Raw genomic sequence first — 54,905 nt, forward strand, 5'->3', positions numbered from 1 at the left:
TTATATTCCTCAGTAGCTCAATGGTGGAGCACTCGGCTGTTAACCGATAGGTTGTAGGTTCGAATCCTACCTGGGGAGCCATTGTATGAAAGCGGGTATGGCCCATACAGTCATACCCGCATTTTTGAAAAGGCCCGTTGGTCAAGCGGTTAAGACATCGCCCTTTCACGGCGATAACGGGAGTTCGATTCTCCCACGGGTCACCATTATTGCGGCCAGGTAGTTCAGTTGGTTAGAATGCCAGCCTGTCACGCTGGAGGTCGAGAGTTCGAATCTCTTCCTGGTCGCCATTTTTTTTATGTTTTTTTGCTGACGTGGCTCAATTGGCAGAGCAGCTGATTTGTAATCAGCAGGTTGGCGGTTCAAGTCCGCCCGTCAGCTCCATTCTTTTGTTTGGGGAAATGCCCGAGTGGCTAAAGGGGGCGGACTGTAAATCCGTTGACTGAGTCTACGATGGTTCGAATCCATCTTTCCCCACCATTTGATCCATTAGCTCAGTTGGCAGAGCATCTGACTTTTAATCAGGGTGTCCGGGGTTCAAATCCCCGATGGATCACCAGGTGCAAATATGCGTAAATCCTTAGTTATAAAGGGTTTGCGCTTATTTTTTTGTCAAAGATAAAACTCTTGATTTTGGAATTATCGGGAGTAAACAAGATAAAAAGTTGGCCTAAGGATTGGTTATGCAAAAATTTGATATTTTTTGTGCTCATCGCAGTGGATGGTCCGTTCCGATATTCCTATGAGATAAATAAAAACGCCATATTAAAATACGGCGTTTTTATTTATCAGCGGATTTAGAAAGCGATTTTTTCTTCGATATAGGCTTTGACCTGGCCGATGGGCAAACGGATCTGTTCCATTGTGTCGCGGTCGCGGATGGTGACGGCATTGTCTTCGAGGGTGTCAAAATCGATGGTGACGCACAACGGCGTGCCGATTTCGTCTTCGCGGCGGTAGCGTTTGCCGATACTGCCGGTTTCGTCGTAATCCACATTGAAATATTTGGCCAGATCGGCATAAACTTCGCGGGCCTTGTCGGAGAGCTTTTTCGACAGCGGCAGCACGGCGGCTTTATAGGCCGAAAGGAAGGGGTGAATTTTCATGACGTTTCGGGTATCGCCGCCATCGAGTTTTTCGTGTTCAAGGGCGTCGCACAGGAAAGCGAGGAACATGCGGTCGGCGCCGAGGGACGGCTCGATGACGTAGGGAATGTATTTTTCATTGGTTGCCGGATCCTGATAGCGCAGATCTTTGCCGGAGACATTTTCATGCTGGGTTAGGTCAAAGTCGGTGCGGTCGGCGATCCCCCAGAGTTCGCCCCAGCCGAAGGGAAATTGATATTCCACGTCGGTGGTGGCGTTGGAATAGTGGGAGAGTTCTTCCGGCGAGTGATCGCGGAAGCGCAGGTTTTCTTCTTTCATGCCAAGGGAGAACAGCCAGCTGCGGCAGTAATCTTTCCAATAGGTGAACCATTCGAGGTCGGTGCCGGGCTTGCAGAAAAATTCAAGTTCCATCTGTTCAAATTCGCGGGTGCGGAAGATGAAGTTGCCGGGCGTGATTTCGTTGCGGAAGGATTTTCCGATTTGCCCGATGCCGAAGGGCACGCGCTTGCGGGTGGTGCGCTGAGCGTTTTTAAAGTTGACGAAGATCCCCTGGGCGGTTTCCGGCCGCAGATACAGTTGGGAAGTGGAATCCTCGGTGACGCCCTGAAAGGTCTTGAACATCAGGTTGAACTGACGAATTTCGGTAAAATCGGATTCGCCGCAGTCCGGACAGGCAATGTGATGATCTTGGATGAAGGCTTCCATTTTTTCGTTGGACCAGCCGTCAACCACCACTTCTTCGCCTTTATCGTGGAAATAATCCTCGATGAGTTTGTCGGCGCGGAAACGGGACTTGCAGTGTTTGCAGTCCATCAGCGGATCGTTGAAGCCGCCGACATGGCCCGAGGCCACCCAGGTTTGGGGGTTCATCAGAATGGCCGCGTCCAGACCGATGTTGTATGGTGATTCCTGAATAAACTTTTTCCACCAGGCGCGTTTAACGTTATTTTTTATTTCGACCCCGATCGGGCCGTAATCCCAACTGTTGGCAAGCCCGTCGTAAATTTCCGATCCCGGAAAGACGATACCGCGCATTTTGGCAAGGCTGACGATTTCGTTCATTGTGAAACTCGACATGAAATAAGAGTCCTCCTAAAAATTATGATGTGCTCCCATTCTAACATAGATACGCCCCTTTTGCACAATCAAATTACACGGATTCGAGTGAATCGCCACTTGGCTTTTGAAATCAGCTCAGCCGAAAATTTTTAATCGACGTCAATTTGAAAATAATTTTTCTTGTGATTAACTTTAGGAGCGATCCGTGGTAAAATAAATCTTGATCTATGTAAATTGGAAAATTCATTCAGTACGATTGGTATAAGCAAAAAAATGCAGTGAAGGAGTTTTAAATGTTTGAAATCATTGTGGGGCTGATCGGCGGCCTGGGCCTGTTTATTTACGGGATGCAGATTATGAGCAATAGTCTGAAAGTAGTCGCTGGGAGCAAAATGAAGCGCCTCTTGGAAATTCTGACAGGGAATCGCTTCAAGGCTATTCTCTGCGGGATTGTCGTGACGATCATGGTACAAAGCTCCAGCACGACCACGGTTATGGTGGTTGGCTTTGTGAATGCGGCGCTGATGAACCTCACCCAGGCAGCGGGCATCATTTTAGGAGCCAACATCGGGACGACCCTCATGGCACAGCTCATTGCCTTTAATATGGATTTCATCGGACCGGTGCTCATCGGCATCGGTGTCATCACTTCACTGATCGGCAAACGCAAGCACACCCGGGATATTGGGACCATTCTCTTGGGCATTGGGATTATCTTTTTCGGCATTTCCACGATGAGCGAGGTGATGGCGCCGCTCAAAGACAATGTGATTTTCAAAAATTGGCTGGTAACCTATGGCAAAAACCCCATTCTCGGGCTATTGATCGGCACCGTGATCACCGGGGTGATGCAAAGCTCCGGTGCGACTTTGGGGATGCTCCAGGCGCTGGCGATTTCCGGCATTTTTGCCGATGTTTCCGGGACGGCAGCCATTCAGATCTGCATTCCGATGATGCTCGGCACCAATATCGGGACCTGTGTTACGGCGATGCTGTCGTCCGTCGGGACTTCCCGGGCAGCGCGTAATGCAGCGCTGATTCATTTGTTTGTTAATATTTTCGGCTCGATCTGGGTGCTTTGCCTCTTTGGTGTTCTGGACGCTTTTAATATCAATCCGGTCTATCAGGCTTTGGTGAACATCTCCGGCACCATGAAGACCAGCAGCGGCCAGGTCATTCCCAATGTCGCCAGACAGATCGCCATGTCCCACACCTTCTTCAATGTGTTCAACATGATTGTGATGCTGCCGGTGATCGACAAATTTGTCGCGTTTTTAGAAAAGCATTCGCCGGACGAAACCGAAGGGGACCGCGGCCTGCAGCTGGACGACCGTCTGCTTAACAACCCGGCGGTGGCCATCGGCCAGCTGACCAATGAACTTGTTCACCTGGCAGAAATGGCCGGCAAAAACTTGAAGCTCTCCTTTGAGGCTCTGAGTAATAATGACGAAAAGGCGATCGAGAAGGTCTATGAGCGGGAAGAACGCATCGATGAGCATGAACACGGGATCATCGACTTTATCGTCCGCTTGACCAATTTGAATGTCTCCCAGGAAGAAAACGACAAGCTGGCGGTGTATTTGCAGTGTGCCCACGATCTTGAGCGCATTGGCGACCATGCAGAAAATATCGTCGAAATGGCTCAGACTCAAATTGACGAAGATATTGATATGACAGCTGACGCCATCGACGAGCTTAAGAAGCTGAGCGATTTGATTCTTGGCATCGTGGCCAACGTTCAGGAAGTGATTCGTTCAGAAGACAACAAACTTTGCGAACAAATTTATCGTGACGAAGAAATTTCTGACGATATGACAGAAGCCTATAAAAACGCGCACATCAAGCGTCTGGCAGATGGCCAGTGCAATGCGGATAGCTCGGCGATTTATTTTGATTTATTGGTCGATCTCGAAAGAGTGGGGGACCACTCGGCCAATATTGCAGAGCATATTCAGAGTCTGCATGCGGCCAATCAGGTCAACGAAATCGAAGGCGTTATTTATTAAGAAGAACATCCTTAAAAGCCCGACCCCAGAATTGGGGTCGGGCTTTTGGTTTATGAAAAAAATTATGTGTTATATACCAAGTGAATATGTATCGGTCGGCAATCAAGGCACATCCTCTGCGAATGAATTAAGGGGATTGGTCGTATTTTATGATAAAATAACAAAAATGCAATCGATGATGGAGAAAAGACCAAAGGAGGCTGCAATGGCGGAAGACTGCAAAGACAAGGCAGAAAAGTTCTCAATTGGAACAGTGGCGACGTTATGCCATATTTCGGTAAAGACACTGCGATATTATGATAAAATTGATTTGCTAAAGCCTCAGTATCGTAAGGAAACCAGCAATTACCGCTATTATAGCAAAGAACAATTGACGACGGTTTATATGATCAGACGTTTGCGCTCATTGGGATTTCCGCTAAAAGATATTCAGGCTATTTTAAACGCGCGCACGTTGGACGGCATGTTGGAACGTGTCGGCAGCCAATTAAAGGCGATCGAGGCGGAGATTGCCGATCTGCAGATGCGGCATCGGGAAATTGCCCTGTTTGAGCAGCGGATCCAAACGGGATGTGATTATCTGCGAGAGCATCGCGAACATCAGGAGGCGCAGCCGTCGTTCCAATTGATGACGCTGCCGGAAATTTATTTGTTCAGCAAGCAAAAGATGATCGCCTCCTATCGCAACGAAGAGGTTAATCTTGAAAATTGGATTCAAATTGTCGAAGATGCCAAAAGAGCGGCCGTTTCACCGGTCGGTTCGGTTTTTGTCACCTTTCATTCGGAAATCTTCGGCCAGTTTCTTCAAAATGATTGCGATGTGGAATACAGCATTCGCGTATCGCCGGAGGATCGTGATGCGCCGGGTGTGCGCGTCTTTGGCGGCATCGAGGCGGCAACCACCTTGCATTTCGGAGATTACCACGATATTATCCACACCTATATCGGTTTAAAGCGCTGGATCGAAGCGCAGGGGTATCACGTGAGCGGTTATGCGACGGAGGAATTTATCGTTTCTCCCATCGACGTAGGGCGCAGCGAAGACCATGTGACGCGAATCATGATTCCGGTCAGCCGGTAATCAACAAGATTAAAGTCTCTCATAAGGGGAGACTTTTTTAGTTGCAAAAGGTTTCAGTAAAATTCGGCATTCATGCGGAAAAATGGGAAAATACAATTTTTTTTGCGGAACTAATAGAGGATCAGTTGAAAAAGGATGAAATTTTATAGACTGCATTTGAAAAATATATTGACATACGTCAATGTTTGAAAATTGGGCAGGAAAATTTCATTAAAAAATCCGGAGAGTATCCGAAAGATTGGAAGAACTCTTTTGACAAGAAAATATCAAGAGGCCTTGACTTGCCACTTTCAGGAAGGTTTAAAATTAAAACATCATCAAAATCAGCGACAAGCAAAAAACCGACAATTTCGATAAAAGACACGATTGCGATGGTGGCGCCGAAAACAGTGAATGGTTAAATTGAGTTGAAAGGAGAGGATGGCATGGGAGCAGGATTTATATTTTCGACGGCTTTTGGTACGGCTGTGGTGTGTGGATTATGGACAGGGGTCTGCGCCGGTGCAGCGTCCCCGATGTTAGTCACCTGGGTCGGGTTTGTGGGCTGCACGTCCTACTTTACCGCCGGATGCGGGCGCAATGGTTTTATTCGGTCGCTGTGCAGCAATTATATGGGGATTCTCATCGGATGTACAATCATCGCTTTAGGCAATGTCGTTTCGAGCGGCGTGCTCTTCAGCGCATTGTGTACCGGATTTTTCTCCGGCGTGATTTGTTATTTGTCTCACTGTGATTTGACCAAAGTGGCGGCCTGCACCTTTATGGGCGGGTTTTCGGCCTTTGCCACCGGCGGCAATTGGCAGATGCTGATGCTTTGCTTGCTGCTCGGCAATTTTGTGGGGCTTGGCAGCGATTACCTGGGACGCTTTTTTTACAGCAAAGTTTATCGTGGCAAGACCGACAAGGAAGATTGGGTGATTTTCAAATTGCCGGAAGAAAACTGACAAAATCGTGTAACCGCAGCCGACAAGGGCACTGCTTGGCTGCAAAGGAAAAAGAAGGAGAGAGATATGAGTAAAGTAATTGAGAGAGCGTATGCCGCGGAAAAGGAAAAAGCTTTTGATTATCGCCGCGCGATGGAAGAAGCAGCTCGCTGCCTCTTGTGCGAGGATGCTCCCTGTAGCAAGGGCTGCCCGGCCGGCACGGATCCGGGGAAATTTATTCGTTCGCTGCGATTTAAGAATGTGAAGGGCGCGGCGGAAACGATTCGCGAAAACAATCCGCTGGGCGGTTCCTGCGCGATGGTTTGTCCTTACGACCGGATGTGTGAAGAAGCATGCAGCCGCTGCGGTATCGACAAGCCGATTCAAATCGGCGCCATTCAACGTTATCTGGTGGAGATGGAAGCCAGAGATGCCATGCGTTTTGTAAAAGCGGGCAAACCGACGGGCAAACGCGTGGCTTGCGTCGGAGCCGGGCCGGCATCGCTGGCCTGCGCCAGAGAGCTCGCGCGCCGCGGCGTGGCCGTCACGATTTTTGAAGCCAGGGAAAAAGCCGGCGGCGTACTCAGCTACGGCATCACGCCGACGCGCCTGCCCCAGGAAATGATTGATCACGATATTCAGTTGATTAAAGATCTGGGCGTGATCTTTGAATTTAACACGCCGGTGGATTTTGCCAAATTGGACGAGCTTCGCCAGACGTATGACGCGGTCTTTGTCGGGGTCGGTCTTTGGGCCGCGAAAAAGCCGAGCTTGCCGGGGGACGATCTTGAAGGCGTGGAAACCGCTCTCGATTTTCTGGCCAGGGCGCGCACGTGTCCGGATGCCATGGATCTGCCGGATCACGTGGTGGTCATCGGCGGGGGGAACGTCGCCATGGACTGCGCCACCACCGCCAAGCAGCTGGGCGCGGAAAAGGCGGCCATCGTCTATCGGCGCAGTGTTGCTGAAGCGCCGGCCGATATGGATGAAATTCGCTTCGTGCAGAATATGGGCGTGCCGATTCACACCGAGTTCGCGCCGGAGGCCATTCTGGGCGAGGGCGGCAAAGTGGCCGGCCTGGCCTGCAGGAGCCGCGACGGTTATTCCGAAATGAAGATCAAGGCAGATCGCATTGTTTTTGCCATCGGTCAGAAACAGACCGATGATTATGCCCATCTCGCCGCCGCCGGCAACCTTTATATCGGAGGCGACGATGCTCACGATCAGGGGGCGACGGTGGTGGAAGCCGTTGCCGAAGGCAAAACGGCCGCAGAAGCGATGCTCAGCCGGATGGGCTTGGTGTAAGAAAGGACGATTCTCATGACGTTAAAAAAAGATTTATCCATTGATTTCCTCGGCGTGAAGTGTGAAAATCCCTTCTTTCTTTCCTCTTCGCCCGTCGGATCCAACTACGACATGTGCCGCAAGGCTTTGGAAGCCGGCTGGGGCGGCATCTATTACAAAACCATTTCCGTTTATATTCCCAACGAGTGCTCGCCGCGATTCGATATCGCCAGCAAGGAAGGCACCCCGTGGACCGGTTTTAAAAACATGGAACAGACCTCGGATAAACCCAACGAAGTCAACTTCGGCTATATTAAAAAGTTGAAGGAAGACTTTCCGAGCAAGGTGATCGTCTCCAGCATCATGGGCAGCACCGATGAAGAATGGGCATTTTTGGCCAGAGAATCCGAAAAGGCCGGTGCGGACCTCATTGAATGCAACTTTTCCTGCCCGCAGATGACTTCTTCCACCATGGGTTCCGACGTCGGGCAGAATCCGGATTTGGTCAAACATTATTGTGAGGTGGTGTCGGCGGCGACGTGCCTGCCGGTGATTGCGAAGATGACGCCGAACATCGGCAATATGGAGATCCCGGCCCGGGCGGCCATCGAAGGCGGCGCCAAAGGAATCGCGGCCATCAATACAGTGAAGGCCATCACCAATCTCGATATTGATAAAATGGTGGGGATGCCCATTGTCAACGGGAAGTCGGCGGTCTCCGGTTATTCCGGCGCTGCGGTGAAGCCCATCGCCCTGCGCTTTATCAGCGACCTGAAACATGATCCGGTGCTCAAGGACGTGCCGCTGACCGGTGTCGGCGGGATTGAAACCTGGCGCGACTGTCTTGAGTTTCTGATGCTCGGCGCGGAGAATCTCCAAGTGACCACCGCCGTCATGCAGTACGGTTATCGCATCGTCGAGGATATGATCAGCGGGCTCTCCCACTTCATGGAAGACCACGGCATCGATCGGCTGCGGGATCTTGTCGGTGTGGCGCTCAAAAACATCATCAGCGCAGAAGAGCTGGATCGCTCCTACAAGGTGCTGGTGCAAATCAATGAAGACAAATGTGTGGGCTGCGGCCGGTGCTACGTCTCCTGCTACGACGGCGGGCATCAGGCGATTCAATTCGATTCACAGGCGCGTCGAGCTACCATCGACGAAGACAAATGTGTGGGCTGTCACCTTTGCCTGAACGTCTGCCCGGTGATGGATTGCATCACACCCGGGAAGATTGTGTTCAAAGACGGGGAGGCGCCTCACGATTTATCGCTTAAAACCCAATACTTATAAGCATCGGGTTTCAATAAAAAAACAGGAGGGACAGAATGGAAAAATATGATTTGATCATTCAAAACGGGACGCTCGTCACGGCGACGGAGATGTTTCACGGCGATCTTGCCGTGAAGGACGGCAAAATTGCCGCCATCGGCCAAACCCTTGCCGCAGAAGCGGCGCGCGTGGTGGATGCGAAGGGCAAATTGGTGCTGCCTGGGGCAATTGATGTGCATACCCATTTGGCGATGCCCTTCGGGGGGACGGTGTCGTCGGACTCCTATGAATCCGGGACCCGGGGCGCGGCATGCGGCGGCGTGACCACCGTCTTCGATTATCCGGTGCAGCGTGCCGGCGGTTCTATCATGGATCTGATCAACGAAAAAAAGGCCGTGCTCGAAAAGGAAGCCTGCGTGGATTATGCCTCCCATTGCTGCATTACCAACCTCAACGACGGTGCGATTCTCGACGAAATGGCCACCGCCGTGGAAGAAGGCATCACCAGCTTCAAGTGCTTTCTTGTTTATAAAAAAGAAGGCATGATGGTGGATGACGGGATGCTGGCCACGCTGATGCTGCGAGCCAAGGAACTCGGTGCCATGATCAACGTGCACGCCGAAAATCCGGACCTCATCGATCTTTACACCGAACAGTTTTTGCGCGAAGGCAAGACCTCGGCCTGGTATCATTATATGAGCCGGCCGGAATTTGTCGAGGCGGAAGCCGACAAGCGCGCGGTGCACTGGGCCCGCCATCTTGAAGCGCCGCTTTACGTGGTGCATATGGCGGATAAGGAAGGGCTGGAGGCCTGCATCGACGCCAAGCGGGAAGGGGCCGACGTTTTTGTGGAAACCTGCCCCCAATATCTCGAATTTACCTGCGATGTTTATAAACGCGAAGACGGCCGCAACTTCGTGTGTTCGCCGCCGATGAAAGGCCAGGAAAGTCAGGATGCGCTGTGGCAGGCGATCAAAACCAATCTGATCGATACGGTGGCCACCGATCATTGTCCTTTCCAGAGCACGGAGAAAGACTGGGGCAAGGACGATTTTACCAAAATCCCCAACGGCTGTGCCGGGGTGGAAAATCTTTATCCCTACATGCTGGATGCGGCCAACACCGGCAAGATCACCTTCCCCCAAGCCGTGGCGCTTTGTGCGACCAATCCGGCGAAGATCTTCGGCTGTGCCGACAAGGGCTCCCTTGTCGTCGGCAAGGACGCCGATGTGGTGATCTATGATCCGGAAAAAGATTTTACCGTCACGATCGACAAAATGCACACGCTGTGCGATCACACGATCTGGGAAGGCAAATCCTTCCACGGCTATCCGGTTCAGACCTACCTGCGGGGCCAGTTGATTTACGACGACGGCGACTTTGTCGGGAAGCCGGGAATGGGGCGCTTTGTCAAACGCGTGCCGAGAAACAACGCCTAAATCGCCGACCGGATTCGGGGAGGCACTGCTCAGCTGCGTGGCAGATATCGGCATGGAAATGATGATCTGCGGTGCAGAGATCGGACGGGTGGAGGATGCCGTCGGACGGATCTGCCGGGCTTACGGCGCGGAAGATGTCCACGTGTTTTCGATTACCTACAGCATCCTCGTGACGCTGCAGCTTCCCGGAGAGCCCATGTTCACCCAGAGCCGCCGCGTCGACCGCTTTGCTTATGATCTTCACCGGCTCAATCGGCTCAATGCTTTGTCGCGAAGCCTTTGTGAAAAGACGCCCCCATTGGACGCGGCCCAAAAGGCGTTGGAGACGATTCGGGCATCCGGAGGGCCGGGGCCGGGGCGCATCCTGGCAGCCTACGCGATGATTTCGGCGGCCTTTGCCATTTTCTTCGGCGGAAGCCCTCTGGACGCGGCGGCGGCCGGGCTCATCGGCCTGGCGCTGTTCGGCATTGAAAAACCCTTTGCCGGCATCGCCATCAGTCCGTTTTTCAGGCCGTGTGTCGGGGCTTTTTGTGCCGGCGTGCTTGCGGGGCTTGCTGCGAAGGGACTGCCCGTGTGCCAGATGGATAAGATCAGCATTGGCAATATCATGGTGCTCATTCCCGGGCTGATGATTACCAATTCCTTCCGGGAGATGTTTTCCAACAATTTGCTTTCGGGATCCGTGCGATTTTTGGAATCGGTGCTCATTGCCCTGGCCATTGCCGTGGGGATGGCGCTGGCTTGGGCATTGGTATTTTAACAGGAGGCGAAGATGGCGGCAGGCATTCAAATCGGCGCCGCATTTTTCGGATCGCTGGGCTTTGCCTTGCTCTTTAATCTCGAGCGGCGTCATTTATTTTGGGCGGCCCTTGGAGGAGCGGTCGCCTGGGCGGTTTATCTGCAGATTGGGTATGCGGTGCCGCGAATTGGAATCCAGTCCTTTGGGGCGGCCCTGTTTTTGGGGCTTTATTCGGAAATTTTGGCGCGGATGGCGGCGGCTCCGGCGACGACTTTTCTCGTGGTGGGCTTCATCCCGCTGATCCCCGGATTTTCGCTTTATCATACCACCGTTAGCCTGGTGGCGGGGCAGTTTTCCCGGGCCGGACGCTTTGGCGTCGAGACCGTCACTATCGCCGGGGCGTTGGCCGCGGGCATTGTGGTTTCGATGATTTTGTGCCAGATGATCTTGCAAAGTGCTCGCCTGATCGGAAAACGCGCCAAAAACAAGTGAGAAAGAATTAAAGGTTCAAAAAAGATTTGCGAGTTTCTGCAATTCAATCAACTGAGAAACAGATTTAAAATTAAAAAATTTGGAGGAGGACCAATCATGTATCAATGCAGTGAAGAAAGAATGGGCGATAAAATTAAAACCATGAGCCGGTTTGGCGATGCCGGTCACGGCGGGATCACCCGTTATTCCCTTTCGCCGGAAGCGCTTCAGGCGCGGGGGGAATTTGTTCGTCGGATGGAGGCCATCGGTGCCAGGATCAAAACGGACGATATGGCCAACCTGTATGCCACGCTGCCGGGAAGCGATCCGAGTCTGCCGGGCATCGTGATGGCATCTCACTGCGATTCTGTTAAGAACGGCGGCAACTACGACGGCATTCTCGGGGTCATGGGCGCGATGGAGGTGCTCGAAACCGTCGCAGCAGAAAAGATTCCTCACAAGCGCAATCTCACTGCGATGATCTGGACCAATGAGGAAGGATCGCTTTATCCGCCGGCCATGATGTCTTCCGGGGTCGTTTGTTACGATTATCTGCCGGAGGATATCCGTGTGAATTTCAAGCACGAAGACATGCTCGCGTCAAAGTCGGTGCTCGATCCGACCAAAACCTTCGGAGAAGCGCTGGAAGCCAGCGGCTACAAGGGCGATGCGGCCAACCGTCTGAACCCGAAGGATTACAAGGCGATGTTCGAGCTGCACATTGAGCAGGGGCCGATTCTCGAAGCGGCCGGCAACGACATCGGCGTCGTCACCTGCGTGCTCGGCATGGTGAACTACCACATCAAGCTCACCGGTCAGTCCGACCATGCCGGCACCACCCCGATGAAATACCGCAGGGATGCCCTTTATGCGGCGGCCAAAGCGCTGGATTATCTCCACGAAGAGCTGGACAAGCTCGATCCGGAACTGGTTTACACCACCGGTGAAATCCTCTGTCATCCCAATGTGCACACGGTCATCCCAGATTACGTCGATTTTTCGCTCGATGCCCGTCACGAAGATCCAAAGGTGATCGAACAGGTGGTTAAAGTCATTGAAGACATGCCCAAAGAGCTGGCAAAATGCAAAACCGATTATGAAATTGCCTGGACCCGCGACACCGTTTATTACGATAAGGAGCTCGTGGGCTATGTGCAGGATGCCGTGGATGAGCTGGGCTATTCCAACCAGCGCATCAATTCCGGCGCCGGTCACGATGCGCAGTTTGCATCCTATATGATGCCGACGACGATGATTTTCGTGCCGTCCAAAGACGGGCATTCCCATTGCGAAGAAGAATTCACCACGGTGGAACAATGCACCAAGGGCGCCAGCGTGCTGCTCGGCGCGGTGCTCAAGTGTGACGCGGCAGAATAAGCCCGGGAGAGTGGCTTTCAAGAACACAGAGAAAGGGGACTGCGATGTCTCAAAAAGCATTATCCGATCTGAAAGTGATCGACCTGACAACGGCGTTAAGCGGTCCGTTTTGCACCATGTTCTTCGCGGATTACGGCGCGGAAGTCATCAAGGTGGAGCCGATCCACGGCGATCAGTGCCGCACCTGGGGCCCCATTGACGAGGCCAGCGGCGAAAGCGGCTTCTTTTGCAGCATTAATCGAAATAAGAAGGGGGTCACCCTCAATCTCAAATCGGAGAAGGGCCGCGAAATGCTTTATGATTTGGCGAAGGATGCAGACTTCTTCTGCGAAAACTTTAAAGGCGGCGTCACCAAGCGGCTTCAGATCGATTACGAAACCATCCGAAAAATCAATCCGCGCATCATTTATGTTTCGGGATCCGGCTTCGGTCAGACCAGCCCCATTGGTCACCGTCCGTGTTATGACACCGTGGCTCAGGCCATGGGCGGCCTGCTGAATCTGACGGGCTTCAAAGACGGCGAGCCGGTCAAAGCCGGCCCGTCTATCGCCGATCACGTTTCGGGCATTTATCAGGCGGTGGGCGCGCTCATCGCGCTGCATCACAGAGAGCGGACCGGCGAAGGACAGCTGGTGGACGTGGCCATGATGGACACGATCTTCAGCATGCTGGAAAACGCCATTCCGAATTATACCATGGACGGTGTCATCCCGACGCGCAACGGCAACGAGGATGCCTCCATTGCGCCCTTCGATGTCTTTGCCTGCAAGGACGGCTATGTGACCATCGGTGTCGGCAACGACCCGATGTGGGCCAGACTCTGCAGGGTGCTGGGCCGGGAGGATCTTGTCGAGGATCCGCGCTATCTGACAAACATCGACCGGATGGCCAATTATCATCCGGGACTGCACGCACTGATTAACGATTGGACGGCACGGTATACCAAGCAGGAAATCGAGGCGATCATGGACGAAGCCAATATTCCCTGCGGGCCGGTGCTCAACGTGAAGGAGGCCATCGAGCATCCCCACACCAAGGCCCGGGAAATGATGGTGCACGCCCACCATCCAACGGCCGGTGACCTCTATTTTCAAGGGGTCGTGGCCAAGCTGTCTGAGACCCCCGGCCGGGTCGTGGCGCCTTCGCCGACATTGGGCCAGCACAATCAGGAGGTGTTTTGGCTGTCGGAGGAGGAAGCGGCCAGGCTGCACGAAGAAGGTGTGATCTGAGCGGCAGCAAACGCATTGAAAAAGAGAAAGTATCGAGGAAAAAATGGCCAGAAAAGTATCTTATTTGAGCTATAATATGACGACAGCCGACGCGGCGAGTCCCGATGGACTGGTGCCCTTCGGCAGACAGTTTGATTTCATCGGCGACGTTGAAACTGAGCAGATGATCTTGAACGATGGGGACGAATCCCTGTGCCTGGGCTATCACGACGTGGTGATCCACAACGATGTGTATGTTGGGGATATGATGGAATACAAGGCGACGATGATCCATGTGAGCAATACCTCCCGGGATTGTCGCATCGAAGTGTATAAGCTTGCGACAACGGCGGAACGCGCCGGCAAAGCGGGCGCGCGCCCCGGCGATATGGTCTGGTTTGACGAGCCGCTGCTGTGCACCGAGGGCAATGTGCGCCTGGTGGTCAAAAAGCATTTGCAGCGCGGCGAGCAGCCCGACGGTACCGTTGTGGATCCCTGGCGGGAACTGGACGATTTTCCGGAATCGGAATTGACAATTTAAGCGGGGAGGAGACAAACATGGAAACCGTAACAATGCGCTATCGCATGTCCGACCGCGATGTGTTTTATGGCGGCGGCGTGGTCAACGGCGCGCGCTGCATCACTCTGATGGGCGACGCGGCAAACCGTCTGATGGCCAAGATCTTCGGCAATACCGGCCATTGTGTGGCAGTCAAAAAGATCCGCCTTTACGTGCCGATGTTCGCCGGTGATTATATCGAATTGGTGGCGGGCTTAAAAAAGCAGGCCGGCAAAAAGAGCCTGATCGAAGTGCGGGCGTTTAAAATTATCGAAGTGCCTGAAGATCCGCCGTATCCCAGCTCCATCGACGTGCTGCCGGATCCGCCGCTGTGCACCGTGGCCCGATTTGTGTACGAAACGCTTTGAAAAAGTCAAATACCCTTCATGAAAATAACCCCGAGAGCCGGCTGGCTTTCGGGGCTTTGTGCTTTTTGAAGCGAAAACGGGGGATGGCGGCGTTTATACCGGATAAATCAGATTGGCATCGCTGAGGTTTTCGAGCACTTCGGTGAGAAATTTTTGGGATTCGTATTTGGCCATGGCGAGATTTTGGTCGAGGTAGTTGCCGCAGTCTTTGGCGGCGGCGCCGGGGATATCGCCTTCAAAGGCCGCCATAAAGCGATACAGATTCGTGATGAGCGGCACGATGTCGCGGCTTGTCAGATCGCCTTTCATTACCAGGTAAAAGCCGGTGCGGCAGCCCATCGGTCCAAAATAAATAATCTGCTTGGAGATGGCCGGATCGTTTCGTAGATATGTCGCGCCAAGATGCTCGATGGTGTGGCATTCGGCGGTGTTCATCACCGGTTCGCGGTTGGGTTCCTTCATGCGGATATCAAAGGTCGTGACGATCTGGTCGCCAACCGAATCCTTCCGGGAAACATAGATGCCCCGCAGGAGTTTTAAATGATTGACGGTAAAGCTGGGAATTTTTTTGAGTTCATGATCCTTCATCGTAAAAGAGCCTCCTTTTGGTTTTTTAAATCAGATAAATAGGTGTTTAACGCTTCGAGATAGTGCAGCTGGATAGGACCGGCTTCCTGAATGCGGTAGCGGTTTTCAAAGGCTGAGAGCGGGATGGAATGGCGGCCGTCTCTTTGGGCGCCGTCCCAATAATGCTTGAGCACTTCGAAGGGGAGCAGAAAACATTGGTCGATTTTTTTAAAGAGCACGATGAGAAACGCCAGACCGTCTTGTTTTTGAAAGGTATCCATAAATGCGATTTGGTGATCGTGGATATTGTAGAGCGGCAGATTCTTGAGGTTGGTTTCTTTGGCGTCGAAGCAAACGGGAATCCCCTGCACGTTGCCCATGTAGTCGACGGTGCTCTTGGCGTCGAAATAGGCCAGCTTGATGGTGCCCTTTTGCTTGTCGAGTTCGACCGGGGTGATGGCAGTCGGCAGTTTCTGGACGACGGCCAGCTCATGCTCCAGATAGAATTGATTGGTCGTGTTGATCAGGGATTCGAGATAGGAGCCGCGGAGCCCGCGGGAATGCCAATAGCCCATGAAAACCTCCTGTAATATGGTTAGATGCGGGGCAGCGCCAGCCTGAGATGCTTCGCGACGGCACAAAAACGTTCCGGCGGCGGCGCGACCACATCAATGTTTAATTCGGGAATCGTGTAGCGATGCGCGTGAAGCAGCTGATGGTGCAGGCCGTAAAGAGCGGCCCATTCACGGTTGTGGCTGCGGCTGCCATATTTGGGATCCCCGATGATGGGGTGGCCGATGCCGGCCAGCTGTACTCGGATTTGGTGGCTGCGGCCGGAGCCGAGTTCGATGGCGATGAGGCTGGCTGCGTCGCCGGAACAAAGCGGCTGATAGCGCAGCCAGGCTTCCCGCTGCCCATCGGTTTCTTCCTGGACGATATTGGCTCTCGGATTTTTGGTGAGCCTTGAATGCAGCTTGGCACCCCGGGTGATTTTCCCGGCGACAATGGCCCAATAGGATTTGCGGATGAGATGGGATCTGATGGCCGCTGCGATTTGCTTTTGCGTGGGATAGTCCTTGGGAATCAAAACGATGCCGCTGGTGTTGCGATCGAGCCGGTTGGCCGGCGCCGGATGAAAGGTGCCCGAGTGGGGCAGTGTTCCCGCCAGATCGGCCAAAGACGGCGTGCCGGTGTGATCCGGCTGGGTCAACAGACCGACGGGTTTGTTCACGGCGATCAGGTGGTCATCTTCGTAAAGGGGCGGCTGCATCAGAGCCTTCAGGGAATCGGGCAGGCTCGGCTCGCCGGGAGCCGCCGGCTGTCCGCGAAATTGCCGATAAGTTTCTTCAGAAAAATAGAAGGTGAGAACCTGTCCCTTTTGAAGATAGTCTCTGGGGCTGGCACGGTGCCCGTCGAGTTTGATGCGTTTTTTGCGCAGCATTTTCATCAAAAAACCTTTGCTGGCCTGGGGCAGCCACTTGATGAGAAAGCGATCCATTCGCTGCTCTGCAGCATTGTCGGAAATCGTTAATTGGATCATCCCAGTCCACCGTGACTGCAGCCCAAAACATGACGCATTTTATGGATAACCATCGAGCGAATGGCGCGACGGCCCGGCCCCAGATATTTTTGCGGGTCAAAAGCGTCGGGATGCTCGATAAAGAACTGGCGGATACAGGCGGTCATTACCAGATTTAAATCGGTTTCGATGTTGATCTTGGCGATGCCGAGTCTGGCGGCCTCTCGCAGCATATCCTCCGGAACGCCTTGAGCGCGGTTGATGTCGGCGCCGTATTGATTGTTCAGATCCACAAATTCTTTCGGAACCGAAGAAGCACCGTGGAGCACCAAGGGAAAGCCCGGCAGCTGATTGGACATATCCTGCAGGCGCTCGAAGGCTAAGGTGGGTTCGCTTTTGAATTTATAGGGGCCATAGCAGGTGCCGATGGCCACCGCAAGGGAGTCCACCCCGGTGGCGGCGACAAAATCGACGGCGTGGTTCGGATCAGTCAGCGCCAGGGGCACATCGGATTCGGCGTCGCCGTGCAGATCGCCGAGCCCGCCCTCGACGACGACCCCGTGATCGTGGGCGTAGTCGACGACTTTTTTGGTCAGCGCGATGTTTTCTTCAAAGGGCAGCCGGGAGCCGTCGATCATGACGGAAGTGTAGCCCGAGTCGATGCAGGCGACACAGGTTTCGTAATCCGGGCCGTCGTCCAGATGCAGACAGACGGGCACGTCGCTGGTGGCCACGGCGGCCTCCACCAGCTTGATCAGATAGACCGGGTTGGTATATTCCCGGGATTTCTCGGAAACCTGAAGGATCACCGGGCTGCTTTCCCGTTCGGCCGCGGAGATGATTCCCTGAATGATTTCCATATTATTGGCATTGAAGGCGCCGATGGCATAATGTCCGGACTGGGCGGCTTCGAACATGCGTTTGGATGTGACGAGTGGCATGATTCCTCCTTTGTCACAAATTAGCAATGAGGCATTGACAAATGAAGTATAAATGAACGAGATCATTATACCGCTTTGCCGGACGAACGGCAAACGATCAGAGAAAAAACAAAATTCTGTGATGCTGCTTATAAAAAATGCGGCTGGTGCAGGATGCACCAACCGCAGAATAATAGTGTCGTGCTGCGGGGATTGAAAAGCGATTTCGGTTTTACCAGGAGCCGCCGCCGCCTCCGCCGCCTCCGCCGCCGGAAAATCCCCCGCCTCCACCGAAGCCGCCTCCGCCGAAGCCGCCGCTTCCTGAGTCGCTGGGGATCTGAATCATCGAGGCGCTCATATTGGCCATGCTGTGGCTAAACGCAGAGGCAAACCAAAGCGTATTCCAAGTGGTCATCGGGCGATAGGTGCTGTACCAACTGGGCGGTTCAACGGCCAGCGATTCAAAACGTTTGGCCCATTGATCGGTGACGCCCAGCACGTAGGCATAGGGCAGCACGTCATAAAAATAGGCGGGATTGTCGTTAAGCAATACCCTAAGACGATCGGCTTCGGCCAGTTCGATAAAGTGCTTGAAGCCCAGCACTTCTCCGAGCCAGGTATTGCCGTTGGGCGTGCGTTTGGTCGCCTTGGCGCTGATAAGCATCAGCAGGGGAATCGCAGCGACGGGGACAGGCATCAGCGGGGAAAGCTTGACGGCGGTCACCGTGCCGACGCCCGCCGTGGCCGCTGCGGTGATCAGGCCGAAGAAAATACAAACGCCCCGACGACTGGCGGCCTTCATGCCCGCCCCGTATTCCAGGAAATGCCCGAGCCAAAAGGCGGGACTGAGAAGCATGGCGCCTAACAGAACTGTACAGAGAAGGAAAGGATAAAGATCGAAGCCGCCGCGCCAGGCGTAGCAGATCGCATATCCGGTGAAAAGGGTGACGGCGATCGCCAGGCTGATCAGCACGGCCTTCAGAGCCCGGGATGCAGAAGTGAACAGTTCGGTATTCGGCTGATGGAAAGTGTCCATCACCATGGTTTTGCCTTCGCTGACCGTTTGATAAAAATCGTCGGCCAATTGATCGCTGGTGACCGTTCGGCGGCCGGCGGAAAAAAGGCTGTTGAAAATCAATTGGGTATAGGCCGGGGCATCGGCCGGCAAATCTTTTTGCCAGCGGAAGGTAAAGACCTTGTCGGCCGTCTCTTCAATGGTGAGGTATCCCTGTGAAGCCAGATAAATGATCATAGCGAGAATATCCTGCTGATCGGTGCTGCCGTCGACGATGGTGCCCACCTGGGCCGGATCGAATCCGCGGGGCGCATTAAAGAAAACGGGCATCACGGGTTTTTCGTCCCGGCCGTAACGCCAGAACAGAATGACCGCGGCAATCAGGGCGATGATGGCCGCACCCGCAGCCAGGGGCACACGATCGCTGGGTTTGCGCGCGCCGACAAAATACCCTTCCGGCAGACGCAGATTGATGGTCAGGGTTTGGCTGGCGGAGAGGCCGCGGTCCACCCGGCCGGTGAGGGTTTTGCCGCTTATGTGGTAGTACACGTGCGTCGAGCCGGTGCTGCCGTATCCGCCGCTGTAAAAATGCAGCTTTTTGGCAGAAAACTTTTTGGGCAGATCCACGCGGAAGGTCATGCGGCTGATGGCTGTGGGCCAAAGCCGTGGTGCCAGATTAAAATAGACGTCGTCGAAATCGGTGATGCCGTCATCACCGGGATCCCATCGGTAGCGGATTACATACGTTTTGTTGCCGATGACGGTGGCGTCGCTGCTGCCGATGCGGATCACCGTGTTGTTGTCTTGGGTGCTGACAGCCGTTTTGCCGCCGTCGACCCGGATGTTGGTGATGGCGGCATGGTAGTCGCTTGCCACGGGTTTGCCGTTGATTTGCCTGTAAAAGGTGCCGCGGTTGGGAATGTATCGGTAAATCCCGTGGCGCGCTTCATTGAAGTTAATGCGAATGGTTTCAGTGACGTCGTAGGCGTGATCTTCCCGAACCGTGAGCCTTGTGTGCCAGGAAGGGGTGGTGTAGCCGCCCTCGTCGGCCAGGACGGGAGAAGAGAAGCCTATCAGAACGATGGCGATGGCAAGGATGAGCCCCAAGCGCAATGGGAGCCGGGGATTTTTAAGCAAAGTCATAATCACCTCCGATATGCATCAAAGCTTTGCAGTGTTTTGATAAATAAAGCCCGGAAAGGCCGGGCTGCAATTGGCAGGAAAAAGTTAAAATTGGACCTTGACGTTTTCACGTTCGGCATCGGCCGCTTCGAAATAGGGCTTTGCCGTGTAGCCGCTCATGCCCGCGACAATGGACGCCGGGAAAACTTCCGTTTTATTATTAAAGGTCTTGACCGTAGCGTTGTAATATTTACGGGCGTTGGCAATGTCCTCTTCGATGGCCTTCAGCTGGTTTTGCAGATCGACGAAATTGGCGTTGGCCTTTAAATCAGGATAGGCTTCGGCGACGGCAAAAAGCTGCCGCAGGGTGCCGGTCAGGGCATTTTCGCTGTCGATTTTGGCTGAAAGATCGGCGGGGGCTGTCCGCATGGCGGTATTGCGGGCCGCAATCACCTGCTCCAGGGTTTCGGATTCATGGCGGGCGTAGCCTTTGACGGTTTCCACCAGATTGGGAATCAGGTCGTAGCGTTTTTTGAGGTAGACATCAATGGTGGCGAAGCCTTCCTCCACCTGGTTTTCGGCGCGGACGAAGCTGTTTTTCGTGGCGATGAACCACAGCGCGATAATAACAATCAGCGCGACAATGACAATAATGGCGATCATTAAGAACCTCCTGAGATAAAAAATGGGTCATGCAGTGGCGCCATCCGCGGAAGAACGGCACCAGGGACCGGGAAAATATAGTTTTTTAATTATAGCATACTTTTTGGTTAAATGCGAATTCTCGGTCGCAGGCGATTGCACTTGTCAAAACTTTCTTTTATAATAAGAATCGGATCACCGCATGAAGACGGCATCACCGAAACAAAAAGTTCAGGCGCTCTGTGAAGGAGCGCTTGGTTTTCAAATAAAATTAAAACGCAGATGCGTTGCGAACGTGCGTTAATTATAAAGAATGGGAAAGGATCAGTGCCGTGAAGAAATTATCCTGCACAACAGAAAGTGTTCACAAGACGGAAATTTATATCCAAAAAGGACTCAGAGATCATCTCTTTGAGCTCGACAGCCTGTTCAAAAAATACCGGACCATTGTCATCATCACCGATGAAAATGTCGCCGGTTATTATTTGAAAGGTATTGTCAAGCAATTTGCCTCTTTTGGCGGGACGGTGCGGCAAATTGTGCTTGAACCGGGCGAGCCCACCAAAAATTTGGGCCAGGCTGAAGAAATTTATTATAAGCTGGCGGAGTTCGGCGTGACCCGGGCCGATGCCATTGTGGCGCTCGGCGGCGGCGTGATCGGCGATTTGGCAGGTTTTTGTGCAGCGACTTATATGCGGGGGATCGATCTGTATCAAATTCCGACATCGCTCATCGCGATGAGCGACAGCGCCGTCGGGGATAAAACCGGGGTGGATCTTGATATCGGTAAAAATATGGTGGGGGCTTTTTATCCGGCAGAGGCCGTCTTCGTGGATCCGGTGTTTCTCCAAACGCTGGACGATCGTTTCTTCATTGACGGGATGGCCGAAGTTATCAAATACGGCTGCATCGCTTCCGGCAAGCTTTTCGTACGTCTCACCGGCTACCAGTATCAGGAAGATCTGCTGGATGACATGGACAGCGTGATTGCCAAGTGCTTGCAGATTAAGCGCAATGTGGTCGAAGAAGATGAACGGGAATCCGGCATTCGCCGCATTTTGAATTTTGGGCATACCATCGGCCACGTGATCGAAAACTATTTCGGCTACGGCACCTATACGCACGGCGAAGCAGTGGCCATCGGCATGTATAACATCACGCGGATGAGCGTGCGGGAAGGCATCACGTCCGAAGAAGATCTGGCCAATCTGGGGCAGATCCTCGATACTTACGGTTTACCCAGGGAATTGCCGGAGATGGATCTTGATCGCGTCAATGCGATTTTGCAAAATGATAAGAAATTTGAAGGTGATGTGCTTAATCTTTGTGTGATGCCTCAAATCGGCACGGCGGAAATTGTGCGGGTGCACAAGAACATGGCCATCGAATTGTTCCAGGCGGAATAGGAGGTCAGGATGAGACAAATCCTGAAACCGCACCCTATTTGCGGCGAAATTGTCGCGCCGCCGTCCAAGAGTGTGAGCCATCGCATGGTGATGGCCGCGGCGCTGGCCAAAGGCGAAAGCACCGTGCATCACGTGCTCTTGTCGGAGGATTTAAAGGCGACTTGCGCCGCGATGGAAGCGCTGGGCGCACATATTGAAAGTGCGGCGGAGTCCCGCGGACTGGTGACGTTAACGATCCGCGGCTGCGATCGTCCGAAGGCAGCGGCCGGGGCGACCATTTATTGCCGGGAGTCGGGTTCGACCTTGCGTTTTATGTTGCCATTGGCGGGAATGCATGCGCGGGATTTGCACATCACCGGTGAAGGTCGGCTGAGTGAGCGCCCTTTGGGTCCCTTCCGGGAGAATTTTACCGCGCACGGCGTGCAGTGGACGGCGCCGGAGAATCGGGAGCTGCCGCTGACGCTGAACGGCGGTCTTCAGCCGGGGCATTTTCTGCTGCCGGGGAATCTTTCGTCTCAATTTATTACGGGGTTGCTTTTTGCGCTGCCGCTCCTCGACGGCGACTCAACCATTGATGTGATCACCGAGATGGAATCGGCGCCCTATGTGGCTATCACGCTGGCGGTGCTGGGGCAGGCAGGGATTGTCGTTGATGCCAGTGCGGATTTCAGGCATTACCGTATTGCCGGCGGACAGCATTATGCGCCCGGGGTGTTCACCGTGGAAGGTGACTATTCCCAGGCGGCGTTCTGGCTGGCTATAGGGGTGCTCAGCGGACCGGTGACTTGTCGGGGATTGCTCTTTGATTCGGCCCAGGGCGACGCCCGCGTTGTCGATTGGATGCGTGAAATGGGCGGTGACATCACACGGACGGCCGATGGTTTTTGTGCCAGACCCAGTCGGCTTCGCGGCATCGAGATGAACGTGAGCCAGTGCCCGGATCTGGTGCCCGTGCTCGCGGTATTGGCAGCGGCGGCTTCTGGAACAAGCCGAATCGTCGGTGCCGGCCGCCTCCGTCTGAAGGAATCGGACCGGCTGGCGGCCATGACGACGGTCCTCACCGCCCTGGGCGCCGATGTAAAAGAAAAGCCGGAAGGCCTCGTGATTCGCGGCGGCAGGCCCCTGAAGGGCGGCCGCGTCTCGAGTTTTAACGATCACCGGGTGGCGATGGCATTGGCCACGGCATCGACTGTGTGCGCAGCGCCCGTGGTGCTCGACGGAGCGGAAGCGGTACAAAAATCCTATCCTCAATTTTGGGAAGATTTTGTGAAAATGGGAGGACAATTGGCATGACATCCTTTTGGGGCAATCATTTAAAGCTTTCAGTCTTTGGCGAATCCCACGGCAGAGCCATCGGGGCAGTGATCGACGGGCTGCCGGCGGGGATTCCCATCGACGAAACAGCCATTGCGAAGGAAATGGACCGCCGGGCATCCCGAGGAAAGGTCCTGGCGACGCCGCGCAAAGAAGCGGATACCGTTAATATTGTTTCCGGATATTTTGAAGGGCACACCACGGGGACGCCGCTGACGGGCATGATTGAAAATACAAACACCCGCTCCGGGGATTATGCCGGGACGAAAAACAAAATGCGGCCGGGTCACGCGGATTATACGGCTTGGCTCAAATACGGCGGTTATCAGGATTATCGCGGCGGCGGACATTTTTCCGGTCGGCTGACGGCGCCGGTTGTTTTTGCCGGAGCGGTGGCCAAGCAGGTGCTGGCGGCGAAAATCGAAGGGCTGCAGGTAGGTTCGCGGATTCTTTGCATCGGGGGCGTGGCAGATGAATCGATCGTCATACCGGAAGCTTACGCTGATTTGCAGTATTGCGACGCAAACTGGCCGGCGATCGACGAAAGCCGCATCCCCGAGATGCAGGCGGCGGTATCCGAGGCGCGCGCCGATAAAGATTCGGTAGGCGGTATCATTGAGGGCTATGTCACCGGGGTACCCGGCGGGCTGGGCTCGCCGATGTTTGAAACGGTGGAAAGCCGGCTTGCTGCACTGCTCTTTGCCATTCCCGCTGTCAAAGGGGTTGAATTCGGTTCGGGCTTTGCCATGAGCGGGATGCGGGGCTCTGAGGCGAACGATGCCTTTTATATGGATGGCGATCGGGTGAAGACGCGGACCAACCACAACGGCGGCGTCAACGGCGGCATCACCAACGGCATGCCGTTGGTCTTTCGTGTGGCATTTAAACCTACACCGTCCATTGCCCAGCCGCAGGCGACGATCGATATGGCCCGGCGGGAAGACACGACGATTGAAATCACCGGGCGGCACGATCCCTGTATTGTGCTCCGGGCGATCCCGGCGGTGGAAGCGGCGACGGCGCTTTGTCTGCTCGATTTGATTTTGGAGGATGGCCGATGAGCGGGTATTTGACAAACACTGCCGCAAATCCGGAAAATTTAAACGCGATTCGCGAATCCATTGACGCCATCGATCGGCAGATGGCCGCGCTCTATGAAGCGCGCCTGAACTGCGCGACGGCGGTGGCGCACTACAAGCACGTGAGGCATCAGCCGATTTTCGACGCGGTGCGGGAAAAGGCCGTGATTGACAAAAATGTGTCCCGGCTGAAAAATCCAGAGGCTTACGGCCATTATTACCGTGCGTTTCTCCAGCACCTGATGGATCAGTGCAAGGATCTGGAAGCGGCGGTCATTGCCGAAATGGACGCCGCTGAGGCAGGGGCATATCCGCGTTCTGAATAAAAACCGCTGTCTTTCTGTTTTGATATTGAAGGGCGGTGAAAACAGGCTAAATAAATTTTGCAAAGTCGCCGTCCGATAGGGTATAATGGCTCAAATTTATCATTTGCCGAAGAACATGGCATACGGAAATGAATTAGACAACAAGACATATTGAGCTGAAAGGAGCATCATGAAAAGATTTAAAAAGGTATTGATTGCCAATCGCGGTGAGATTGCGATTCGTATCATCCGCGCCTGCCATGAATTGGGCATTTCGACCATTGCGATTTACGCACAGGAAGATAAGATGTCGCTGTTCAGGACCAAAGCGGACGAAGCATACCGCATTACCTCGGCCGGCGGACCGGTGCAGGCTTATTTGGATATTGATAAAATCATTGCGCTTGCGCTTGAAAAAGGAGCGGATGCCATTCACCCGGGATATGGCTTCTTGTCGGAAAATCCGGCTTTTGCCAAAAGATGTGAAGAAGCGGGAATTGCTTTTATCGGGCCGACCCACGCCATGATGGAACAGATGGGCGATAAAATTCAGTCCAAAATCATGGCGAAACAAGTGGACGTGCCGACGATCCCCGGCGTTGAAAAACCGATTGAAACGGACGAACAGGCCATCGAATTTGCCAAGGTCGCCGGCTATCCGATCATTTTGAAGGCGGCGGCCGGCGGCGGGGGCCGCGGTATGCGCATCGTTCGCGATGAAAAGCAGCTGCTCAAGGAATATCATTCTGCGGTTTCGGAAGCGACCAAGGCTTTCGGGGACGGCACCATTTTCATCGAAAAATATCTGGAAGAGCCCAAGCACGTGGAAGTGCAGGTGCTAGGCGACCAATACGGTCATGTGGTTCATCTGTTTGAAAGAGACTGCTCGATTCAGCGCCGTCACCAGAAGGTGATTGAGTTCACGCCCTCGCTGTTTTTATCCGAAGAAAAACGGCAGGAAATCTGTGCCGATGCGATCAGACTCGCCAAATCAGTGAATTATTGCTCGGCCGGGACCATTGAATTTTTAATTGATAAACATGGCAATCACTATTTCATCGAAATGAATCCCCGCATCCAGGTAGAACACACGGTGACGGAATTGGTGACTGGCATCGATATCGTACAGGCGCAGATCCAGATTGCCGAAGGCTATGCGCTGGATTCTGAGGAAATCGCCATTCCTTCCCAGAAAGCGATCGCCACCCGCGGCTACGCCATTCAGTGTCGAGTCACTACTGAAAATCCGAAGATGCACTTTATGCCGGATACCGGCCAAATTGACGTGTACCGGACGGCCAGCGGCCCCGGCGTGCGCCTTGACGGCGGCAACGGGTTTACCGGCTCGGTGATCTCGCCCTATTATGATAGTCTGCTCGTGAAGTGCACGGCCTATGGCCGCAGCTTTGAAGATACCCGCCGCAAAGCGCTGCGCGCACTCAAAGAAACCATCATCGAAGGAGTCGAAACCAACAAGGATTTTTTGATCAACGTATTGGAGCATCCACTTTTTAAAGCCGGGAAATGCAATACGAAGTTCATTGACGAACATCCGGAACTCTTCAATATTAATGAACAGAACAGTCAAGCCTATAACACGATGCGTTATATCGGCGACATCGTGGTGAACGAAACTTTTGGCGAAAAACCGGAGCTGCGTGAACCGGCATTGCCAGTCATTCCGGAGGAGGCGGAAATCGGAGCGCTGCGGGGGACCAAACAGATCCTGGACGAAAAAGGACCCGACGGCCTGGTGAATTGGATCAAAGCGCAGGATCGTCTGCTGATCACCGATACGACACTGCGCGATGCCCACCAATCGCTGGTGGCGACGCGGGTGCGCACCCACGATATGACCCGGGTGGCCAAGCAGACGGCTTGGCTCGAACGCGATCTGTTTTCTCTTGAAATGTGGGGCGGTGCGACCTTTGACGTGGCCTATAATTTTTTGAAAGAATCGCCCTGGCGCCGATTGGATGAATTGCGGGAGGCCATTCCGAATATCTGTTTTCAGATGCTCCTCCGCGGGGCCAACGCCGTGGGCTACAAAAATTATCCGGATAATGTGATTCGAGAATTCATCCGTCAATCGGCGGCTTCCGGCATCGATGTGTTTCGCATTTTTGACTCCCTTAACTGGATGGAAGGGATGAAGGTTTCCATCGAAGAGGTGCTCAAAACCGGCAAGATTGCCGAGGTGGCCATGTGTTATACCGGGGATATTCTTGATACAACCAGAACCAAATACAATCTGGATTATTATGTCAAGATGGCGCACGAAATCGAAAAGACCGGCGCGCATATCCTGGCGATTAAGGACATGTCGGCACTGTGCAAACCGGCGGCGGCCAGAAAGCTCGTTTCGACGCTTAAGAGCGAGGTGAAGATGCCGATTCATTTCCATACCCACGATACGGCGGGCAACGGCGTGGCGGCGGAACTCATGGCAGCGCTGGGCGGCGCGGATATTGTGGATGCGGCGCTTTCCGGCATGAGCGGGCTCACGGCTCAGCCGAGCCTCAACTCATTGGTGGCAGCGCTGAAACATTCGCCCTACGACACACAGCTTGACGATCATGACTTGCAGAAACTTTCGGATTATTGGGTGGGCATGCGGCCGACTTACAGCAAATTCGAAAGCGGTCTTAAAAGCGGCAGTACAGAAATTTACGAAATGGAAATCCCCGGCGGCCAGTATTCTAATCTGAAGAGTCAGGTGGAAAGCTTCGGCCTGGGGCACAAGTTCGGCGACGTCAAAGAAATGTACAAAGTGGCCAATCAGTTGCTGGGCGATATCGTAAAGGTGACTCCGTCTTCCAAGGTTAACGGAGATCTGGCGATTTTTATGGTACAAAACGGTCTCGACGCCGATAACATTTATACGAAGGGCAAGGATCTGGCCTTCCCGGCTTCAGTGGTGGATTTCTTCAGGGGGATGATTGGTCAGCCGGCCGGCGGCTTTAATAAACGGCTGCAAAAAATCGTGCTCAAAGGGCAAAAGCCCATTACGGTGCGGCCGGGCGCCCTGCTGCCGGATGAAGATTTTGACGCGATTTGCAAAGAATTTAAGGATGAGTTTGGCAGAGATCTCACCGACCGCGAGGTGATGTCCGCGGCGCTGTATCCGAAGGTCTATAAGGATTATCTGAAATTCCGCAAAGAATACGGCGATCTCGAACGCATGGAAAGCCACGCATTCTTCTACGGCTTGCGCGAAGGCGAAATGACAGAAGTCGAGGTGGAAGACGGCAAGCGGCACATGATCACTCTGGTCAAAATCGGCGATCCCGATGAAGACGGCGAACGGACCGTCACCTTTGAAATTGACGGCTTCCGCCGGCAGATCAAAGTGGAAGACCGTTACTCGCTTTCGTCTCAGACTAAGAGCAAAATGCTCAAGGCCAATCCGAATAACAAAAAGGAAATCGGGTCCGGCATCCCGGGAACCGTTTTGAAGGTGCTCGTGAACGAAGGGGATGCGGTGAAGGAAAACCAGGCGCTTGCGGTAGTGGAAGCCATGAAGATGGAAACGGAAATTGTCGCGACGGCGAACGGCACTGTCAGCGCCATTTATGTCTCTGAAGGACAGAAGGTGGAATCCGGCGAATTGATGATGACCTTGGCATAAACAAAAATTGGATAGAAAAAATAGTGATGTGATCTCTTATTGAGATATGGTAATCTTCACCCCATTTGTTTTTAAAAACAAGTGGGGTGTTTTTTAGCGGCAGAGAAACGATGTTAATATGTTCGATTGTCAAATCATCTAAAGGAATTAATCGATATTTGAAAACGAGATCACTATAAGGAGTGATTTATTGTTGCATTACTTAGAGAATACAACGACATGCTGGAAAGATTGAGGGACCAACATAATTTGAAAAGAAAGGAAGAAAAGACATGAGCAATGGGAGAATAAAAACAGTTTTGGAGAAAAAAGAGGTGTTGGCTATCTCACGATGAATTATCATGATTTGGCAGCCTACTTGGAAAAAGGAGAAAAACCGACACAGAAAGTTGTCAGTTTGACAAGGGATTTTAAAGAGGGCGCCAGTGCTTTTATCGAAAAAAGAAAACCGCAGTTTAGAGGAGAATAAATATGGCAGAAGCGCGGATAAAGGAATTGTTAAAAACGGTCCAATACGCGCCCGGCTAAAAAAGTGATCCGAATTTCGCCATCCATTACGGGTAGCTTTTTTAATGATGGAACAGTGAGACGACATCAAAAAGAAATACTTCAAAAGAATGAGAACGAATGAAGATGAGGAGGTCACTCTATCGCGGGATGTCAACGTTACAATATCCTGATATGATCATGATGTCAAATCAATTCAAATTTAAAGGGGGGAGGAAACCATGGTACAAATTGATTTAAAAGACCGCGTTGCTTTGGTGACAGGAGCAGCGGCGGGCTTGGGAAAAAAGACCGCTTGTCTGTTAGCGGATTGCGGCGCCAATATTGTGATTGGCGACATGGATGCACTTGGTGGCAAGGAAACGGCCAAAGAAATCGAAAAAGATTTAGGGGTCCAAGCTTACGCAGTGACCTGCGACGTGACGGATTACGATCAGGTAAAAGCCATGTTTGATCTGGCGAAGGAAAAGTTTGACCGCATCGATATGGTTGTTAACGCTGCCGGTATTTGTGTCTATCAGATGCTTCATGAAGCTGATCAACGGGCTGTCAAAAAAATGATTGATATCAATGTTAACGGGACGGACAATGTTGACAGATTGGCATTGACCTATATGAAAGATCAGCACCAGGGACGGGTTGTTAATTTTGCATCTGTCGCGGGCAGAGGCGGCAGCATTTTGGTACCGCATTATGCCATGACCAAGAGTGCCATTATTAATTTGACGCAAAGTTATGCACAGTTAGGGGCAAAATATGGGCTTCAATACAATAGTATTTGTCCGGGTATTATTAAAACGGAAATTTGGATGAAATATTTAAGACAGATTATTCCTGGAGATGCATCGAAACAGGATGTATTTTTCAATCAGTTCTGTGAAGATCATATTCCACTGGCAAGACCTCAGGAAACGGAAGATATTGCCAATGGTGTTTTGTTCTTGGTTTCTGATTTGGCTAAAAACATTACAGGTCAGGCCCTTAATGTTTGCGGCGGCATGCACATGGATTAAAGAGGACAGAAGGGAAGGTAAAAAATGAAATATGAAATTAATATGCCGAAGTTTGGCGCAACGATGGAAGACGGTGAAATCGTGGAATGGTATGTGAAGGTCGGGGATGCTGTTAAAAAGGGGGATAAGCTTTGCAGTATTATGACAGAAAAATTGACAAATGATCTTGAAGCGATGCACACGGGAACGGTTGCTGAGATTATTACACAAGTTGGAGAAAAAGCGAATTGCGGGGATATCATCGGCTATATTGAAGAATAAAAAACGGTGAAAAAATGGAAGTAGGAGAAACGACAAAAGATGGCAAAACCATCAGCAAAATTGAAAAGGTTGTAGGGATTCGCAAAGCGACGTTTGAAGGGCTCCAGGAAAGCTTTCGACGTTCACCCCAGGTTTCTGGCTTTGTTCATGTGGATGTGGACGGTGTTGTTAAATTGCGTAAAAAGCTGAAAACAGCAGGATATAAAGTCAGCGTTACCGATATTTTCATCAAGTTAGTCGCAATGGCCATTCAGAAACATCTGGAAGTGAATTGCTCTCGTGTAGAAAATGAGATTCATTATTATTCGTCGATCAATATCGGTGTGGCTGTCGGGACACCGGCAGGGATGCTCATTGTACCGGTCATCAAAAATTGCGAAAGCAAGTCATTGTTTGATATTTCAGCAGAGATGAAAGATATCCAAAACAAAATAAAAAGCAATCAATTGACCATGGACATGATGCAAGGCGGCACGTTTACGTTGAGCAGTATTGGCATGTTTGATGTGGACAATTCAGACGCGATCTTAAATATTCCCCAATCTGCAATCGTTGTGGTTGGCCGTATTAAAGATGAACCAGTCGTACTCGAAAATAAAACGATCGGTATTCGGCCAAAAGCTTATTTATCGGTCACCTTTGATCATGGAACCATTAATGGCGCACCGGGATCGAAATTTATGAAGGCATTTTCTCATATGGCCGAAAAAGCCGATGAAATTATTGAATGGGAATGAAAAGAGAGGTTATTTCATGAAATATTCAAAAGAGTATTACTTGGATTCTTACGAAAAGCTGACGTTTGCCAGACAGTATGAAATGAAAGTGCCGGAATTGTTGGCAACGGGCAAATTGCCAGGGTTTTATCACTTGGCGGTTGGGCAGGAAGCAATTCAGATGGCCATTTATTTGGAAAAGGAAGCGGGGGATTGGCTCAGTCCGCATCCCAGATGTCACCCACTATATGCATTGACCTGCGGAATTAATGATTTTACAACAGAAATGATTGGCCGAAAAAGTTCGCTTTGCGAGGGTGTTGCAAGTTATGTGCATATTTTTTCGCCAGAAAATCACATTTGCCCGTCCAACGGGCTGATGGGTGAAAATCAAGCCATTGGCGCTGGTTTTGGTCTGGCGATGACAGAATTTGATGATACAGACGGTTGTTTGATTTTGGGTATTGGTGACGGGACCTTGGAAGAAGGCGCCGTGAACGAAGTCATGAATGTGATTGCGTCGAGAAATTTAAAAGTTTGCATGATCATTGAAAACAACGACATCACCATTTCAACCAGAAAACATGACGTAAGCCGATTGAAAGACCCGGGAGAAAGGGCTTATGGCTTCGGTCTTCCGGTTGTATTTGGCGATGGCAATGATATTTTTGAAGCGAGAGAACTCATCCGTATCGGGCTTGAAAAAGCGCGAAGAGGCGAGCCGAATGTTATTTCGTTAAAGACTTATCGTTTGCGGGGGCATTTCGAAGGCGATCCGACGGTTTATCGTAATCCGAAAGAAACGGAAGAAGCGATGAAACACGAACCGGTGAAGCGTTGCCGGGAATATATAATGAACCTCGGCATCGCGACGGAAAAAGAATTAAATCAAATTGACGCCGAACAACAGGCCATTGTTGATGCGGCTTTTGCTCAGGCCGTTAAAGCCGATCTTCCGACACCAGAAGATGTGATCGGGCCGGAATTGGTCTTCGCAGATTAATCATGAAAATAATGAAAGGGGATGAATAAAATGGCTGAAATGACAATGATTCAGGCGTTGAATACAGCTCTCAGAGAAGAAATGGAGCGTGATGAGAATGTATTTATAATCGGCGAAGATTTAAGAGAAATGGGCAGTACCTTTGGTGTGACAACAGGTCTTTATCAAACGTGGCCGGATAGAGTAATCAATACCCCATTGGCTGAAGCCGGTACTGCCAATATGAGCGTTGGCGCGGCTTTATACGGAAAGCGGCCGGTTTTTGAAATTATGTTCGCAGATTTTTCAACCCTCATTTATGATGCGATTGTCAATCAAGCATCCAAAATGCGATACATGTCGCATGGAAAAGTCACTTGTCCCATTGTCTTCCGTGGCCCGCAAGGGGCAGGCGGCGGCATCGGTGCGCATCATAGTCAAACGGTTGACAGTTGGTTTATGAATGTCCCAGGTCTAAAAATGGTGACGCCATCGACACCTCAGGATGCTTATGGATTATTGAAAGCATCGATTAGAGATAATAATCCGGTTTTGTTCTGGGAACACAAAGCACTTTACAGAGTTCCCGGAGAAGTGATGACTGGCGACGATCAAATCGTCCAAATTGGGCAGGCTAAGACGGTTAAAGAAGGGAGCGATATCACCATTGTTGCCAACCAGCTGATGTTGATGTCAATCCTTAAGACTTTACCGGAAATTGAAAAGGAAAGCATCAGTGTGGAATTGATTGACCCCCGGACCATTAAACCATTTGATTATAAAGCCGTAGAAACTTCTGTGAAGAAAACGGGAAGATTGCTGCTGGTGTCAGAAGGTTGTCGAGAAGGGAATTGGACCGCAGAAATTGCATCTAATATTTCGGAAAGTTGTTTCAAATCGCTGAAAAGCCCGGTGAGAAGACTTGGCGCAGTGGATTCCCCCATTCCATATGCAAAAGCAGAATTATTCATGATTCCAAGCATGGAAAGTGTCATCAAGACCGTCGGAGAAATGATGCAATAAAGCTATCTAAAACAATGATACCGGCACAATGCCGGCATCATTGTTCTATTTCATGGGATTTTTAGAACTGCACTTTGCTTTCTTCGGACAATAGGCGCATGAGCGAGACGCGGTTGGGGACATTGAGCTTTTCATAAATGTGTTGAATGTGGGTTTTAACCGTGTTGAGACTGATAAAGGTTTTCTCAGCAATGGCCGTGTTTGTTAATCCCTGTGAAATGAGCACGGCGATTTCCCATTCTCGATCAGTTAATTTCTGTTTGATGTTTGAATAATCCAGGCGATCTTCGCTGGTTACATGGGAAGAACGGAAAATGAATAGCGTGTAGTTCAAAATAACTTTATCGAAGTTTTCATCCCTTGATACAAAAGGACTGGTCCAGAATTCATAGAGTTGATTGTTTGCAGGGACAATAATATGATCATTATTGCTCAAAAGCTGTTTCCGGAATTGATTAATGACATAATTTTCGATAAACAGATCGGCTTTTTCTGATTCGGAAAGTACTGCATTGACATTGCGAAAAAGGGTGCGGTAAAGATCACGGCAGTATCGGTGAGCGCAGTGATTGGATTTTACAATCGTTTGTTTGCTGTCCATGATTAAAACGCCAAAAGTGGCATCGCGAAAACAGGAATCAAAGAGCTTTTCGGCCAAAGGATTTTACCGAAGCAATTTGCGCGATTACCGCATTTCCGAATGATTTTATGCCACATATTACAAATGTCATCGCGATGGAAGATGTTCAGTCCAAGGTAAAAGAAATGATTTTAGGAAAGACCAGCGATATCAAGGTGATGATTGATCCTCAGCGATAATATCGGGTGAGAAAGGGCTAAAAAAGTGGATTATCAGAGAATGTACCAAAAAAAGGAAGTGAGTGTGGAAGAAGCGCTTTCGCACATTCGCGACGGAAGCAGAATCATCACTTCCCTTTGTGCACAAGCACCGTTTCTGCTTCTAAAGCATTTGCATGAGGTTGCCGATACAGGGAAAAAATTTAAAATTTACAGCAATATGAATCTCCAGGCATATCCGTATTTGTCAGACGAAAAATATCGGGACAGGATTGATATTGACTGCTTGTTTCAAATGGTGGGAGACCGCGTCGGCCATCAAAAAGGATTGGTGAATTATGTGCCGGGGCATCTTCACGATGGCACATGGCGATGGGCGGAAATTAACAGGCCGAATGTTTTTATCGGAGCCGTATCTTCAATGGATGAAAACGGATATTGCAGGTTTTCGTTAAGCAATATTCATGAGCAGGCATTTGCTCGAAAAGCAGATTTGGTTATTTGTGAAGTGAATCCAAATTTGCCACAGGTGAATGGCGAGACGGAAATTCATATCAGTGATATCGATTATGTTGTTGCCTCGAAAGAGCCGGTTCCGGTTTTGCCGGAGCAGAGTCGGCTTTCGCCCATTGATGAAAAAATTGGAGAGCATGTAGCCTCGTTAGTAAAGGATGGGGATACGATTCAATTAGGCATCGGTAAAATGCCTGATGCGGTGGCAAATAGCCTGCTGGATAAAAAAGATCTCGGGGTTCACACGGAATTAATGTCCGATGCAATCTATCGATTGACAGAGGCCGGTGTTGTGACGAACGGCCGAAAAACACTGCATCGGGGAAAATCCATTGCGACCTTTGCCATGGGAAGCCAGAAATTGTATTCAATGATGAATCAAAATCCGTCGGTTTGGATTATGTCCGGTAATTATGTGAATCATCCTGGCGTGATTGCTCAAAACGACAATATGGTCTCAATCAACACGGCCATCGAGGTGGATCTGACAGGGCAGGTTTGTTCGGAAAGCATCGGGAGCGTGCAGTATAGCGGCACCGGCGGCGCGGTTGACACGGCTCAGGAGGCATCAGCTTCTAAAGGTGGGAGATCGATTATCGCGCTGCATGCGACGGCGCAAAAAGGAAAGTGTTCGACCATTAACGCCGTGCAGACACCGGGAGCGATCGTCACGCTGTCTCGCAATAATGTCGATTATATTGTGACGGAATTCGGCATCGCACCGATGCGGGGAAGAAATGTCCGGCAAAGAATGGATAATTTAATCGCGATTGCACATCCGGATTTCAGAGAAGAAATTAAAAAGGCAGCAGAGAAAACCTTGTTGCGCTGAAAAATGGCGGCAAAAAGATAAATGATTAAATTACGGGGAAATCACGGGGAGAGTCGTATGAGCAAAAAAATAACAATTGTCGGGGGCGGCCCGGGCGGATACATTGCGGCGATACGGGCAGCACAGCTTGGGGCACAGGTAACACTTATTGAAAAAGATCGATTAGGCGGAACTTGTCTCAATGTTGGCTGTATTCCGACCAAATGTCTTTTGCATACGGCAAAATTATTGGAGGACATCCGGCATCAAAGTGCGCAAATTGGCATTGATATCAGTGGTGTACAGCTTAATTTCTCGAAAACCATGGCCCACAAGAATGCCATTGCCAGGCAATTGGTGAATGGGGTCAGCGGCTTGATGCGCGCCAATCACATTCGGGTGATTGCGGGCAAGGCACATTTTGTCGCGCCGGGGAAAATGCAGGTGCAGACGGCCGATGGCCAAAGACAAGCCATCAATGCAGATGCCATCGTTTTGGCCACGGGGTCGGTTAATGCGGTGCCGCCAATCCCAGGAATAAAAGCATCGTCACATTGTATGGATTCAACGGGTGTTTTGGCTTTAGAGCAGCTGCCGAAAACCATGATCGTGATTGGGGCCGGTGTGATCGGCCTTGAGATTGCCTGTGCCTATGCCGCCTTTGGAACGAAAATCACCGTGGTTGAAGCCCTTGATCACGTTCTGCCGATGTTGGATGAAGATATTACGGCGGTTGGATTGAGGCACATGAAACGCATGGGCATCACATTTCAAATGGCTTCACCGGTGCGATTGGTGGAAGATATGGACAATGGCGCCCGTGTGCTTTGTCAAACCCAGCGGGGGAGCACGTTGCGTTTGAAGCCGAAAAAGTATTGGTGGCTGTCGGCAGAAAAGCCAATACGGCGGCATTAAATCTTAATCTCGGTGGTGTTGCAAATGAAGCTGGGAAAATTATCGTGAATGATCATATGCAGACCAATATCAAAAGCATCTACGCGATTGGCGATTGTGTTAAAGGGCATGCTCAGCTTGCGCATGCGGCATCGCGGATGGGCGAGATCGCCGCGGAAAATATCATGGGACTCAATACGATTTATGATGAATCGACGAATCCGACGTGCGTTTATATGGAGCCGGAAGCAGCCGCTGTGGGACTGCGTGAGGGTCAATTGAAGGCAGGAAGTTATAAAGTTGGAACCTTTCCGATGATAGCCAACGGCAAAGCTCTGATTGTAAACGGCGGCGAAGGTTTTATTAAAATCATTGCGGACACAAAAACGGAGAAAATTATAGGCATACATATGATCGGTCCGCGGGCAACGGATTTGATTGCCGAAGGCGCAGTGGCCATTCGCATGGGGATGAAGGTTGATGAATTGACTGAAACGATTCATTCGCATCCAACGATTTCAGAAGCCGTTAGAGAAGCCGCTTTATCGGTTCAAGGGCGCACCTTGAATATGCCGCCAATCAAATAAACGAAAAGAAGGTGAATGATGCATTGCAAAGTGACATTAAGCGCGAATGCAGGAATAGCCATTCAATTTGGCGGTAAAAAGATTTTGGTGGATGCGTTTTCTGAAAGAGCAGATGACGGGATTTCCGTTGTCACGCCGGAAATGTTTGCACAATTGATCGAATCTTCGGATTTTTCGGATCCGGACTATCTCTTTTTTACGCATGGCCATGCGGATCATTATTCTGAAGTGATGACCAAAAAGTTTTTGGCACATGATCCTAGCTGCACGGTGATAGGACCGAGCACGATCAAAAATGCCAGAGGGACGCATCTATACATCGAATTAAATCATGATTTTGTGTACCAATCAGGCAGTTTGCGTTTTAATTTTATAGCATTGGCTCACGAAGGTGGAAAAGATAAAGCGACACCCCATTTTGGTTGTGTTTTAACCGCCTCCGACGAAAACTTGGAAGAGCAGGCTTCAATTCTGATCGCGGGCGATGCCGAAATCGGGTCTTCTAAAGTGGAAGCGGTGGCTCAGCAAGGTCAAATTGATCTCGCCATTTTGGATTTTCCATGGCTGACAGCTCAAAAAGGAAAAGCGGTTTTGTTTGAAACGCTGAGGCAATCCAAAATAATTCTTTATCACCTTCCGCGTAAGTGCGAAGATCAATACGGGTATCTTTCTGCAGTAGATTATGCACGGACACGGGTCCCAGAAGACATGGAAATTGGGGTGCTCAATGAATTTTTGGCATCAAAGACCATGACATTGGGGGACAATCATGCTTGATTTTGCGACTTATTTAGAGACCGACTCTGTGGACCCTCGATATAATTTGGCTTATGAAGAATACATGCTCTGCCATCGTAAGGCAGAGAATGTTTTAATCCTTTGGCAAAATGACAATACCATTGTGGTTGGTCAAAATCAGATTACAGCAACCGAAATCAACCGTTCATATGTGGAAAAACATCACATTCATGTAGTGAGAAGAACAACCGGCGGCGGGGCTGTATATCATGACCTGGGAAACCTCAATTATTCTTTTATCACGACGCAGAATCATTTGGAAAGAATGACATTTGCGCAATTTACAGAGCCAATTATCAATGCGCTTGAAGCGCTTGGTATTCATGCGGAGGCGACGGGCAGAAATGATATTGTCATCAGCGGTCATAAAGTTTCCGGGACGGCACAAAGAGTTCAAGGCAATCGGATACTGCACCATGGAACTTTGTTGTTTCGGACAGATAAAAGAGTAGCAGAAAAGGCACTCTGCACGGATCCGAATAAATTTCGAGGAAAGCGTTCCAACTCTGTTAGAAGCAGGATCGGGAATATCAGTGACTTTTTAGATCAGGAAATGACATTGCAGGCATTTTGGGACCATTTAAAAAAATTCTTGGGCGGCAATGGTTTTACAAGATCCGAACCGACGGTAGAAGAACTGGCGGGCATTGCGCGCTTAAAAAAAGAAAAATACGATCGGTGGGAATGGAACTTTGGGAAGTCGCCCAAGTTTGAATTTCAACAGAAAAAATATTGGGATGGCGGTATCTTGGATGTGCGGTTGAATGTTGAAAACGGCTTTTTAAAGGATCTTCATTTTTATGGCGATTTCCTTTCGACAAAACCAGTGTCTGAAGTTAGCGCACAATTGATCGGAATCCCATACAAACGGCAGGCTTGTGAAGCAAGATTTGAACTACTGGATATACCCGCATATTTTGGCACGATTTCGAAAAAAGAAATTTTACAGACAATGTTTGAATAGGGAAAGGAAATATCAATGGGCGTGAATAGTTTTATGATGGGCTTTCCGCAGTTTTTCGGCCGCGGCTGTGCGGCTGAGGCAGGAGAAAAACTGGCCAATTTCAATTGCAAGAGAGCTTTTGTCATTTATGGTAAAGGCATTGAGGCATTGGGCATTCCCATTCCGATTATAAAAGCCGTCGAAACGTCAGAGATTGCTGTAATTACCTGCAATAAAGTTGAATCGGATCCAAGCGACGTGCTCATTAAAGAAATGGCGGAAATCGGTCGACATGAAAAAGTTGATGGGATTGTCGCGATCGGCGGTGGAAGTTGTATGGATGCCGCAAAATGCGTCAAACTGCTTTTAGACAATGACGAAGCATTAGAAAATTTTTATGATGTTGAACATCCGCAAAAAAGTGTCATCCCGATGATTGCGATTCCGACGACAGCCGGAAGTGGCAGCGAAGCGTCCAAAGGGGCAGTGGTTACGGATACACAAAATGGCATCAAGCGTGTAGTGATCGGCGCGGGAACGACACCGGCGTTGTCATTGATAGATCCGGAATTGACGACGGGACTGCCGCCAAAAGTTACGGCGGCCTGCGCTTTTGATGTATTAGCACACGCGATCGACGCGATTACGTCCAATCAGACTTGCGCAATTACGCAAAGTGTTTCATACGAAGCCATCCGATTGATGCGGGTCAACTACCAGAAAGCAGTAGAAAATGGGCAGGATATCGCAGCGAGAGAAGGAATGCTGTTGGCGTCAAACTTGGGCGGATACGGCATTGGCAACGCCAAATGTTCCGCCAGTCATGCCTTTGCCCACGCATTGGGAGCACTTTATCATGTGCCGCATGGAGAATGCTGTGCTATTTTCACGCCGGCGACGTTGGAATATGTGACAGAAACCTGCCCTGATCAGATACGCGCGATCGCAAAATTGCTTTTAGTCGATTTCGATGAAACGGGATCAGCGGAAATGATTGCAAAATTAACCGGTGAAAAAATCCGAAAAATGTATCGCTCGGTTGGTGTCAACGATATTACAGCATATATTACTGACGAGAACGAAGCGATCCAAAGGTTAATGCCAGTGGCTCAAAAAGATATTATGGCATTGTTTTCGCCCAAGCCGCTTGATGATGCAGCGTGTGAATGGATTATCAAACGAACCTTTGAACTTGCCAGGTCATAATTATTATTGAAAAGACGTGAAGAATGAGCAAGAAATGATCGATTAAGAAGCGGTCTGAAAATTTAAGGTAGCGTCCCGAGTTTTTGCAATGGTACCGTACCTATGGGCATAAATAAAATCATTCATTAAATGAGTAGTGGATAAAAATTTAGTAAAAAGCAGAGATAACCTCCTGTGTCAAACTGGGGATGGCTTATCAGCCATGAAGTCATGACACAGGAGGTTTTGTATGAAAGACATAAACAGTTTCTCGCTTAAAATGGCAACATGAATGCCATACGGCGTTTGTATCGACGCATGGAGAAATGACGTTATGCTTAGTTTTCATGAATAGAGCTTAACAGAGCAACTAATTCAATCAGTGGTTTTTCACATGAAAATGGATGATTGTGCCTTAGAGCGGATGAGCCAGAAATGGATTAAAAAGCATAAAAAATAAGACCGACTGTCATCTTTGGGCTCTTCCCATCGCTTCAAACAGTCGGTCTTTACCGCTCATCTAAATTTTGCATTTCTGGTGGTCCGTCCTCCTTTCGTCAGATTGATAAGATAATGGTGTAAGCTCGGGCTTTCAGACAACATCTGCGTGAATGAGCCAATTGATCCGCTACAGGCACGATTTCCTGCGCTGGATTATGGCAATCGATTCTTTGTCTTCCGACCACCCGTCATCTTATGATTGTATTATAGCAAGATTCTGCATGAATGTAAAGGGTTCCTATTTTAAATTACAAATGATTTTTTGAAAATAGTTTTTAGCCGAAAAACATTTTCTTGAACAAGATGAAAAAAGATGAAAATTTAAAATGAAACTGAATACAGATACATCATTTGAAAACAGTTTGTCAAGAAATTGTAATCAGGTGTAAAACTTGTCAAGATTTGCTCAGTACGCTGGGAAACAGTTAAAAGATGGTGTATAATAAAATTAAATTCGAAAGGAAAACAGAGGCAAGTCATGAAAAATCTCATCGAAAATCTTGTTGTAACGCTACAATCCAGATTTACCTATGTCAATGTGATCGAAATTCTGATCATTGCTTTTGTCATTTATAAAATTCTGATGTGGATCCGCGGCACTCAGGCCGAGCAGGTGGCCAAGGGGATTATCATTGTGCTGGTGCTCATCCCGCTCAGTTCCTGGCTGGGGCTGACCACGTTAAATTATCTCCTCAACAATATCATTACCTGGGCGGTTATTGTCGTGGCGGTGGTTTTCCAGCCGGAACTGCGCTCAGCACTGGAGCAGTTGGGCAATAATCGTTTGTTTGAGCGCATGTTTCGCTCGTCGGGCGAGAAAAAAATGCTGGACGCCATTGAGGATATTCGCGACGCGGTGGCCGATATGGCTGAGGCGCACATTGGCGCGCTGATTGTCTGCGGGGTGAATACGGGACTCAAGGACATCGAGGGCACCGGCATCGCGCTCAATGCGGATATTTCCACCGAACTGATTGAGAACATTTTTACGCCGAATCGGCCGCTGCATGATGGCGCGATGATTGTCAATTTGTGGAATGGGAAAATCCGAACGGCGGGTTGTCTTTTGCCGCTTACCGATCGCCGAACGCTCAATTCTTCGCTGGGAACCCGGCATCGCGCCGGCATCGGCATTTCGGAGCAATCCGATGCCATTGTGATCATTGTCTCGGAGGAAACCGGCACCATTTCGGTGGCCCATCGGGGGGTGCTTCGGCGTGATTTTACCCCTGAGGATATTGCGACGCTGTTGGCGGATCGATTCATCGATGATGAGGATGAGGAAGAAGAGACCATAGGGGCGGACAACGAAAATGAAGAATCAAAGATGCCGGAAAAGGAATAAAAACGATCGCCGCGGATGGGCGACGCGTGTCGTGCTTGCCGTTGCACTGGCACTCTTTTTATGGGTGTATATCAATGGAAGTTCCATCAATCTGATATCCCGGGATATCGAAAATATCCCGGTGACGATCACCAATGAAGAGTCGCTTACCGCGAAGGGCCTGGTGCTCGAAGATCAGGAAAGTTATTATGTCAATCTGCGGGTGCGGGGAACAGAAAACAATATCAATAACTTGGATACGTCGTTGATCTCTGCGTCTGTGGATCTGTCCGATGTGAAGACCAACGGCACCATAACACCGAGCATTGTTATTCAGGGGCTTCCCAACACGGTGATTTTGGATGAAATTCGGCCCAAAACGCTGAAGCTGTCCATCGATAAAATCGGTAACCGCCGCCAGAAGGTAGCTGTGAATACCAGCGGCACACCGGCCAATGGTTTGTCAGTTCTTTCCGCATCAACGTCTGACATGGTGAAAATCAATGGATCCCGAAGCGATCTGGGAAAGATCGATGAGTTGGTGGCCACCGCTGACGTTAATGGTATCACAAACGACACTTCCACGTTTTTACGGGTAAAGGCCTATGACGAGAAGGGCAAGGAATTGGAGAATGTGCGTTGTGAGCCGGCCTCTGTTTTGGCGCATATCCAAGTTGGGACGACCAAAAAAGTAAAGGTGAAGGCGCCGAAGATCAGTGGCACGCCGGAGGATGATTACCAAGTGACCGATGTCAGCGTGACACCAGCAACCGTGCTTTTGGGCGGGGATAAAGAAGCGCTGGATAAAATCACGAGTGTAACGCCCAAAAATATCAATGTCAGCGGCATTAAGGGAGATAAAACCATCGAAAGCAAAATTATTTTACCGAATGGTGTGATTGCAATGAGAGGAGATACCCGAGTGATGGTGACGGCGAAGGTCGAGGCACTTTCAGAAAAAAATATCACGACACACACGATTGAAACCCGCAATATGCCGCAAGGCCTGTCACTCTCTAAAATCAGCAGCAACGCAGTAAATGTGAAAATTGAAGGGACTCAAAAAGAGTGGAAGAAAATTTCTGCTGATGATGTTGAGGTCTGGGTAGATCTGGCCGGAAAATCAGAGGGAAAAGAAAGTGTAGTGCTTTATGCCAAAACAAAGAAGGGAACGATCGAAAACTTAACGCCGCAGAAAGTAACGGTTACACTTAAACAAGAATAATGAAGATAATCATTCATATATACTGACCATGCAAAAACGGCCCGCGGGCCGTTTTTAAATTTGGCTTTAGCCAGTTGAGCAAGAGAGTTTTTCAAAGGGAAAAACGAACGAAAACGAAACAAAAATCCGCCCGCTATGTGGGTGTGCGACGTTTGTTATATAAAAAATCATCTTTCCGATTACAATAAAGTTGTTCAGACTATATTGCAGAAATGAATGTGCAAATATCATATCGTCTTCAGTGAAAGTCTGCGCCTTGAGATATTAGCTGGTATTGAAGGCTTATAGCCTGTTACGCTGGCTACCATTTTTAAGGGTGGACACGATTATCAAAGAGACGGTTGTCAGATGGTTTCGGTTAAATTAAAAAGAAAAAAGGTCTTGATTAACAAGGCATAATAAAAAATCCCCAAAATGAATCGGGGATCAAATGATTAAAAGCTAAACTCAGGCAAAGCTGCCCAGAATATCGTCGGTGCGGTTGTCTCGTGCGGCGAGAACAGCCTTGAGTGCGGTTTGAACGGAACGAATCTTGCCCGCAATCACAATGGTGATGAAGGACTGGGGGCAGTTGCCGACGAGCTCAAAGGAAACAACATCGCTGGCTTTTACGGAGATATCCGCCGCCTGAATCATTTCAGGAATGGTGCCCTGGATAAGCAGGAACGCACCAAAATCAGGCATCTGACCTTCTTCCATGCGTTTGCGTTCGGCCGGGCGCATCCGTCCCTGAACCAACCGGACGGTATTGCTGTCCGGATTGGAGATAAATTGGTATTTCACTTTCATGGTAAATCCTCTTCGATCCTGGATTATTGAATTTTTGATAAATGTCTTTTTTTATTTTATCATGTTTTGAACGTCTTTCAAGCATTGGATTTGCCTTTTGAGGATGATTTTTTGTGTTGACCGGTCATTTTTTGTACGTTATCCAATGATGTGAGACCTGAAAAAAGAGAAAGTCATTTGATAACATCCGATTGTTTCTGCCAAGGTTCGAAAGTTATCCCTTGGGCTGCGCACGCTTTTCAAATGGAGACATCCATCCAAGCACTGCCATTGGGAGATCGTTCAATCCGCGCATATATCTGTACCTCTGCTTTTTCAGATTCTTGAACGAGCAGAAATTCAGGAAGTTGCAGAATCGCTCCTTTGATGCCTCATCAAAGTATACTGATAGAACCTGTCAGACATCTTGCCGACATAACAAGCTTTTGGAACATCCATCTGCCATTTAATACCTAACGCTTCCAGTTTCAAGAGTATGGGGGCAAGAATCATTGTGAATGCGATATACTATTCATGACGATTGAAGACCTTTCGTCAAAGGAGTTTAGTGGCAAAAACAATTTTAACGGATTCAATCGCTTTTTTCTATTCTCAAGGTCTCACATCTATTGTAAAGCGACATGATGAGAATAAAAAAATGAAAAAGGCTTGCATTCTGCAAGATAGTTCGCTATAATTTTTTTATCGTCTGTTGCTGGGATGGCACAGTTGGTAGCGCAATTGATTCGTAATCAATAGGTCGCCGGTTCGAATCCGGCTCTCAGCTCCATAGACTGCAAAATAGCTTGTTTTCAGAAAGCTATTTGCTAAGAGGAATGATCGGGCACGCAGGGCTCGGTTATTTCCTCTTTTTTATTGGCGCGAAGATTTTGTAATAATATAGTAAAAATTTTAATCTCTTTTTGATGGATGGAGATGTTACAGGAAGAATAAAATGCACGTTGGCAAATTGGACTGGCCTTGCATATAAGATTCCAAGATCATACTTAGATAAATGTAAGGATAGACAGGACTTAAAGCAGAGTGGAGTGTATTTTCTCTTTGGTAAAAATGAGGATGATAATGACGAAGTTTATATAGGACAAGCCGGCATTCGTAAAAATGGAGAGGGAGTCCTTTTTAGAGTGGCTGAACATTTAAAAGATGAAACCTATTTTAGTGATGCAGTTATGCTAACTACGCAGAATAATTCCTTCGGACCAACAGAGATAAGCTATCTTGAAAATAGATTTACTAATATGGTTATAGCAACAGATAGATTTCATGTAAGAAATGGAAATAATCCAAATCCAGGAAATGTAACTGAGGAAAAGGAATCTGAGCTTGATGATTTTGTAGAATACTCAAAGATGGTATTAGGTGTTTTAGGTTACAAAGTATTTGTTCCCTTAGTTAAAGCTGATCCGGCAGTGACTGTAGAAGATCAGGAAGAATTGATGTTGTATCTTTCTCGAAAAGGTAAAAAGTCTAACAAGACAATTGAGGTGAAATGTATGAGGACTAATGAAGGCTCTGTTGTTTTGAAAAACAGTATGTATAGAAGAAAATGATTCAAAGCATATTCCTAAAACAATAAAAGTTTTAAGAGGAAAGTGTCGAAATGAAAATGAAAATGAGATTGTAGAGGGAAGAATAACAAAAAACTATCTTTTCAATAGTCCGTCATATGCTGCTGTATTTGTATTAGGAGTTAACACAAATGGTAAAATGTATTGGAAAACAAAAGATGGAATTAGTTTGAAAGATTTAGAAGAAAGACAAATTTAAATTTGCGGAGGATACTATAATGAATATTTCTATTAGAGAAATACGACCGGGTGAAGCAAGTCTTGCTGCACATTTTTACTATAAAATATTTGAACAACAGTTTGATTTTCTGCCGAGTACAGAGCAGTATTTTCTGCATATAGTCACAGAGTATTTTGATGACCTGGAGAATAATCGCATATGGGTGGCGGATTATGATGGTGAAATCAAGGGGACTATTGCCATTGATAGGCGCGGAGACCACGATGCACAATTACGGCTTTTTGGAACCGATTCTTCAATGCAGGGTACCGGTCTGGGGAAAAAACTGCTTCAGACAACCTTGGATTATTGTGAAGAAAAAGGCTATGATCATATATCACTTTGGACTATCGATATTTGTGAAGCTGCGCTGCATCTGTATGAAAAATTCGGATTTCGTATGACGGACACAAAGCCGAATGACACCTGGGCAAATTATCATATGACAGAGGAATTCTGGGAGAAAGGATGATTACCCTATGAATCCCAGTTTGTACAACTAAATATGCTCAATCGAGGCGGTAGCAATACCATTTTTTATGCCCTCAAACAAATAGTTTCAGCATTCGGATTTCATTGCATCAAAGACGCGATGCTGTTAAATCTGTCCTATAATACTGGAAATAATTTTATTAGATAACATCACACAATCCATTGAAGAGTATGACGAAGATTCTGGGCTATAGTTGATGAAAGCCTCTTTAAGTTGTTTAGGTCTATCCCAAAAACTTCAGCACTTCCCGTGCTGTGGGCGCATCAATATAAAGATGGTCGGCAAGGCCGCCTTTAAGGGCGGCGTGAATCACCTGACCTTTGTTGATCCCGCTGGCCACGAGTAACTTATTCGGAATTTTTTGGATGGTCTCAAGGGAGGCGCCAACCACTCGAGCATCCAGGGCCGGGTCGTAAAGATCGCCGTCCGCGTTGATAAAATGGGAGCAGCAATCGCCGACACAGCCGCCCTTCTCCATCACACGGTATTGCTCATCGGTGAGCAGGCCCATTTCATAAATTACGGAAGGCCGGCCAAAAAAGCCAGCGGAATAGACGGCGGTTTGGCAATGCCCCGCCATGGCCAGAATCTGTTTGATTTGGGAATCTTGTTTGATGGCTTCAGCGATAAAGGGCGCGTCCACCATGGCCGGTGCAGGGATCACATAGGCCTCGCCGCCGACCGCCGAGGCAAAATTCTGGAGGATTTTCAGCGCGCTGGATTCGTGGGCCAATCGGGAATAACCGCCGGTAAGCTGAATCACCGAGACATGCTGGCGGCGGATGGACACGAGCATGGTGGAAAGCATCTCGAGGGTCGTGCCCCAGGCGACGCCGAGCACCGAATCGTCATCAATGTATTTGGGTAAATCCTCAATCAGGGCGGTATAAACATCCCGGGCGATGATCTGGGGATTGTCGATGAGGGCAGGGACGATGGTGATGTTCCGCAAAGGATAACCGGCGAGGAACTGTGCCTCCAGGTCGGCGTGGGCCATTGTCGGCTCCTTAATGCGGACTTCAACCAGTCCCAGTTCTTTGCCGAGTTTGAGCAGACGGCTGACGGTTGATTTGCTGATGCCCTCCTGACGGGCGATTTCGACCTGACCCATATCGCTTTCGTAATAGTGTTTTGAGATGCGGATAATTTGATTGATGCGCTTAGAATCCATGAGGTTTCCTCTTTCTGAACTGAAATATAATTCATATTATAAAATAAATGGGAAAAAAGAGCAAATTAGACGATAAATCTTCCGATTTTTTAAAGTCAGACGAATATCAAAGAGAAAATCTTGCGAATAATGGGAAAATATTCAAAAGGATTTGACATTTTCCCAGAAACCCTTTACAATGAATTTGTTCGTTATCGGAAATGAGAATGGCAGAAGCCAGGAAAGGAAAAATATGGCAATTGTAACATTGGTCGGCTCTGGACAAATGGCCTCAGCATTGACCTTTCCATTGTTCGAAAACGGTTATGAAGTGCGGCTGGTCGGCTCCCCGCTGGATGGCGATGTCATCGCGCGGTTGCGGCAGGACAATTATCACATTAATTTGGACCGCACGCTGCATGACGGCGTGAAATACTATACCATCGATCAGCTGAGCGAGGCACTCGACGATGCAGAGCTTGTGGTCTGCGGCGTGTCAAGCTTTGGCGTCGATTGGTTTTTGGAATCGGTATTTCCGGTGATCCGGGCGGATGTGCCGGTAATTTCGGTTACCAAGGGTATGATTGATTATCCCGATGGCCGACTGCAGGTTTATCCGGAATACTGGGCGGAGCGCATGCCGGAAGATCATCAAATCGAGCTCTTTGCCATCGGCGGCCCCTGCACGGCCAGAGATCTCTCGGATCACGATCATTCCTTTGTCGCTTATTGCGGCAAGGATTTGGAGAAGCTCGCGTGGATCCGGGAACATTTTGCAACGGATTATTATCACATTGCGATCACAGATGACGTGGTGGGCCTTGAGGCGGCCGTCGCTTTGAAAAACGGCTATGCGCTGGGAACGGCCATCGCCATCGGCATGAAGAATCGCTGCGGGGACGACGGTATTGCCCATGTCAATTCCAAAGCGGCCCTCTTCCAGCAATCCGTTTGGGAAATGGATCAGCTGCTCGGCATCGTCGGTGGCAGCCACAAAATGATCATGTATGCGGCGGGAGATCTGGACGTCACGGTGGCCGGCGGACGCAGCCGCAAGGTGGGGCAATACCTCGGCGAGGGGTTTTCGATGCCGGAAATTGAAGCGAAACTTGCAGGCCAAACCCTTGAAGCGGTGGTTATCGCGACGCGCACGGCTAAAGCGGTGAAGGCCATGGCCAAAGCCGGCAGGATCAAAGAAACGGACTTTCCGCTGCTGATGCATGTGGATCAGTGCCTGAACGCAGGCGCCAAGGTGAACATTCCCTGGCACGATTTTGAAACCGTCACCCGCGATGCGGTCAAATAGCAAGATCAATATGGCGGCAATCAGCCGATTGTAAAAAATTCAATAACCAAAGATGGAGATGAGGAGAAAAACATGAAGTACATTTTGGGATTGGATCTTGGAACCAGCAGCATTAAAACTGTTTTGTTCGATCAGAACGGGAGAGAAATCGCCCAGCGCGCCGACGAATATCCGGTGTATCAACCGCATAACGGTTGGTCCGAACAGGATCCTGAGGATTGGTATCAGGCGGCGGTCACGACCATTCGCTATTGTCTGGATATTGCAGGTGTTTCGGGAGAAGACGTCATCGGGATCGGGATTGCCGGGCAGATGATGGGCGCGGTAATGCTTGATGCCCAGGGCGAGCCCCTGCGCCGCGCTATTCTATGGAATGATGCCCGCACCTCGGAAGCGGCAGAATCCGTGCGCAGGCTCATCGGCGACGATCTGATGATGAAGATCAACTGCAATCCGGTCCGTCCGGGCCTCACGGCTGCCAAGATTCAGTGGGTGAAGGAAAATGAGCCGGAAATTTGGGCGAAGACCGCGCATATTTTGTTGCCGAAGGATTACCTGCGCTATCGCCTGACCGGCGAATACGCGACGGAGGTTTCGGACGCGTCGGCGATGCAGCTGCTGGACGTCCGCAATCGCTGCTGGTCGTCGGAGCTGCTCGCGGCGATGGAGATCAAAGAATCCCAGTTGGGCAAAATGTATGAATCCACCGATGCGACGGGGCAGCTTCTGCCGGAAGTGGCCGGACTGCTCGGACTGACGACAAAAACCATTGTGGCCGGCGGTGCCGGCGATAACGCGGCCGGGGCCGTGGGCACCGGGGTGGTAGCCCGTGGCCGCGCCATGACCACCATTGGCACCTCGGGGACGGTTTTTGCCTATGCCGACGAGCCGATGATGGATCAAAAAGCCCGGGTTTATACCTTCTGCATGGCCGTGCCGGGGGCTTGGCACTTCATGGGCTCGGTCAATTCGGCGGGCAACTCCCTGAAGTGGTATCGCAACACGTTTTATCCGGGCGATGCGGAGTACGAACAGATTAATAAAGACGCCATCGCTTCGGCACCCGGCGCCAACAATTTGATCTACATGCCCTATTTGACCGGGGAGCAATCGCCCCATTTCGATTTGAAATGCCGGGCCGGTTTTGTGGGCCTGTCGGCGACGCACACCAAGGGCGATATCACCCGCGCCGTGATGGAAGGCATCACCTATGCCATGCGCGACGTGCTCGAAGCCATCCGCGAATCCGGTATTGAGCCGGATGTGATGCGGCTGTGCGGCGGCGGCTCGAAGAGTCCCTTCTGGCGTCAGCTTTGTGCCGATATTTACGGCATGAAGGTGGTGCTGCCGGATATGAACTCGGCTAATGCCACAGCGCTTGGCGGCGCAATTCTGGCCATGGTGGCCACCGGACTTTATCCGAGCGTGCAGGTGGCCTGCGACAAGATCATCGTGATGCGGGACGAAAGTTTTGATCCCAATCCGGATCTGCGGACAAAATACGACGCAACCTATGCGGCCTTTGATAAATTGTATCCGCAGTTAAAAGACAATTTCGCAGAAATTCTAAGCCTCTAAGCTTTTCCTTTCAAAATAAAAATCTCCCGGTCGACCGGGAGATTTTTTTATGTGCGGGGTTCTAATTAATGGCGGCCACGCCGGTTTCGCCGGTGCGGATGCGGATTACGTTCTTCAGATCGTAAACGAAAATTTTACCGTCGCCCGGTTCGCCGGTATAAGCGGTTTGCCGAATCACGTCGATTACCTTGTTTGCAATGGCCTCCTCGGAGACGACAATTTCAAACTTCATCTTCGGCAGCATGTGGATGTCCACCTTCGAACCGCGCACCCGCCGGGTATAGCCCTTCTGGGTGCCGCAGCCCATGACCTGGGAGACGGTGATGCCATGGATGGCCACCGATTTCAAAGCCTGCATTAAATCTTCATACAATTCGTCGCGGACAATAGCTTCAACTTTAATCATGGGAATGCTCCTTTCACGATTAGTCCATGCCGGTAAAGGAGGGGTAGGCTTTTTCGCCGTGTTGGCTGATATCCAGTCCGCGCCGTTCATCTGCGGCATCCACGCGTAGCGGCACAAAAATAGAAACGACTTTGGCGATCATGAAGGTGCCGAAGACGGCGATGACGATGGTGGCGCTGATGGCGATGAGCTGGGCGAAGAACAAGTGTGTATCGCCGAAGACCAGGCCGTTCCAGCGGGCGGCGGGGTTGACGGATCGGCTGGCGAAAAGTCCGGTGGCGATGCCGCCCCAGATGCCGCCGATGCCGTGACAGCCAAAAGCGTCCAGCGCGTCATCATAACCCAGGCGGGGCTTGACCACGGAAACCATGAAATAGGCCAGAGGGCTGACCACGCCGCCGATAATAAAGGACGTCCAGATCGGCACGAAGCCTGCACCCGGCGTGATGGCCACCAGCCCGAGCACGGCACCGGTCGCTGCGCCGACGGCGGTGGGTTTGCCGGTGACAGCCACATCGATGAGCATCCAGACGATCATGGCGATGCCGGCGGACGTATTGGTGGTGATAAACGCGTGGGCGGCCAGGGAGCCGGCGCTTAAGGCACTGCCGGCGTTAAAGCCAAACCAGCCAAACCAGAGCATTGCCGCCCCGAGCAGCACAAAGGGAATGTTGTGGGTGTGGTAGGTCACTCGGTCATAGCCCCGGCGTTTGCCAATTATCAGCGCGAGCACAAGGCCGGAAAAGCCGGACGAAATGTGGACGACGTTGCCGCCGGCAAAATCCACCGAGCCGAGCACTTCGCCGAGCAGGCCTCCCTTTCCCCAAACCATGTGGGCCAGGGGACAATACACCAGCAGCAGCCAAAAAATAATAAACCAGAAAAGCGCTTTGAAGTTCATGCGTCCGGCTACGGCACCGGTGATGAGTGCCGGCGTGATCAAGGCAAACATCATTTGGAAAGCGACGTAGGCCAGCTTCGGAATCGTGGGCGCATAGGCGCTTGGGCCGCGGCCCAGGCCGAGACCGAACGCGTTTTGAAGGCTGCCGATAATGCCGCCGTGATCACCGACGAAACTGAGCGAATACCCGACGGCTATCCACAAAACGGAAGCAATGCCCATGATGAAAAAGGACATCATCATCGTATTGAGCACATTTTTGCGGCGTTCCAGGCCGCCGTAAAAGAAAGCAAGGCCCGGCGTCATGAGCATGACCAAGGCCGCACAGATTAGAATAAATGTGGTATCTCCAGTTTTCATAAAAAACTCCAATTCTAAAACCAATGGCGGGAAATGATCTTTGTTTGCAAACAAAAAAGGTGCTGAAGGAAATTTTCTAAATTTTTCCTTCAGCACCTTTGCTAATGTCCAAATTATAGTGGACGGGTTTTAAAAAGTCAAGCAACGTGTCTGTTCTTTTGATAATACAAAGTAAAATGTAAAATTAAAACTTTAATGCAGAACCCTGTAGGGTATAAAGTGTAAATTTGACAAGTGAAGAGCCTTCTGAATTGATAAAAAATCAGGCAATTCTTATAATTAAAGTTAAGATTCAGATTGCTTCATGCTTTCTTAAAAACAAGTGGATAAAGAAGCAATCAACCGTAGAAATTTCTCATGTAGAAAGAAGGTTATAAAATGCAGAGAATGAAAGTAAAATTGTTGTCTGTCGGATTGGCCGGCTGCGGTTTATCCAGATCAAGTTCGACCAAAAAGGCATCCTCGAAGAATTATAAGTCGGTTACCATCACGATGAATCTGCAGCGCAGCGGGCTCGGGAAGAATTATGACCACACCTTTAAGAAGGCGCCGGCAAAGGTGGTGGCCGACGGCGATCAGATGGCGGATATCTTCTTTGATCTCGGTTTGGCCGGCAATATGGTAGGTTATACCGAAGGGGCCTGCGTGGATACCATCAAACAATATCCCGGCGAAAAGAAAGTGAAACAACTGGCAAAGCCAGGCATCAATCTGCGCTCTGTTTCTAAAGAAAAAGTGCTGGCCAGCGGCTGCGATTTTTTGGTCGGTTGGGACGATCTTTTCTCCGATAAAAACTACAGCGTGAAGTTCTGTAAAAAGAATGGCATTGTGCCTTATTTCCCCTATGTTTGCTCCGACAGTGCAACCTTTGACGATCTGTATAAGGATTATGCCGCCCTCGGCAAGATCTTCCAGGTGGAGAAGACAGCGGCCAAACGCGTCAGCAAAATGAAAAGAACGCTGGATGCCGTCCATCAGATGTTGGGCGAAGAAGCGTATAAGAAGCCAATCAGAGTTTTTGTTTATGATTCCGGCGAAGATGCACCGTTCACGGCTTGCCAGGGGATGCCCGGCGACACATTAAAACGGGCCGGTGCCATTTCAATCTTCAGCGACATCAACAAGGGATGGGCGACGCCCTCCTGGGAACAGGTTGTCGAACGGGATCCCGATGCGATCATCATTCTCGATTACAATCATGACACCAAGAAAAAGACCAAATTCCTAAAGACCAATAAATACACAAAGAATCTGCGCGCGGTCAAAGAAGGCAAGATTTATTCGGCCAATTGTGCTGTGATGCAAGGCTCTGCAGGCTCGGCCGATCTGGTGAAGAGCATTGCCAAACAATTGTATCCGGATAAATTCTAAAACGGGCCGTTTTAGCAATTAAGCATAAAAGAACAAGGGGGAGAGACTTTCGGTGGAGGTCTCTCCTTCCCCTTTTAGCAACCCTTTTGAAGGAAGGTAACGCCATAAGATGAAAAAATTATCCGTTTTGCCCTTGCGCAGGAAGGGCGCCTACTTTGCGTTCTGCCTTGGCGCCGGTGTGCTTTTAGTGTTGGGCGTGATTCTGGCCGTATTTTGTGGATCGGTCACCGTTCCGCCGGATGTCGTTTGCCGCGTTCTGATCAATCACATGACCCATCAGACCATTTTTGAACCGGATTGGAACGCAGGTCTTGAAACCATTATTTGGACGATTCGCTTTCCGCGGGTGCTCATGGCCTTTATGGTGGGGTCCGGGCTTACCATCTGCGGGATCTTGATGCAGGCGCTGACCAAAAATTCTCTGGCCGATCCCTATGTGCTCGGGATTTCCTCCGGGGCTTCAGCCGGAGCGGTCGCCGTGATCATGTACGGCTGGTTTGCGTTTATGGGTCAATTCCACATTGCCCTGGGAGCCGGCATCGGCGCGTTGGTTTCGATTGCCATCGCGATGAAGGTATCCTCAGTGAATAATAAGATCACTTCGATCCAGTTGGTGCTCGCCGGGATTGCCGTGTCCACCCTGTTTACGGCGCTGACCAATTTGATGATCTATTACAAGCGGACGGGCGACGACAAGGTCAAAACGGCCATGTATTGGATGATGGGCTCGCTGAGCGGGGCCAATTGGAACACGGTGCTGTATGTGTTTATCGTTTCGTTGATCTGCATTGCGGTGATCGGCTTTTTCGCCGACAGCCTGGACGTGCTGATGCTCGGCGACGACACCGCGACGATGCTGGGCGTGAATTTACGACGCATCAAGTTGTCGATCATCATTTTATGCACACTGTTGACCGGTGCCATCGTTTCTGTCAGCGGGGTCATCGGCTTTGTGGGGCTGATTATCCCGCACGTTACCCGATCGATCGTGGGACCGAAGCATGGCCGGCTGATTCCGGCGTCGATTTTGGTGGGCGGTTTGTTTGCGATCCTCTGCGATCTGATTTCCCGAGTGATTGTTTCGCCGGAGGAGCTGCCTTTGGGCGTGCTGACGGCCCTTTTCGGGGCGCCGTTCTTCCTCTTCCTGATCCGCAAGAGCCGGTCTAAGTTTGGAGGTGCCGAATGATTCAATTAAAGGTTGAGGATCTCGGTTTTTCCATCGATCGTATCAAAATCATCGACGCGATTAGTCTGGAGGTTCAAAAAAATGAATTTGTTGGTTTGGTCGGGCCCAACGGCTGCGGCAAATCGACCCTGCTCAAAAATATCTACCGGATTTACCAGCCGGATACGGGCAAGGTTTATCTCGACGGGGACGAAATTCAAAGGATTAAAGACAAAGCTTTTGCGAAAAAAATGTCGGTGATGGTGCAGGAAAACAACGTGGCATTCGATCTGACGGTGCTCGACATGGTGATGCTCGGCCGCTATGCCCATAAGAAAATACTGCAGGACTCTTCAAAAGAAGATAAAGCGATCGCTGAAAAATGCATCGAAGAGGTGGGATGAAGGGCTATGAAACACGCAGCTTTTTAAGCCTTTCCGGCGGAGAAAAGCAACGTGTGCTTCTGGCACGGGCCCTTTCCCAGAAAGCGGAGCTGATCGTTCTCGACGAGCCGACCAATCATTTGGATATTAAATTTCAGTATCAGATCATGAATATTTTGAAGCGACAGGATGTTACCGTGTTCACGTCGGTGCACGATCTGAACATCGCGGCGCTGTATTGCGATCGGATCGTCGTTCTTAAAAAGGGAAAGTTGGTGACCATCGGCACGCCCGAAGAAGTGATCCGGCCGGAGATGATTCGATATCTCTACGGCATGGAGAGTGAAGTGCGCATCAATAGGATGACGGGTAGGCCGCAGATCCAGTTTCTGCCGAATTTTGACGCTTAAAGATGCAGGATGAAGCTGGCCGCCAAATAATAATACATATGCAGTCATAAAAAGGGCAGTGATGATATGTACCCTCTTTACTGGACATCCAGTAAGGAGGGTATTTTTATGCGATATAGTTATGCGTTCAAAAGAAAATGCGTTGAAATGTATCGTCATCAGAAGCAGTATCCAAAGACACCAAAAGGTGTCAAAGCCCAAACTTTTCAGAAGCATGTAAGAGAGTGGGTGGAACTTGAAGATTGTCATGGGCCAGAGATTTTAAAACACAAGCATGCTAACAAAGTTTGGACAGCGGACGAAAAGTTTGATTTT

At 50.1% G+C, this 54,905-nt stretch carries 51 protein-coding genes, 7 tRNA genes and 1 pseudogene; 47 read left to right on the forward strand and 12 right to left on the reverse strand.

The genetic code is table 11. From position 1 onward, the window contains the following. Window positions 1–6 precede the first annotated feature (6 nt). The 6 genes from HMPREF0721_RS01200 to HMPREF0721_RS01225 all read left to right on the forward strand — a co-directional run bounded on the left by HMPREF0721_RS01200 (window position 7) and on the right by HMPREF0721_RS01225 (window position 559). A tRNA-Asn gene (locus HMPREF0721_RS01200) sits at window positions 7–81 on the forward strand. Between the two features lie 50 nt (window positions 82–131). Continuing rightward, a tRNA-Glu gene (locus tag HMPREF0721_RS01205) sits at window positions 132–206 on the forward strand. Window positions 207–213: 7 nt separating this feature from the next. Continuing rightward, a tRNA-Asp gene (locus HMPREF0721_RS01210) sits at window positions 214–290 on the forward strand. A gap of 18 nt (window positions 291–308) precedes the next feature. Continuing rightward, a tRNA-Thr gene (locus tag HMPREF0721_RS01215) sits at window positions 309–384 on the forward strand. A gap of 11 nt (window positions 385–395) precedes the next feature. After that, a tRNA-Tyr gene (locus HMPREF0721_RS01220) sits at window positions 396–480 on the forward strand. Window positions 481–483: 3 nt separating this feature from the next. Next, window positions 484–559, forward strand: a tRNA-Lys gene (locus HMPREF0721_RS01225). Window positions 560–797: 238 nt separating this feature from the next. On the opposite strand, the gene HMPREF0721_RS01230 is transcribed toward HMPREF0721_RS01225, so the two are convergent. Further along, entirely contained in the window at window positions 798–2,183 is a 1,386-nt protein-coding gene (locus HMPREF0721_RS01230; protein ID WP_006597694.1) for a glycine--tRNA ligase, read from the reverse strand. A gap of 275 nt (window positions 2,184–2,458) precedes the next feature. Here HMPREF0721_RS01230 and HMPREF0721_RS01235 point away from each other — a divergent pair, with 275 nt between their 5' ends. The 12 genes from HMPREF0721_RS01235 (at window position 2,459) to HMPREF0721_RS01290 (ending at window position 14,892) form a co-directional block, all read left to right on the forward strand. Further along, window positions 2,459–4,171 (forward strand): Na/Pi cotransporter family protein, encoded by a 1,713-nt coding sequence (locus HMPREF0721_RS01235; RefSeq protein WP_006597695.1) that lies wholly within the window; start codon window positions 2,459–2,461, stop codon window positions 4,169–4,171. A gap of 205 nt (window positions 4,172–4,376) precedes the next feature. Beyond that, window positions 4,377–5,252: a MerR family transcriptional regulator gene (locus HMPREF0721_RS01240; RefSeq protein WP_040639818.1), complete on the forward strand. Its 876-nt coding sequence runs from the start codon at window positions 4,377–4,379 to the stop codon at window positions 5,250–5,252. Between the two features lie 425 nt (window positions 5,253–5,677). After that, on the forward strand, window positions 5,678–6,196 hold the full coding sequence (locus HMPREF0721_RS01245) for a DUF1097 domain-containing protein (RefSeq protein WP_006597698.1): 519 nt from the start codon (window positions 5,678–5,680) through the stop codon (window positions 6,194–6,196). A gap of 66 nt (window positions 6,197–6,262) precedes the next feature. Continuing rightward, on the forward strand, window positions 6,263–7,480 hold the full coding sequence (locus tag HMPREF0721_RS01250; RefSeq protein ID WP_006597699.1) for an FAD-dependent oxidoreductase: 1,218 nt from the start codon (window positions 6,263–6,265) through the stop codon (window positions 7,478–7,480). A gap of 15 nt (window positions 7,481–7,495) precedes the next feature. Further along, window positions 7,496–8,752, forward strand: coding sequence for an NAD-dependent dihydropyrimidine dehydrogenase subunit PreA (preA, locus tag HMPREF0721_RS01255; RefSeq protein WP_006597700.1), 1,257 nt, complete (start codon window positions 7,496–7,498; stop codon window positions 8,750–8,752). Window positions 8,753–8,787: 35 nt separating this feature from the next. Next, the gene (hydA, locus tag HMPREF0721_RS01260; protein ID WP_006597701.1) at window positions 8,788–10,170 is read left to right on the forward strand and encodes a dihydropyrimidinase; all 1,383 of its coding nucleotides are present in this window, start codon (window positions 8,788–8,790) and stop codon (window positions 10,168–10,170) included. A gap of 37 nt (window positions 10,171–10,207) precedes the next feature. Then, a complete protein-coding gene (locus HMPREF0721_RS01265; protein ID WP_006597702.1) occupies window positions 10,208–10,930 on the forward strand; it encodes a threonine/serine exporter family protein in 723 nt (240 codons plus the stop codon). Window positions 10,931–10,942: 12 nt separating this feature from the next. Further along, window positions 10,943–11,401 carry a threonine/serine exporter family protein gene (locus HMPREF0721_RS01270; protein ID WP_006597703.1) on the forward strand — a complete coding sequence of 153 codons (459 nt, stop codon included), beginning with the start codon at window positions 10,943–10,945 and terminating at the stop codon, window positions 11,399–11,401. Window positions 11,402–11,497: 96 nt separating this feature from the next. Continuing rightward, complete coding sequence (locus tag HMPREF0721_RS01275) at window positions 11,498–12,757, forward strand: Zn-dependent hydrolase (RefSeq protein WP_006597704.1); 1,260 nt, start codon at window positions 11,498–11,500, stop codon at window positions 12,755–12,757. Window positions 12,758–12,801: 44 nt separating this feature from the next. Further along, window positions 12,802–13,986: a CaiB/BaiF CoA transferase family protein gene (locus HMPREF0721_RS01280; protein WP_006597705.1), complete on the forward strand. Its 1,185-nt coding sequence runs from the start codon at window positions 12,802–12,804 to the stop codon at window positions 13,984–13,986. A 43-nt stretch (window positions 13,987–14,029) separates the two neighbouring features. Then, entirely contained in the window at window positions 14,030–14,506 is a 477-nt protein-coding gene (locus HMPREF0721_RS01285; protein ID WP_006597706.1) for a hypothetical protein, read from the forward strand. A gap of 17 nt (window positions 14,507–14,523) precedes the next feature. Then, window positions 14,524–14,892, forward strand: a complete 369-nt coding sequence (locus tag HMPREF0721_RS01290; RefSeq protein WP_006597707.1) for a hotdog fold domain-containing protein — start codon at window positions 14,524–14,526, stop codon at window positions 14,890–14,892. Window positions 14,893–14,985: 93 nt separating this feature from the next. Here HMPREF0721_RS01290 and HMPREF0721_RS01295 read toward each other — a convergent pair whose 3' ends face one another. The 6 genes from HMPREF0721_RS01295 to HMPREF0721_RS01320 all read right to left on the reverse strand — a co-directional run bounded on the left by HMPREF0721_RS01295 (window position 14,986) and on the right by HMPREF0721_RS01320 (window position 20,698). Further along, a complete protein-coding gene (locus HMPREF0721_RS01295) occupies window positions 14,986–15,480 on the reverse strand; it encodes an S-ribosylhomocysteine lyase (protein ID WP_006597708.1) in 495 nt (164 codons plus the stop codon). Further along, entirely contained in the window at window positions 15,477–16,034 is a 558-nt protein-coding gene (locus HMPREF0721_RS01300; protein WP_006597709.1) for a Holliday junction resolvase RecU, read from the reverse strand. Before HMPREF0721_RS01300 ends, HMPREF0721_RS01295 begins: the two co-directional genes overlap by 4 nt. A 20-nt stretch (window positions 16,035–16,054) precedes the next feature. After that, window positions 16,055–16,999 (reverse strand): RluA family pseudouridine synthase, encoded by a 945-nt coding sequence (locus HMPREF0721_RS01305; protein WP_006597710.1) that lies wholly within the window; start codon window positions 16,997–16,999, stop codon window positions 16,055–16,057. Further along, on the reverse strand, window positions 16,996–17,919 hold the full coding sequence (locus HMPREF0721_RS01310) for a class II fructose-bisphosphate aldolase (RefSeq protein ID WP_040640145.1): 924 nt from the start codon (window positions 17,917–17,919) through the stop codon (window positions 16,996–16,998). Before HMPREF0721_RS01310 ends, HMPREF0721_RS01305 begins: the two co-directional genes overlap by 4 nt. Window positions 17,920–18,130: 211 nt before the next feature. Next, the gene (locus HMPREF0721_RS01315; protein ID WP_006597712.1) at window positions 18,131–20,056 is read right to left on the reverse strand and encodes a DUF2207 domain-containing protein; all 1,926 of its coding nucleotides are present in this window, start codon (window positions 20,054–20,056) and stop codon (window positions 18,131–18,133) included. An 84-nt stretch (window positions 20,057–20,140) separates the two neighbouring features. Then, window positions 20,141–20,698 (reverse strand): LemA family protein, encoded by a 558-nt coding sequence (locus tag HMPREF0721_RS01320; protein WP_006597713.1) that lies wholly within the window; start codon window positions 20,696–20,698, stop codon window positions 20,141–20,143. A gap of 311 nt (window positions 20,699–21,009) precedes the next feature. Here HMPREF0721_RS01320 and aroB point away from each other — a divergent pair, with 311 nt between their 5' ends. The 10 genes from aroB to HMPREF0721_RS01370 all read left to right on the forward strand — a co-directional run bounded on the left by aroB (window position 21,010) and on the right by HMPREF0721_RS01370 (window position 32,911). Continuing rightward, window positions 21,010–22,083: a 3-dehydroquinate synthase gene (aroB, locus tag HMPREF0721_RS01325; protein ID WP_006597714.1), complete on the forward strand. Its 1,074-nt coding sequence runs from the start codon at window positions 21,010–21,012 to the stop codon at window positions 22,081–22,083. A 9-nt stretch (window positions 22,084–22,092) separates the two neighbouring features. Beyond that, window positions 22,093–23,376, forward strand: coding sequence for a 3-phosphoshikimate 1-carboxyvinyltransferase (gene aroA / locus HMPREF0721_RS01330; RefSeq protein WP_006597715.1), 1,284 nt, complete (start codon window positions 22,093–22,095; stop codon window positions 23,374–23,376). Beyond that, window positions 23,373–24,458 carry a chorismate synthase gene (gene aroC / locus HMPREF0721_RS01335; RefSeq protein WP_006597716.1) on the forward strand — a complete coding sequence of 362 codons (1,086 nt, stop codon included), beginning with the start codon at window positions 23,373–23,375 and terminating at the stop codon, window positions 24,456–24,458. The genes aroA and aroC overlap by 4 nt, the downstream gene beginning before the upstream one ends. Further along, on the forward strand, window positions 24,455–24,802 hold the full coding sequence (locus HMPREF0721_RS11400; protein WP_006597717.1) for a chorismate mutase: 348 nt from the start codon (window positions 24,455–24,457) through the stop codon (window positions 24,800–24,802). The genes aroC and HMPREF0721_RS11400 overlap by 4 nt, the downstream gene beginning before the upstream one ends. A gap of 169 nt (window positions 24,803–24,971) precedes the next feature. After that, window positions 24,972–28,409, forward strand: coding sequence for a pyruvate carboxylase (locus HMPREF0721_RS01345; RefSeq protein WP_006597718.1), 3,438 nt, complete (start codon window positions 24,972–24,974; stop codon window positions 28,407–28,409). Between the two features lie 728 nt (window positions 28,410–29,137). Further along, window positions 29,138–29,929, forward strand: a complete 792-nt coding sequence (locus tag HMPREF0721_RS01350) for an SDR family NAD(P)-dependent oxidoreductase (RefSeq protein ID WP_006597720.1) — start codon at window positions 29,138–29,140, stop codon at window positions 29,927–29,929. A 24-nt stretch (window positions 29,930–29,953) separates the two neighbouring features. Beyond that, on the forward strand, window positions 29,954–30,190 hold the full coding sequence (locus tag HMPREF0721_RS01355) for a biotin/lipoyl-containing protein (RefSeq protein WP_006597721.1): 237 nt from the start codon (window positions 29,954–29,956) through the stop codon (window positions 30,188–30,190). Window positions 30,191–30,204: 14 nt separating this feature from the next. Beyond that, window positions 30,205–30,927 (forward strand): 2-oxo acid dehydrogenase subunit E2, encoded by a 723-nt coding sequence (locus HMPREF0721_RS01360; RefSeq protein WP_006597722.1) that lies wholly within the window; start codon window positions 30,205–30,207, stop codon window positions 30,925–30,927. Between the two features lie 16 nt (window positions 30,928–30,943). Continuing rightward, the gene (locus HMPREF0721_RS01365) at window positions 30,944–31,909 is read left to right on the forward strand and encodes a thiamine pyrophosphate-dependent dehydrogenase E1 component subunit alpha (protein WP_040639820.1); all 966 of its coding nucleotides are present in this window, start codon (window positions 30,944–30,946) and stop codon (window positions 31,907–31,909) included. Between the two features lie 30 nt (window positions 31,910–31,939). Next, entirely contained in the window at window positions 31,940–32,911 is a 972-nt protein-coding gene (locus HMPREF0721_RS01370) for an alpha-ketoacid dehydrogenase subunit beta (protein ID WP_040639821.1), read from the forward strand. Window positions 32,912–32,972: 61 nt separating this feature from the next. Here HMPREF0721_RS01370 and HMPREF0721_RS01375 read toward each other — a convergent pair whose 3' ends face one another. Then, window positions 32,973–33,512, reverse strand: coding sequence for a response regulator transcription factor (locus tag HMPREF0721_RS01375; RefSeq protein ID WP_083798184.1), 540 nt, complete (start codon window positions 33,510–33,512; stop codon window positions 32,973–32,975). A gap of 258 nt (window positions 33,513–33,770) precedes the next feature. Between HMPREF0721_RS01375 and HMPREF0721_RS01380 the strand changes: the two genes are divergently transcribed. The 8 genes from HMPREF0721_RS01380 (at window position 33,771) to HMPREF0721_RS01415 (ending at window position 42,490) form a co-directional block, all read left to right on the forward strand. Beyond that, complete coding sequence (locus HMPREF0721_RS01380; RefSeq protein WP_006597726.1) at window positions 33,771–35,054, forward strand: acetyl-CoA hydrolase/transferase family protein; 1,284 nt, start codon at window positions 33,771–33,773, stop codon at window positions 35,052–35,054. A 57-nt stretch (window positions 35,055–35,111) separates the two neighbouring features. Continuing rightward, complete coding sequence (locus HMPREF0721_RS12335) at window positions 35,112–35,948, forward strand: FAD-dependent oxidoreductase (protein WP_050786937.1); 837 nt, start codon at window positions 35,112–35,114, stop codon at window positions 35,946–35,948. Continuing rightward, window positions 35,912–36,514 (forward strand): FAD-dependent oxidoreductase, encoded by a 603-nt coding sequence (locus HMPREF0721_RS12545; RefSeq protein ID WP_050786938.1) that lies wholly within the window; start codon window positions 35,912–35,914, stop codon window positions 36,512–36,514. The genes HMPREF0721_RS12335 and HMPREF0721_RS12545 overlap by 37 nt, the downstream gene beginning before the upstream one ends. Window positions 36,515–36,532: 18 nt before the next feature. Continuing rightward, on the forward strand, window positions 36,533–37,291 hold the full coding sequence (locus HMPREF0721_RS01395; protein WP_040639823.1) for an MBL fold metallo-hydrolase: 759 nt from the start codon (window positions 36,533–36,535) through the stop codon (window positions 37,289–37,291). Next, window positions 37,284–38,276, forward strand: coding sequence for a lipoate--protein ligase (lplA, locus tag HMPREF0721_RS01400; RefSeq protein ID WP_006597730.1), 993 nt, complete (start codon window positions 37,284–37,286; stop codon window positions 38,274–38,276). The genes HMPREF0721_RS01395 and lplA overlap by 8 nt, the downstream gene beginning before the upstream one ends. 36 nt (window positions 38,277–38,312) lie before the next feature. Further along, window positions 38,313–39,461 (forward strand): iron-containing alcohol dehydrogenase, encoded by a 1,149-nt coding sequence (locus HMPREF0721_RS01405; protein ID WP_242821876.1) that lies wholly within the window; start codon window positions 38,313–38,315, stop codon window positions 39,459–39,461. Between the two features lie 958 nt (window positions 39,462–40,419). Then, window positions 40,420–41,286, forward strand: a complete 867-nt coding sequence (cdaA, locus tag HMPREF0721_RS01410; RefSeq protein ID WP_006597732.1) for a diadenylate cyclase CdaA — start codon at window positions 40,420–40,422, stop codon at window positions 41,284–41,286. Continuing rightward, window positions 41,255–42,490 carry a CdaR family protein gene (locus tag HMPREF0721_RS01415; RefSeq protein ID WP_006597733.1) on the forward strand — a complete coding sequence of 412 codons (1,236 nt, stop codon included), beginning with the start codon at window positions 41,255–41,257 and terminating at the stop codon, window positions 42,488–42,490. The genes cdaA and HMPREF0721_RS01415 overlap by 32 nt, the downstream gene beginning before the upstream one ends. 447 nt (window positions 42,491–42,937) lie before the next feature. On the opposite strand, the gene HMPREF0721_RS01420 is transcribed toward HMPREF0721_RS01415, so the two are convergent. Further along, window positions 42,938–43,279 (reverse strand): BMC domain-containing protein, encoded by a 342-nt coding sequence (locus HMPREF0721_RS01420; RefSeq protein ID WP_006597734.1) that lies wholly within the window; start codon window positions 43,277–43,279, stop codon window positions 42,938–42,940. Between the two features lie 693 nt (window positions 43,280–43,972). Between HMPREF0721_RS01420 and HMPREF0721_RS01425 the strand changes: the two genes are divergently transcribed. The 4 genes from HMPREF0721_RS01425 (at window position 43,973) to HMPREF0721_RS01435 (ending at window position 45,539) form a co-directional block, all read left to right on the forward strand. Continuing rightward, a tRNA-Thr gene (locus tag HMPREF0721_RS01425) sits at window positions 43,973–44,048 on the forward strand. Between the two features lie 136 nt (window positions 44,049–44,184). After that, a complete protein-coding gene (locus HMPREF0721_RS01430; RefSeq protein WP_006597737.1) occupies window positions 44,185–44,829 on the forward strand; it encodes a GIY-YIG nuclease family protein in 645 nt (214 codons plus the stop codon). Window positions 44,830–44,911: 82 nt separating this feature from the next. Continuing rightward, window positions 44,912–45,046, forward strand: coding sequence for a DUF4357 domain-containing protein (locus HMPREF0721_RS12680; RefSeq protein WP_341349327.1), 135 nt, complete (start codon window positions 44,912–44,914; stop codon window positions 45,044–45,046). Window positions 45,047–45,065: 19 nt separating this feature from the next. Beyond that, window positions 45,066–45,539 (forward strand): GNAT family N-acetyltransferase, encoded by a 474-nt coding sequence (locus HMPREF0721_RS01435; RefSeq protein ID WP_006597738.1) that lies wholly within the window; start codon window positions 45,066–45,068, stop codon window positions 45,537–45,539. 244 nt (window positions 45,540–45,783) lie between these two features. On the opposite strand, the gene HMPREF0721_RS01440 is transcribed toward HMPREF0721_RS01435, so the two are convergent. After that, on the reverse strand, window positions 45,784–46,731 hold the full coding sequence (locus HMPREF0721_RS01440) for a sugar-binding transcriptional regulator (RefSeq protein WP_006597740.1): 948 nt from the start codon (window positions 46,729–46,731) through the stop codon (window positions 45,784–45,786). Window positions 46,732–46,963: 232 nt separating this feature from the next. Here HMPREF0721_RS01440 and HMPREF0721_RS01445 point away from each other — a divergent pair, with 232 nt between their 5' ends. After that, window positions 46,964–48,016 (forward strand): glycerol-3-phosphate dehydrogenase, encoded by a 1,053-nt coding sequence (locus HMPREF0721_RS01445; RefSeq protein ID WP_040640151.1) that lies wholly within the window; start codon window positions 46,964–46,966, stop codon window positions 48,014–48,016. 72 nt (window positions 48,017–48,088) lie between these two features. After that, window positions 48,089–49,594, forward strand: a complete 1,506-nt coding sequence (xylB, locus tag HMPREF0721_RS01450) for a xylulokinase (RefSeq protein ID WP_006597742.1) — start codon at window positions 48,089–48,091, stop codon at window positions 49,592–49,594. A gap of 61 nt (window positions 49,595–49,655) precedes the next feature. Here the strand turns inward: xylB and HMPREF0721_RS01455 are convergent, their stop codons facing one another. Together HMPREF0721_RS01455 and HMPREF0721_RS01460 are read right to left on the reverse strand one after the other, a co-directional pair. After that, window positions 49,656–50,000 (reverse strand): P-II family nitrogen regulator, encoded by a 345-nt coding sequence (locus HMPREF0721_RS01455; RefSeq protein WP_006597743.1) that lies wholly within the window; start codon window positions 49,998–50,000, stop codon window positions 49,656–49,658. A 19-nt stretch (window positions 50,001–50,019) separates the two neighbouring features. After that, window positions 50,020–51,261, reverse strand: coding sequence for an ammonium transporter (locus HMPREF0721_RS01460; RefSeq protein WP_040640152.1), 1,242 nt, complete (start codon window positions 51,259–51,261; stop codon window positions 50,020–50,022). Window positions 51,262–51,639: 378 nt separating this feature from the next. Between HMPREF0721_RS01460 and HMPREF0721_RS01465 the strand changes: the two genes are divergently transcribed. From HMPREF0721_RS01465 to HMPREF0721_RS12045, 5 genes and pseudogenes are all read left to right on the forward strand, one after another. Then, window positions 51,640–52,632, forward strand: coding sequence for an ABC transporter substrate-binding protein (locus HMPREF0721_RS01465; RefSeq protein ID WP_006597745.1), 993 nt, complete (start codon window positions 51,640–51,642; stop codon window positions 52,630–52,632). A gap of 109 nt (window positions 52,633–52,741) precedes the next feature. Continuing rightward, window positions 52,742–53,818: a FecCD family ABC transporter permease gene (locus HMPREF0721_RS01470; RefSeq protein ID WP_006597746.1), complete on the forward strand. Its 1,077-nt coding sequence runs from the start codon at window positions 52,742–52,744 to the stop codon at window positions 53,816–53,818. After that, a complete protein-coding gene (locus HMPREF0721_RS12685; RefSeq protein WP_006597747.1) occupies window positions 53,815–54,201 on the forward strand; it encodes an ABC transporter ATP-binding protein in 387 nt (128 codons plus the stop codon). The genes HMPREF0721_RS01470 and HMPREF0721_RS12685 overlap by 4 nt, the downstream gene beginning before the upstream one ends. Beyond that, on the forward strand, window positions 54,198–54,590 hold the full coding sequence (locus HMPREF0721_RS12690) for an ABC transporter ATP-binding protein (protein ID WP_006597748.1): 393 nt from the start codon (window positions 54,198–54,200) through the stop codon (window positions 54,588–54,590). The genes HMPREF0721_RS12685 and HMPREF0721_RS12690 overlap by 4 nt, the downstream gene beginning before the upstream one ends. 108 nt (window positions 54,591–54,698) lie before the next feature. Further along, a pseudogene (locus tag HMPREF0721_RS12045) lies at window positions 54,699–54,905 on the forward strand (helix-turn-helix domain-containing protein); the annotation flags it as partial.

This window comes from Pseudoramibacter alactolyticus ATCC 23263, from assembly GCF_000185505.1.
GTDB lineage: Bacteria > Bacillota > Clostridia > Eubacteriales > Eubacteriaceae > Pseudoramibacter > Pseudoramibacter alactolyticus.

What these genes read in the sequence shown, in the direction of transcription:
- HMPREF0721_RS01230 (WP_006597694.1), bottom strand. Translation starts at nt 2,183, where the DNA reads ATGTCGAGTTTCACAATGAACGAAATCGTCAGCCTTGCCAAAATGCGC.
- HMPREF0721_RS01235 (WP_006597695.1), top strand. Translation starts at nt 2,459, where the DNA reads ATGTTTGAAATCATTGTGGGGCTGATCGGCGGCCTGGGCCTGTTTATT.
- HMPREF0721_RS01240 (WP_040639818.1), top strand. Translation starts at nt 4,377, where the DNA reads ATGGCGGAAGACTGCAAAGACAAGGCAGAAAAGTTCTCAATTGGAACA.
- HMPREF0721_RS01245 (WP_006597698.1), top strand. Translation starts at nt 5,678, where the DNA reads ATGGGAGCAGGATTTATATTTTCGACGGCTTTTGGTACGGCTGTGGTG.
- HMPREF0721_RS01250 (WP_006597699.1), top strand. Translation starts at nt 6,263, where the DNA reads ATGAGTAAAGTAATTGAGAGAGCGTATGCCGCGGAAAAGGAAAAAGCT.
- preA (WP_006597700.1), top strand. Translation starts at nt 7,496, where the DNA reads ATGACGTTAAAAAAAGATTTATCCATTGATTTCCTCGGCGTGAAGTGT.
- hydA (WP_006597701.1), top strand. Translation starts at nt 8,788, where the DNA reads ATGGAAAAATATGATTTGATCATTCAAAACGGGACGCTCGTCACGGCG.
- HMPREF0721_RS01270 (WP_006597703.1), top strand. Translation starts at nt 10,943, where the DNA reads ATGGCGGCAGGCATTCAAATCGGCGCCGCATTTTTCGGATCGCTGGGC.
- HMPREF0721_RS01275 (WP_006597704.1), top strand. Translation starts at nt 11,498, where the DNA reads ATGTATCAATGCAGTGAAGAAAGAATGGGCGATAAAATTAAAACCATG.
- HMPREF0721_RS01280 (WP_006597705.1), top strand. Translation starts at nt 12,802, where the DNA reads ATGTCTCAAAAAGCATTATCCGATCTGAAAGTGATCGACCTGACAACG.
- HMPREF0721_RS01285 (WP_006597706.1), top strand. Translation starts at nt 14,030, where the DNA reads ATGGCCAGAAAAGTATCTTATTTGAGCTATAATATGACGACAGCCGAC.
- HMPREF0721_RS01290 (WP_006597707.1), top strand. Translation starts at nt 14,524, where the DNA reads ATGGAAACCGTAACAATGCGCTATCGCATGTCCGACCGCGATGTGTTT.
- HMPREF0721_RS01295 (WP_006597708.1), bottom strand. Translation starts at nt 15,480, where the DNA reads ATGAAGGATCATGAACTCAAAAAAATTCCCAGCTTTACCGTCAATCAT.
- HMPREF0721_RS01300 (WP_006597709.1), bottom strand. Translation starts at nt 16,034, where the DNA reads ATGGGCTATTGGCATTCCCGCGGGCTCCGCGGCTCCTATCTCGAATCC.
- HMPREF0721_RS01305 (WP_006597710.1), bottom strand. Translation starts at nt 16,999, where the DNA reads ATGATCCAATTAACGATTTCCGACAATGCTGCAGAGCAGCGAATGGAT.
- HMPREF0721_RS01310 (WP_040640145.1), bottom strand. Translation starts at nt 17,919, where the DNA reads ATGCCACTCGTCACATCCAAACGCATGTTCGAAGCCGCCCAGTCCGGA.
- HMPREF0721_RS01315 (WP_006597712.1), bottom strand. Translation starts at nt 20,056, where the DNA reads ATGACTTTGCTTAAAAATCCCCGGCTCCCATTGCGCTTGGGGCTCATC.
- HMPREF0721_RS01320 (WP_006597713.1), bottom strand. Translation starts at nt 20,698, where the DNA reads ATGATCGCCATTATTGTCATTGTCGCGCTGATTGTTATTATCGCGCTG.
- aroA (WP_006597715.1), top strand. Translation starts at nt 22,093, where the DNA reads ATGAGACAAATCCTGAAACCGCACCCTATTTGCGGCGAAATTGTCGCG.
- aroC (WP_006597716.1), top strand. Translation starts at nt 23,373, where the DNA reads ATGACATCCTTTTGGGGCAATCATTTAAAGCTTTCAGTCTTTGGCGAA.
- HMPREF0721_RS11400 (WP_006597717.1), top strand. Translation starts at nt 24,455, where the DNA reads ATGAGCGGGTATTTGACAAACACTGCCGCAAATCCGGAAAATTTAAAC.
- HMPREF0721_RS01345 (WP_006597718.1), top strand. Translation starts at nt 24,972, where the DNA reads ATGAAAAGATTTAAAAAGGTATTGATTGCCAATCGCGGTGAGATTGCG.
- HMPREF0721_RS01350 (WP_006597720.1), top strand. Translation starts at nt 29,138, where the DNA reads ATGGTACAAATTGATTTAAAAGACCGCGTTGCTTTGGTGACAGGAGCA.
- HMPREF0721_RS01355 (WP_006597721.1), top strand. Translation starts at nt 29,954, where the DNA reads ATGAAATATGAAATTAATATGCCGAAGTTTGGCGCAACGATGGAAGAC.
- HMPREF0721_RS01360 (WP_006597722.1), top strand. Translation starts at nt 30,205, where the DNA reads ATGGAAGTAGGAGAAACGACAAAAGATGGCAAAACCATCAGCAAAATT.
- HMPREF0721_RS01365 (WP_040639820.1), top strand. Translation starts at nt 30,944, where the DNA reads ATGAAATATTCAAAAGAGTATTACTTGGATTCTTACGAAAAGCTGACG.
- HMPREF0721_RS01370 (WP_040639821.1), top strand. Translation starts at nt 31,940, where the DNA reads ATGGCTGAAATGACAATGATTCAGGCGTTGAATACAGCTCTCAGAGAA.
- HMPREF0721_RS01375 (WP_083798184.1), bottom strand. Translation starts at nt 33,512, where the DNA reads ATGGACAGCAAACAAACGATTGTAAAATCCAATCACTGCGCTCACCGA.
- HMPREF0721_RS01380 (WP_006597726.1), top strand. Translation starts at nt 33,771, where the DNA reads ATGTACCAAAAAAAGGAAGTGAGTGTGGAAGAAGCGCTTTCGCACATT.
- HMPREF0721_RS12335 (WP_050786937.1), top strand. Translation starts at nt 35,112, where the DNA reads ATGAGCAAAAAAATAACAATTGTCGGGGGCGGCCCGGGCGGATACATT.
- HMPREF0721_RS01395 (WP_040639823.1), top strand. Translation starts at nt 36,533, where the DNA reads ATGCATTGCAAAGTGACATTAAGCGCGAATGCAGGAATAGCCATTCAA.
- lplA (WP_006597730.1), top strand. Translation starts at nt 37,284, where the DNA reads ATGCTTGATTTTGCGACTTATTTAGAGACCGACTCTGTGGACCCTCGA.
- HMPREF0721_RS01405 (WP_242821876.1), top strand. Translation starts at nt 38,313, where the DNA reads ATGGGCTTTCCGCAGTTTTTCGGCCGCGGCTGTGCGGCTGAGGCAGGA.
- cdaA (WP_006597732.1), top strand. Translation starts at nt 40,420, where the DNA reads ATGAAAAATCTCATCGAAAATCTTGTTGTAACGCTACAATCCAGATTT.
- HMPREF0721_RS01415 (WP_006597733.1), top strand. Translation starts at nt 41,255, where the DNA reads ATGAAGAATCAAAGATGCCGGAAAAGGAATAAAAACGATCGCCGCGGA.
- HMPREF0721_RS01420 (WP_006597734.1), bottom strand. Translation starts at nt 43,279, where the DNA reads ATGAAAGTGAAATACCAATTTATCTCCAATCCGGACAGCAATACCGTC.
- HMPREF0721_RS01430 (WP_006597737.1), top strand. Translation starts at nt 44,185, where the DNA reads ATGGATGGAGATGTTACAGGAAGAATAAAATGCACGTTGGCAAATTGG.
- HMPREF0721_RS01435 (WP_006597738.1), top strand. Translation starts at nt 45,066, where the DNA reads ATGAATATTTCTATTAGAGAAATACGACCGGGTGAAGCAAGTCTTGCT.
- HMPREF0721_RS01440 (WP_006597740.1), bottom strand. Translation starts at nt 46,731, where the DNA reads ATGGATTCTAAGCGCATCAATCAAATTATCCGCATCTCAAAACACTAT.
- HMPREF0721_RS01445 (WP_040640151.1), top strand. Translation starts at nt 46,964, where the DNA reads ATGGCAATTGTAACATTGGTCGGCTCTGGACAAATGGCCTCAGCATTG.
- xylB (WP_006597742.1), top strand. Translation starts at nt 48,089, where the DNA reads ATGAAGTACATTTTGGGATTGGATCTTGGAACCAGCAGCATTAAAACT.
- HMPREF0721_RS01455 (WP_006597743.1), bottom strand. Translation starts at nt 50,000, where the DNA reads ATGATTAAAGTTGAAGCTATTGTCCGCGACGAATTGTATGAAGATTTA.
- HMPREF0721_RS01460 (WP_040640152.1), bottom strand. Translation starts at nt 51,261, where the DNA reads ATGAAAACTGGAGATACCACATTTATTCTAATCTGTGCGGCCTTGGTC.
- HMPREF0721_RS01465 (WP_006597745.1), top strand. Translation starts at nt 51,640, where the DNA reads ATGCAGAGAATGAAAGTAAAATTGTTGTCTGTCGGATTGGCCGGCTGC.
- HMPREF0721_RS01470 (WP_006597746.1), top strand. Translation starts at nt 52,742, where the DNA reads ATGAAAAAATTATCCGTTTTGCCCTTGCGCAGGAAGGGCGCCTACTTT.
- HMPREF0721_RS12685 (WP_006597747.1), top strand. Translation starts at nt 53,815, where the DNA reads ATGATTCAATTAAAGGTTGAGGATCTCGGTTTTTCCATCGATCGTATC.
- HMPREF0721_RS12690 (WP_006597748.1), top strand. Translation starts at nt 54,198, where the DNA reads ATGAAGGGCTATGAAACACGCAGCTTTTTAAGCCTTTCCGGCGGAGAA.